The following is a 57671-nucleotide window of genomic DNA, read 5'->3' as shown; positions in this document are numbered from 1 at the left end:
ACCGCCAGTGGCATCTCGGTCTCGTAACGCCCCGCGAGCTTCAACGTTCCACCCTCTCCGGCGAGTCTTCGGCAGTCGGGCGAAGCGTGGCGTCGACCAGCGCCTCGTTCAGCAGTCGGGCCAGATCCGCGCCGAGATCCGCCGCACGTTGAAGCCGGGAGGAGAATTCGTGGAGACGATGGAAGGCTTCGCCGTAGCGGCGCTGCTCCTCGATCGAGAGTAGCGGGATCTCCGTCCGACGCACATCCACCCGGTAGCTGGTGGACGTCGTCGCATAGTGCCGCAAGTTGAGCGAGCTGCGGAGGACTCCCGCAAGGTAGTGCGGGTCAAGCAGGTCGGGGTCCGGGCGCAGCAGGAACAGGTGGCGGCCGAGGACCGCGCCGGGACGTTCGATGACCAGAGCGGCCGGAGTACGGAGGATGGCCGGGACCACGACGTCGCCCGTTTGGAGCACGATGTCGCCGGGCTGGGCGGGTGAATCGGCGGCTGCGGGCTGGCGGCCTTGCGCAACCTCCTTCGCGGTGAGGACGTACGGAGGGAGGTCTCCGTTGTGCGGGTAGGTGGTCGGCCCCGGCTGGTGCACCGTGAGGTGGGCCAGACGGATGAGTTCACTGATTGGTAGCAGCGGGGTGTTCAGAGGTTCGCCGGTGGCATCGACCTCGGGCAGTAGGCCCGGAAGTGTCTGGAGAAGTTCGAGAACCTGAGCTCGGCGCTCGGCAACCTGGTCGATTGCGGGCGCAGTGGCCGGCGGGGTTATGTGCCGGGACGGGGTGAGGTCGACCTCATCGTCCAGCAGGTCGATGATGCGGACTGCCTTGGCCAGTCCGGGATCGTCCAGGTCCGATTCGGGATCGGCGGTGAAGCGCCGCCAGGCGTCGAGGGCCTGGCCGGCGAAGTCGTCGGAGGTCTCGGCCATCAACACCTGGCTCGGCGGACGCTCGGCGGAGGTGGGCCGACGCAGCACCCACAGGGACAGAGGGACGGCCATGTTGGGGACGGCCCCCAGTGGCAGACCGATCACGGCGCGCACCACACCGCGTCGTAGGAGCTGCTGACGGATGCGGCGGCCCGCGCGACGGCTGGCGGCGGCCGGGGGCATCAGGATGACGGCAAGCCCGCCAGGACGGGTGTGCGCGAGTGCGTGCTGAACCCAGGCGAGCTCCGGTTCGGTGCGGGGCGGTAGGCCGTATTCCCAGCGAAGGTCGGTGGTGAGCTCCTCATAGCCCCAGTTACGGTCGTTGAACGGCGGGGCGGTGGCGACGAGATCGGCTTCGGCGGCCGAGAAGGCGTCGGCACGCAGTGAGTCGCCCGACCGGACGTCGGCGTGGTCGGTGCGTAGCGCCAGGCGGATCGCGGTGAGGCGGGCCAGGTCCGCGTCGATCTCCTGGCCGAGCAGGTGCCCCGGGTCGGTGTGATCGAGTGCGGCGAGCAGGAAGCCGCCTGATCCACAGGCCGGGTCGAGGACGGTCTTCACGGGCGGATCGGCGAGCCGGACGGCCAAGGCGGTGACCGCCGGCGGGGTCTCATAGGCACGTCGTTTGTGCAGGTCGAGGTAGCGTTCGCGAAGGAACTCGAAGGCGTCGCGGGGACCTCGGTCGGCCGCGAGGTCTGCCAGGCGGCGGACGATCGGAACGTGCTCGACGGCGAGGTCGGACGGAACGTCGCCACCGAGCGCCTTGGGCAGTTCGGCGGCCAGTCGCTCGTCGGTGAGGCCGCTGAGTTGCTCCCAGGCCGCAGGGGTGCGGTGCAGGAAGAGCAGGAAGGCGCCCGCGAAGCCGAGGATGTCGGCCATATCCGTGTCATCGGCGAGCCTGCGGAGATCCTGCCAGAGGAACTCGTCGTCGGTCGAGCCGGTGAGCTTGCCCTGGTCGCGGAGCCAGCCCTGAACCTCCGCGAGGGAGAACGTCGGACTGGTGGCGGTGCCCCCGACCGGCTGAGGGAAGTCGTCATGGCGTCTGCGCCAGTTACTCACGGCCGCACGTCCGACGCCTGCGAGTCGGGCGATGTCGGCGGCGGTGACGGTCGCGTCCTGGGCCACTGGCGTCTCCTCGGCTCAGGCGTCGCCGGTCGACCGGGCAACGCGGGGCTACAACGCTACACGCCTCATCTGGGTCACCAACGGTTCGGACATTGATCCGATTCACACGGCTCAACCACCACGCCCACATACACTCACATGTTCGTTGATTGAGTTCACAGTGGTTTTATGGTTCGATGTGAACGTCGACGGTTTCGGAACCCCCTGTGAACGGAGCTCACCATGACGCCCCTGCCCCTCCCCTTGCGCTGGTTCGAAGAGGAACTGCGGGTGCTTCCAGCAGAGTTGGCCGTCCGCGCCCAGCGGATGCGCGCGGGCGCCACCCGTGGTTACGGCTGCACCGCCTGCGCGGTCGTCCGACAGGCGCTCGGGCTCGGGTTCGCCGCCGCGCGGCACGACGACGGCGAATGGGCGGAGCGGCTCGTCGCCGAGGCCGAGCACTACGCCGACCATGGCGCGCACGCCGCGAACTGCGCCACGGCGTCACGACGTCCGGTGAACGTCATGGTGGCGGAACTGAACGGGGTCGCCCCGCTCATGGAGCACGCCGTCCTGGCCGAGACGATGGCGCGCTGTCCGCGCATGAAGGTCGCGCACGTCTACGGGCGCCGGGGCCATCCCCTCAACGAGACCGCCGACTCCCTCGCCTCGATCGCGCGGTGGCGGCTGACCCAGCGGTTCGACACCGCGGCCGCGCCGAGAGCCTCGTGCGGGCCTTCCTGACCACCTGGCACGACCAGGACGACCGGAACGCCCTGGCCGCCTGACATTCACGGAGAAGCCATGTACCCCACCCCTGAGCAACGGCAGAAGAAGAACGGATGTGGCAAGGGCTGCCTGATCGCCGCCGGAGGCGCGCTGGGCCTGTTCGTCCTGCTGGGCGCCTGCGGAGCCATCATCGGCAGCGCCGGCAAGGGGCACCAGAAGCCCACAGCCGAAAGGAAGCCGACGGCCACCGCGACACGCGTCGAGAACTCCGAGAAGCCCAAGCCCTCCCCCACCCTCACCAACGGGATCGGGCACGAGTACCGCGACGGCAAGTTCGCCTTCACCGTCACCAAGGTGAAGAAGGGCATCGACCGTGTCGGAGATGAGTACCTCGGCAAGTCCGCACAGGGCCAGTTCGTATTCGTCCACCTGCAGGTGGCCAACATCGGCAGCCGAGGGCAGACGTTCTTCGGCAGCAACCAGACCCTGGTGGACACCGAGGGCCGCAGGTTCGAGGTTGACGACGAGGCCGCCGCCTACCTCGGCGAGCGGGCCAGGTCCCTTTTCGAGCAGATCAACCCAGGCAACACCGTCAGCGGCATCCTCGTCTACGACGTTCCGAAGGGCGTCCGGCTCCACGAACTGCGCCTGCACGACTCGTTGTTCTCCCGAGGCGTCACCGTTCCCCTCGGGAACCGCTGACCGCCGCGCGTCATCCCAACTTGATCATCGAGCGTCTCCACTACAGCCCACAGCGCACCTTGAGGGAAGGGAGCCGGGTTTGACCGACCGGGCAGCCGTGATCGCCGCCGAGCAGCGCGCGGTCGACCACGCCTACGAGTGCCGGGCACGCGCGGAACGGGATCGCCGTGCCCAGGTCGCCGCGCCGTCCACGGCGACCGACGCCAAGGCGGGCACCTCCATCATCCCCGACGTGCCGCCGGAGCTGGCCGCGACCGGCGACCTCGGCGACGCGGCCCTGGTCACCGGGCGGGTCGAGTTCGTCGAGGACGGCACCGAACGCTCGCTGCTCATCGGTCGCCAGTCGGTCTTCGGACCGAATCGTGATCTGGTGGTGGCGAACTGGGCGTCCCGGCTCGTCAGGCAGTGGATGGTCGCGACCCCCGCTGATCCGGGGGATCTCCTGCTCCGGCGCCAGCTCAGGTGTCACGGGCGCATGGTCCGGGACTACTTCGACCAGTTGTCGGTCGCGCGCAAGCGGGTTACCCCGGAGGACGGCGCTGCCGAGAGGGTCGAGCCTGTTCCGGCGCAGCGGAGCGAATCCCCCGAGGAGGAGATCGAGCGGCTGCGCGACTACCTGCTCGACGACCTCGGGCGCGCTCGTGACGGCGCGATGCGCGACATCGTGGAGACCATCCAGCGCGCCCAGTACCTGTTGGTGTCCGACGAGCGAACCGGCGCACTGGTCGTCCAGGGCGGGCCGGGCACCGGGAAGACAGCCGTGGGACTCCACCGGGTCTACTACCTGGTGTTCAACAACGTCTTCGCTACCGGAGACGTCCTGGTCGTCGGGCCGCACAAAGGGTTTCTCCAGCATGTGCGCGACGTCCTCCCCCGACTCGGAACGCGCGGTGTGGCCCTCGCGGAGCGCGACAGGCTGTGGGGGAAGGCGGACGCACATGATCCCCTGGCCGCACGGCTCGTCAAGTCGTCCGCCCGGATGGCCGAAGTGCTGCGGGGCGGCGTGGCGGACTTCGGCGGTCGCAGGGCGCTGACTCGTCTCCTCAGCGATGGCGAGTTCCGGCTCGTTTACCAGGGTGTCTTCCTGGCGGTGCCGCAGGCCGAACTGGAAAGTCTGCTGACCTGGGAGAGCGGCCCCTACCGGGCGCAGCGGCCCGCCTTCGGCAACCGCCTGGTGGATCTGCTGGTCGAGGCATACCGCGCGGTGCGTCCCGGCCCTCTGGACCCCGGCCTGCGCAAGCAGTTGGAGCGGCATCCGCAGGTTCAGAAGGTCGTCAACAGCGTGCGACCTCAACTCAGCGCCGAGCAGGTCCTGCGTGCCCTACTGACGGACGCGGACGTCCTGAACAGGGCTGCCGAGGGGATTCTGGATGACGAGGACCAGCGAGCGATCCTGCGGGAGCGGCGCGCCAGGATGTCCGACGAGCCCTGGTCGCTGGAGGACCGGATCTGCCTGGACGAGCTGAGGTTTCTGCTCACCGGTGACGTACCGGTGCGGTACCGGCACCTGGTGGTGGACGAGGCGCAGGATCTCACTCCCATGCAGGCCCGCGCCTTGGCCCGGCGCTGCCCGTCCGGCTCGATGACCGTGCTCGGCGATCTCGCTCAGGCGTCCGGACTGCACCGGTGGGACACTTGGGATGATCTCGCGAAGGTGCTCACCGGTTCGCGCGAATGGCACCTCGAACAGCTCTCCGTCGGATATCGGGTGCCACGCGAGGTGATGGAACTCGTCGCGCCGCTCGCCACCGCGGTCGCACCCGATGTGGTGTTTCCCACGTCGATTCGTCCGGCGGGTGAGGACGCGGTGACGTTCGTCGAGACGACTTCAGAAGACCTGATCGCCCGTGCGAACGAACGGGCACGCGCACTCACCGACGAGCAGCGGTCGGTCGCCGTCGTCGTCCCCGACGGGCTGGTCGATGCCGCGCGCGACGGGATGGACGAAGGTGTGCGCGTACTTCGCGCCGAGGAGTGCAAGGGCTTGGAGTTCGACCATGTGATCGTGGTCGAACCCGCCGACGTCGCCGATCGGCGTCCGGGTGGCCTCGGGTTGCTGTATGTCGCACTGACCCGGTGCACCCAATCGTTGACTGTGGTCCATGCGCGGCCGTTGCCACGTGAACTTGCTCCCTCCGTAGGAAAGGAAGAGGCGCCGATGCCCACGCCGATGGCGGACTTCGCGGCCGTGCTTGAGAAGACGGTGGCGGTCGAGCGGGAATGTCACGTGCACGAGAGTGTCCGCTACTCGCTCGTCGCCGAGTTGCACGCCTCGAGGATGTCCCCTGATCCCGCCTCCTCCATCGCCGACCTGGTCTGCGATTCACCGGCGGGACGGGTGCTGTACGAGGTCCTGGGCGAGAACGGTCACCGGTATCGCGCGATGCGCGAAGCCGTACTGCGCCTGATGGAGGTCGAGCGTGTGACCGGCGAGCCGGCTGACCACCGGGCGGTCGTCCTCCCCCAACCGCCGGAGCAGCCCTGGTCCGCGGAGGTGCTGCGCGAGGTGTTCGGTGTCTCGGTCATTTGGAAGGACGGCACCGGCTGGCAGGGAGATCCGATCGTCCCGTCCCGGCGGTCGCCTGGCACAGACTTCGGCGAACGCGGGATCGGCGAGGACGGCTCGCCGATCCCACGGCTGTTGGCCACGAGCAGGTAACCCGCAAGGCGGTGTTCGGCATGACACCGACGAGTTGTGTTCAGACCGTCGCACACGGCCGGCTCCGAGCCGGTCGAGGACCGGTTAGCGAACCCGGGCGAGCGGAAGGTCGGCACTATCCGGTTTCGACGAAACCTACTTGGGGCCCGGCCGGGAAATACTCGCCGTCAATCGACGGGATCCGGGGATTTCGTCCATGTAGCGGCGTACGGTGAACAACCGTGGACAGGGTGCGTTCGCCGGATCTGGAGCGGTTGATCGCTTATACGTACCTGACGGTGCCGGAGCGGGAGACCCACCTGGCGATCATGCGCGTCTTCGCCGGCACGCTGCTGGCCGATCTGTCGGCGCATGATGTGGCCGAACGGCTCGGTGCGGGGATCTCTGCGGATACCGTGGCGGTTCGGCTGGAGCAGCTCGCCGACTGGGGGAACCTCATCCGCAGTTCGCGGCCGGTGCGCGCGACCAGCATCCGCGAATACCAACGGGTGCGGTCTCGATACCAGATTTCGGCGCTGGGCGAGCGCGTCCAGCGGCAGGCGGACGAAATCCTGGCCAGCGCGGACGCTGCGCGCGAGGTGAGCCGGGAGCTGCTGGCGCTGGTCGCGCGCGGACTGGCCGAGCTGGTGGAGGCGAGCGCGGCGCCCGGTGGCGTCGCTCCGCGTGAGGGCCTGGAGCGGGTCTCCACAGTGTTCGCGCAGTTCGAGTCGTTCGCCGAGTCGGTGCGAGACTTCTACGCCTACCTGGGGCAGGTGATCTTCCGGTACGACTTGGACAGCGGGGAGTTCACCGGGTTCAAGGAGCTGCTGCTCGATTACGCCGAGACCATTACCGATGATGTCGCCCATTTCGCGCCGCAGATCCAGGAAAGCCTGACCTGGCTACGGCCGCGGTTGCCCGCGCTGCTGTCGCGGCTCGACGAGGCCGACCATGGCCTGGCGGGGCTGGCGGAGGCGGGTGGAGTCCAAGTGCAGCGCAGTCGGGGCCGGGAACTCTCCGACTGGGACGGGCTCCAGGCCTGGTTCTTCGACCTCTCCGGCGAGGGCAGTCAGGTGGACCAGCTCCGGGACGCGACGTTGCGGGCGCTGCAAGCACTTTTGGCCAATGCCAAGCGTATGATCCGGTCGTCCACCGGCGGGATGTCCCGGCACTGGGACCTGCTGCGGCTGGCGCGGTGGTTCGACCAGGCCGACGATCAGACGGCGCACGATCTGTTCGTCGCCGCGTTCGGGCTCTACAGCGCCCGTCATCTCGGGGTCGCAGACGCCCCGGACGGCGATGTGCCCGCGACGACGAGCTGGTGGGACGCCGCTCCGATCGCGGTGCCGGTGACGTTGCGCGAGCGTGGCGACCGGACGGCACGTGGCAGGACGGCCGCTCCCGAGGACTACTCGGTCCAGCGTGATCGGTTGCGTCGCGAGGCCGAGGAACAGGCCGCGAGACAACGGGCGGCGGCTGCCGAGCTGCGCGCCGCCGGGCCCGATCCGTCCGGGGTCCGATTGTCGGAGTCGGCGCTGCGGCTGCTGCTCGACCTGCTGGCCAGGGCGCTCGGCGGTGCCCCGCCGCGGTTCACCGACACGGTGGTTGAGGACGACGACCTCGGGCTTCGGCTACGGCTCGTCCGGAATCCAGGGCGTGAAGTGCAATTGCGGAGCGCGGACGGCGAACTCGTTCTGGACGGGCTGCAAGTGGAGGTCACTGGTCTCGCAGCACCGGACGACCGGCAGGAGGAGACCGGATGAGCGATCTCACGGCTGAGCTGGCCGCCGAACGACGTGCGGCGGCCAGGCTGCTGCTGCGCTGTCCCCTGGTGACGGCCGAGTCACATCCGGACGAGTTTCCGCTGATCAGAAGGCACGCCGAGGATCTCGCCAGGCAGTTCGGGCAGATTCTCGGCTATCGGCTGGCCGTGGAGTCCGGGTTCGCCCGGCTGCACAAGGCCGGTCTGGGCGACAAGGCCGGGCGTGAGCTCCGCCGCGCCTCGGACGCGCCGTTCACGCCACGCACCTACGCCTATCTCGCGCTCACGCTGGCGGTGCTGGTGACATCCCCGGAGCAGTTGTTGCTGTCCGAGATCGTCGCGCGGGTGCGGGCGGCGGCGGCCGAGGTGGCGCTCGAGCTCGGCGAACCGAACCGGGCCATCGAGCGGCGGGCGCTGGTGGCCGCACTCCGCCAGTTGACGGCCTGGCAGGTGCTCTCGGAGGTCGACGGGGCGGTGGAGAGCTACGTCGGCGACGCCGAGGCCGAGGCGTTGCTGACGGTGGACCGGGAGATCGCGCGACGGCTGGTCAGCGGGCCGATCGGGCGAGTGTCGTCGGCGGCCGAGCTCATCGCGCTCGCGGCCGTCCCCGAGCAGGCCGGTCCTCGGCACGCGGTACGGCGCAGGCTGGTGGAGACGCCGGTGGTCTACGTGGCGGACCTGACCGAGGACGAGCGGGACTGGTTGCGCCGCAACCAGCGCCGCGAGCAACGAATCTTCGAGGAGTTCCTCGGCCTGGACGCCGAGATCCGGGCCGAAGGGGTCGCGTTGGTCGATCCGGAAGACGAGCTGAGCGACCTGGAGTTCCCCGGGACGGGCACGGTGCCGTGGGCGGCGTTGCTGCTGGTGGAACGGCTCGCGGAGGGCCGTCGCAGGCCGGAGCGCGAACAGCTCGCCCTCGACGCCGAGGACGGTCCGCCTCCGGAGGTGAGGACGACGCGAGAGATCGACGTGCTGTTGGGCGAGCTCGTCCAACGGCATCGGAAGGCGTGGGCCACACGGTTCACGGCGGCCCCCGAGGCCTTGCGGGAAGCCGTGCTCGGCCTGCTCGTCCGAATGTGTCTCCTCGAACAGACCGAGGACGGATGGCGACTGCTCCCGGCCGCCGGACGCTACGTTCCCGAGGTGCGCTACCGATGACCCGTACAAGCGAGGTCGGTCCGACTCCGCTAGGCCGCGACCCGCACCGGTTCCGGCTCACCCGAGCCGGAATCCATCAGGTGTGGCAGTACGACGAGGTTTTTCGCTTCGGCGGCGGACGGCTGCTGCTCCGAGGGAAGAACGGGGCGGGCAAGTCCAAGGCCTTGGAAATGCTGCTGCCCTTCCTCCTGGATGGCGACCAGCGGCGCCTGGACGCCACCGGCGGCGGCAAGACGACGCTGAAGTGGCTGATGCTCGACGGCTGGTCCGGCGGCACCAACCGGTTGGGTTACCTGTGGGTGGAGTTCGTCCGGGACACCGAGGACGGCCGTAGCGAACGGCTGACGTTGGGCGTGGGAATACGCGCATCCATCTCGACCGGGGACGCCCGGCCCATGTTCTTCGTCACGCCACGTCCGGTCGGTAACGGCGACGGTGAGCTTCCGCTGCATGCCCCAGAGCACCGGCCGTCCCTTGCCGAGCTCCGCGAACTGGTCGGTTCCGACTGCTGCTTCGAACGTGCCGCCGACTACCGCGCACGGGTCGCTCGCGAGCTGTTCGGGATTTCCGACCAGTCCCGGTATCGCAATCTCGTGCATCTGCTCTACGGCCTGCGACGGCCGACGATCGGGGACCGGATCGAATCCGGTGGCCTGGTGAAGGTGCTCGGGGATGCGCTTCCTCCCCTGGACGACGACGTCCTGGACAATGTCGCCCGCAATCTCGACGACCTGGACACCGTCCGCGCTGAGTTGGCCCGGCTGGAACGGACCGACGCGGCGCTCACCACGTTCCTCACGTCCTACAAGGGATACCTGCGCGGGGTGTTGCGGGAGCGCGTCGGACAGGTGACGACCGATCTGGACGAGCTGAGGGCGTGCCGGAAGCGGGCCGGGGACGCTGTGCGTGATCTGGTCTCGGCTCGGGCGGAAGAGGATCAGAAGAAGGCAGCGGTCGAAGCCGTCCAGGACGAGTGGGCGGAGGCCGACGCGGATCTGAATGCCCTTCGGGACAGCGCCGCCTACGGTGCCCTTCAGGAATTGCGGGACAGGCGGGAGACGGTCAAGGCGAAGCGCGAGACCGCGCAGGCGACGTGGACTGCGGCCGACTTCGCGCGCACTGCCGAGAGTGCTGCCGCCGCCCACCTGTCGGGCGAGGTCGAGCAGCTCGGGAGGGAACTGGGCGACCTGCGCACTTCGCTCGTGAATGCGCGGAGCCTGAGCCGTTCTTGCGGCGTTGACGACGCGCTGCTGGGTGACGCTCCGTCCGCTCGCGCTGAGCAGATCGCTGCCGCGTCTGAGGAGACGCTCACCGATCCCGACGGTGACGAGCGCGTGGTGAAGCGGCCATCGGTTGCGGTTCTGGGCGAGCGGATCGGTGCGGAACTCACGGCCTGGGGTGAACGGCTCGGCGAGGCGGGTCGGGTGGTGAAGGCGCGGCGGCGGGCCGCGAAGGCGTTGCGTGAGCAGTTGGCCAAGGTGGCCGCAGCCGAGGAAACGGCGCGCGCTCTCGGGCAGGCCACCGAGACGGCGGAGAAACAGCTGGACGACTCAGGCGGGCGTGAGCGGGACCGCGGTACCGAACTGGTCGCCGCATCGGAGAAGTACGCCGCTGAAGTCTGCGCGTGGGCCGCCCGGTTCCCCGACCACGATCCCTCGGGTCAGGCTGTTGGCGACAGACTCACCTCGCTGGTGGCAACCGGTGGAGTGGAAGGACCGCCCGCCGAGCTGGCCCTGGGGCGGGACGTCCCGGAGGCGGTGGCACACGCTGCCGAGGAGATCGCCGAACCCTGGTCGAGGGTCTGGGAGGCGGAACGCGACGACGCGCTCAACGAGGAACGCGAGCTGTCGTCGGAGTTGGGGAGTAAACGCGCCGAGTATGAGCGTCTTGAGCGCAATCCCGAACCGGAACCCGATCGCAGCCGGTTTTCTACTGCGGCTCGCATTCCGGGCACCGGAGCTCCGCTGTATCGGCTGTTGGACTTCTCCCCCGATATGGACGACACGGAACGGGCCGGGCTGGAAGCGGCGTTGGAGGCGTCCGGTCTGCTGGACGCGTGGGTCAGCGCGGACGGAACGGTTCTGGCGGCGAACGAGCGCGATGTGCTGCTGATTCCAAATCCTTCACCCGTTCCCGCGAGGTCGCTTGCCGAGGTCCTGCGTCCTGTTCCGGGACATGGGGTGAGTGAACGGACGGTGGGTCGCGTCCTGGCGTCGATCGGGCTCGAGGAGACCCCAGAGGCGCAGTCGTGGATTTCCACGGACGGACGTTGGCGGCTGGGCGTGGCCCGTGGCGCCTACGGCAAGGAGGAGGCCGAGTTCGTCGGTGCCGGCGTGCGAGCGCAGACCCGGCGACGCAGGCTGGCCGAGCTGGCCGCGGCGATCGACGCGCTCGGCGACGCCTTGAAAGCCGTCCGGGAACGGCGCAAGACCATCGAACGGCGGCGTGAGGAGCTTCGCCGGGCCCTGCGGGAGGCTCCGCGCTCCGGCCCGCTCACGTCCGCGTGGACGGCGTACGAATCCGCTGTAGCGGAGACCTCCCGGCTCAGCGCCGAGCTGTCCCGGGCTCGTAAGGACGCAGAGCAAGCACGGGCGAAAGCGGTCCGGCTACGGACCCGAGCCGAGGCGAGCGCCACAGCCGACGGCTTGCCCGTCGATCCGGAGAAGCTGAACCTGTTCGACGGCGAACTGACTCGGCTTCATTCGACGCTCGATGTCCTGGTGCAGAACGCCGGGAACTTGGGGCATCGCCTCAGTGCGCACACCGGCAGGCTTGCGGCATGGCAAGGAGCGCGCCAGAAGAGGCGCGCCTCCGAGGGCAAGTACGCTTCCGCCCGGTCCGCGATGCTGTCCGCGCAGCGTGAACTGGAACAACTGGAGCAGTCGGTCGGGGCGTCCGAGCAGGACCTCATCGACCGCGAGCGCGAGGCGCGGAATCGTCGCGACAGCGCAGTCGCCGTGCTTTCGCAGCGCCGGGACCAATACGAGCAGGCACGTGACACCCGTGTCCAAGCCGAAGCCAGGAGCGAGGAGAAGGCCACCGCCCTGGAGGAGCAGGAAAAACGCGCGGTGGAGGGCAGCGACAGACTCCGTGGACCGCTGGGGATGCCCGGACTGCCATTGGCCGCCGAACTGGGTGACGTGAGCGCCGCGCTGGAGGCCTACGACTCCGTCCACGACGCTCCGGCCCGGACTCGCATCACAGCTCTGCGCGCCCTCGCCGACGACATCGCGGGACGGCTCGGCTCGGCGTCGGCCGACATCGGCGGTTCGGCGATCCTCAAACGTTCGGACGAGCTCCGCGACGGTCTGGCCGGGGGCTACGACGCCGGGATCGAGGAGATCGACGGCATCAAGCGGTTCTGGCTGCACGACGACAGCGGCGCGCACGACGTCGCCGCGGTCGGCGGGCGGATCCGCACAGCGGCCGAGCAGGCTCGGTCGCGGTTGTCGTTGCGCGAACAGGAGGTGTTCGAGCGTTACCTGCTAGGCGAGCTCGGCGACCACCTGTCACAGCAGGTGCTCGCGGCTCACCAGCTGGTCGACGCCATGAACCGGATACTGGACGACGTCCGCTCCTCGCACGGAATCGGGGCCAGGCTGGTCTGGGAGCTGCCGCAGGACGCCGACGCCGACGTGCGGTCGGCCGTCGAGTTGCTGCGCAGCCCGGCCGCCCTGCGCACCCGCGACCAGTCGACACGGCTGCGTGAAGCGTTGCGCCGTCGCATTGAGGACGCTCGGCTGGCCGACCCGTCCGCCGGATACGCGACGCATCTGCGCACAGCGCTGGACTATCGCACGTGGTTCGCGTTCAGGGTGAAGGTGACCGACGCGGCGCGGCCGGACCGGGAACGGGTGCTGAGCCATCGGACCGCGCTGAGTCAGGGCGAGCAGCGGGTGGTGTCGTACCTGGTGCTCTTCGCGACGGCTGCCGCGCACTTCTCCTCACTGGCGGGCTCGGCTCCGCACGCGCCCCGCCTGATCCTGCTGGACGACGCGTTCGCCAAAGTGGATGAGCCCACACATGGCCGGTTGCTTGGACTGCTCGTGGACCTCGACCTGGATTTCGTCATCACCAGCGAACGGCTGTGGGGCTGCTTCCCCACGGTGCCGAGCCTAGAGATCTACGAGTGCCTCCGCGACCCGCGCGTACGCGGCGTGGCGACCGTCCATTACACCTGGACTGGCAGCCGCAAGCGGCTGGTGAGCGTGTGAGGTCCGAGACCCGCGCCTGGCTCGACCGTCCCGAACTCGCGCGACTGTGGGATCGCCTGCGCGACCGGCTGGAACGCAACGGTCTACGTGCGCGGGGACGGTTGCGTCTGGAGGAGGTCACGGCCGCCGAGCGCGAAGCCCTTTCACTGCTGTTGGGGCGGCCCTGCACAGGCTCGGTGATCTCATTCGAGCTGGCCCATTTGGATGATCGGCTCCATTCGGGGGCCGCCGAAGCCGGTTTGGTGGACGTCGTCGCGGAACTGCGCGGTGAGTTGACGGACCGTCGGGCGCGCAGTGAGGAGCGACGTTCCGCGTCGGCTCGGCTGTGGGCCGCCGCTGACGAGGCGCTGCGCGCGCACGGCTTCGATGGCACAGGGTGGGCGAACGCTTGGCTGGAGGAGATCCGGCGCGGGGGCGCACTCGCCCGGGTTCGGCCCGAGCAGGCCGAAACGCTGCTGGTGCAAGCGGTCAACCTCCTCGCCGAGCTGGACGTCCCCGCGCGGCTCGGACCCGACGCCGTTCCGGCCTCCGACTCGTCCCCACGTTTACTGCGGGTGGGGCGAGGAGAGCTTGCCGCGCGGGTAACGGGTACCGCCCACGGTCTGGACGACGACACGCTGCTGTCGCGGCTCGTCCTGCGCGGGCTGGCCAGGGTTCATGACGTGCCGTTCCCGCCTGACGCGCCGTCCCGCCGGGAGCTGTGGGAGAAGGCCGGGGTAGCGACCGACCGGGTGTCCGGAACCGTCCTGACTTTTGGGCTGACGCCGCTCGACGACGACCTGGACGCGCGGTGGCTGCGGGAGCGCTCGGCTGCGGGGGCTGAAACTCACCTCACGCTGCGCGACCTGCACCGCATGTCCTGGAAGCTGCCCCCGGAGACCGAGGTGTACGTGTGTGAAAACCCCCGCGTGGTGGAGGCCGCGGCTGATCGCGGGGCGGGTCGGCCCGTGGTGTGTCTCTCCGGCAATCCGTCCAGTACCGGCCTCGCACTGCTCGATGCCCTGACCGGTGCCGGAGCGCTCCTGTACTACCGGGGGGACTTCGACTGGCCGGGGCTCGCCATCGCCAACCGGGTCATTTCCAGATACGGCGCGCGGCCATGGCGGATGGGAGCCGCCGATTACGAGGCCCATGTCGCGATCGCACGGAAACGCGGGACTCCGTTGCCGCCGCTCGCGGGTGAGCCGGTTGAGGCGTCGTGGGACGCGGAACTGACGCCCGCGATGCTGGCCTTGGGCGTCACGGTGCATGAGGAGACGGTTCTGGAGCTCCTGGTGGGAGATCTTCAGGCGGACGATTAGGCGTGGGCGGCGGCATTCATGACGGCGCCAAGGGGAGCAGGAGGATTCCAGGGCCTCTATGAGTGGCGGAGGAGGCTCTCGGAGACGTTGGTGCGGCGGGACGGCTCGCCGATGCGCACGATGACCCTTGACTCTTACATCGATGTGAGAGTTTAGCGTGCGGCGCATGAGACGGAACGGATGGGTGCTCGCGGCGTTGGGCGTGAGCGTGTTCGTGGTGGGGACTTCGGAGTATCTGGTCGCCGGGCTCCTGCCCCAGGTGGCCGGTGACCTCGGGATCTCGGTGGCGACGGCCGGGCAGGCGGTGACGGCGTACGCGGTCGGGGTGGTGCTCGGCGGGCCGTTGGTGACGGCGGCCACGGTACGGGTGCCCCGGCGGGTGCTGGGCGTCGGACTGCTGGTGTTGTTCGCGGCCGGGAACGGTGTGTGCGCCGTCGCGCCGGACTTCGGGGTGCTGATCGCGGGGCGGGTGGTGGCCTCGTTGAGTCATGCGGCGTTTCTGACGTTGGCCCTGCTCATGGCGACGCGGGTGGTGCGGCCGGAGCGGACCGGGGCGGCCATCGCGGCCGTCGCGGCCGGGTTCTCGGTGGCGACGCTGCTGGGAGTTCCGATCGGGGTGCTGGTCGGTCAGGAGGCCGGCTGGCGCGTGCCGTTCGCGCTGGTGGCCGGGCTCTCGCTGGTGATGGCCGTGGCGCTGGGGGTGCTGCTGCCGCGTGGGGATCGGGTCGAGACGCGGATCCGGGACGAAGTGCGGGCCGTGGTGTCGCGGCCGGTGCTGCTGGTCGTCGGAACGACTGCGGTGGGGATGGCCGCGGTGGCGACCGTGTTCACCTATCTCGCGCCCTCGCTGCGGGACGTCGCGGGGTTCGGAACCGCGACGGTGTCCGGGCTGCTCGTCCTGTACGGGCTTGGGAGCCTCGTGGGTGGGCTCGTCGCGGGACGGGTCGCCGACCGGTCGTTGAGCGCGGCTGTGCGGGGGACGTTCGGCGGGCTGGCGGTTGCGCTGACGCTGGTGTCCTTGATGCTGCCGTGGAAAGTGGGGGCGGTCGTGGCCGTTCTGGTGTTCGGGCTGCTGGCGTCGTCGTTGACTCCCACGTTGCAGAGCCTGTTGTTGCGTCATGCAGGTGATGCTCCGACGCTGGCCGTTTCGGTGAACGTCGCGGCGTTCAACATCGGGATCGCGCTTGGTGCGGTCGTGGGCGGTGCGGTGGTTTCGGGGGCCGGGACGCGCTGGACCGGGATAGCGGGGACGGTGTTGAGCCTAGGCGGGCTCGGATTGTCCTATCTGGCGCTCCCCCGCACGCCCGAGAGGTCAGCGCTTGGTGGACAGGCGCGACAGGAGAGCCGTATAGGCGCCCTTGGCTGAGGCCGCCAGGACGGTCGGCCAGTCGAAGTAATCGCGCCAGAGGGCGATGCGGCCGTCGCGGAGTTCGAACGTGCCGCAGACCCAGAACGCGGCTTCCCAGGGTCCCGCCTTCAGGACGTCGGTGCGTTCGGTGAGAACGGTGTCGCCGTTGGCGGCGATGTTGTGGAGGCGGGCCTCGAAGCCGGTTCCGTAGCGGGCCATGGTGCGCATCTGGCGTTCGAACGCTTTGCGGCCTCGGGCCGGGGGCAGCGGGACGTTCTGGTAGACGATGTCGTCCGCGCAGTAGGTGAGGGCCCGGTCGATGTCCAGGTCTTCCAGGGCGGACAGGAAGTCGGTGACGGTCTGGAGGGGCGTTTCACTCATGGCTGGCCTTCCGTGCGTCGTTGCCTCACCGTAGCCCGCGTCCGATACGAGAGGATTGGGGCATGGAGTTCGGTGTGCTGGGGCCGGTCGAGGCGTGGGTCGACGGGGAGAGCGTGGCCGTAGGCGGGCCTCGCGTGCGTGCGCTGCTGGCCATGCTGGCGCTTGCGGCCGGGCGGGTGGTCACGTCCGAGCACCTGATCGACGGGCTTTACGGGGAGGACGCGCCTGCCGGGGCCAGCAACGCCTTGCAGTCGCAGGTCTCGAGGCTGCGGCGCGGGCTGGGGGACGCGTCGCTCATCGAAGGGCATCCGGCTGGTTACCGTCTGTGCGTCCCTGAGAAGCACGTGGACGCGTTGCGGTTCGCGGAGCTGGCTCGGGACGGTCGGCGGGCGCTCGACGGCGGAGAGGCCGCTTGGGCGGTCGAGGTGCTGGAGGAGGCGGTCGGGCTGTGGCGCGGGCCGGCGCTGGCGGACGTCCGGGTGGCTCCCTTCGCCGAGGGGCAGGCGGCGCGGCTGGAAGAGGCACGGGTCGCGGTCGTAGAGGATCTGGCCGAGGCCCAGATTTCGGCTGGGATGCCAGGCGCTGCCGTGGAACGGCTTCGGCAGCTTGTGGAGACGCATCCGCTGCGCGAGCGCGCGCAGGGGCTCCTCATGCGCGCGCTGTACGGCACCGGGCGGCAGGCGGAGGCGCTGGAGGTCTACGAGAACGCGCGGCAGGTCCTCGCTGACGAGCTCGGAGCCGATCCGTCCAGCGAGCTGGCGGATCTGCATGTGGCGATCCTGCGTGGCGACCTGGAGAAGCCCGCGCCGAAGGCGGAGCCGGTGGACGCGGCTCTGGCGCTGAAGGAAGAGCTCGGTACGGACGTCCGGACGATTCCCTCGCAGCTGACGAGTTTCGTCGGCCGGGACGACGAGTTGCGGCGCATCGACGAGATGCTGGCGCACGGGCGGCTCGTGACGCTGCTCGGTCCCGGTGGCGCGGGCAAGACGCGCTTGGCGGTGGAGGCCGCGACCAGGCGGGCCGGTGAGGTCTGCTTCGTCGAACTCGCAGCGGCGAGCAGCGCGGCGGAAGTGGCTCCGGCCGTGATCGGAGCGCTCGGGCTACGGCGGGACGAGCAGGTCGCGGATCCGGTGGATCGGCTTATCGCGGGCCTTGCGAAACGACGGATCCTGCTCGTGCTGGACAACTGCGAGCAGGTCGTGGAAGAGGTCGCGCGGCTCGCGCATCGGCTGCTGACGTCCTGCCCGGAACTGCGCGTGCTGACGACCAGCCGCGAGGCGCTCGGAGTGACCGGCGAGACGTTGTGCCCCATCCCGCCGCTCCCTCTGCCTCCGGACGACGCGGGCGCGCACGAGGCGGCGGACTTCGCGGCGGTCAAGCTGTTCGCGGAGCGCGCGGCGGCGGTACGTCCCGGGTTCGCGGTGGACGAGGAGAACGCGGCCGACGTCCGGCGGATCTGCGCGGCGCTCGACGGTCTTCCGCTGGCGATCGAGCTGGCGGCGGCACGGTTGCGGTCGCTGCCCGTCGCGGAGGTCGCGGCACGGCTGGACGACCGGTTCCGGCTGCTTTCCCGCGGAAACCGGGCCGCCGCGCCCCGGCACCAGACGCTGCGCGCGGTCGTCGACTGGAGCTGGGACCTGCTCGACGAGGACGAACGCGCCCTGGCCAGGCGGTTGTCGGTGTTCGCGGGCGGCTGGACGCGCGAGACGGCGGAGGCGGTCTGCGCTGTTCCGGACGCTGAGGAACTGCTCGAAGGGCTCGCCGAAAAGTCGCTCGTCCGGACGTCGGACGGCGTGCGCTTCCAGATGCTCCAGACGATCCGGGCGTTCTGCGCCGAGCGGCTGGACGAGGCCGGGGAGACGTCCGAGCTCCGGGCCGCGCACGTCCGGTACTTCCTCGACCTGGCCGAACACGCCGACCGCGAGCTGCGCGGGCACCGGCAGCTGGAATGGCTGGCGCGGCTGACCGACGAGCACGTCAACCTGCACGCGGCGCTGCGCTACGCGGTGGCCGACGACCGGCGGAACGCGATGCTGCTGGTCGCGGCGCTGTCCTGGTACTGGTGGCTGCGCGGACGGGTGGACGCCGCGCCGCTGGTCGGCGAACTGCTCGACCGGATCGGCCCGGACGTGCCGTCCGACCTGGACGAGGAGTACGTCCTGTGCGTGACCAACGCCGTGACGGCGGGGGCGTCCGGGCCGCGCGCGGCGGCCTGGCTCGAACGGGCGAACGCCCTGGTCAGCGGCATCGACCATCGGCTGCGGCGGCCGTCGATGATGGTCGTGTGGGCGCTGACGGCGGGTCCGAAACCGGATGAGATGCCCGACTACGCGGCCTGGATCGGGGACGATCCGTGGACGCAGGCGCTGGTCAAGATGAGCGACGGGTACATGTTGCAGTTCCGCGGGAAGCTGCGGGAGGCGGAAGCCTCCTGCGCCGCCGCCGTCGAGGGTTTCCGAGCGCTCGGTGACCGCTGGGGCGTCGCGAACTCCCTCGACCCTCAGGCGTACATCGCCGACCGGCTCGGCGACCGCGATCGCGCGCTGGAGCTTCTGAACGAGGCGCTTACCCTCACCCGGGAGCTGGGCGCGCTGGAGGACACCGCCGACCTGCTCTCTCGGCGCGGCGGAGTGCACCTCCACAACGGCGACCTCGCGGCGGCGCGCGCGGATCTGGAAAGCGCGCGTGAGCTGAGCCTACGCGCGGGCACGCCGGACAAGACCGCGGCCGCGTACCACGGTCTCGGCCAGATCGCGCGTCTCAGCGGAGACCTGGCGGAAGCGAAACGGCTGTGCGAGACGGCCCTGCACGGATTCACGTCCGAACGCTTCCTCGCGGTGGCGACGCGAGCGGCGGCGATGGTCGGGCTCGGCTGGATCGCCGAAGCCGAAGGTGACCTCGTGCGCGCACGGGAACTGCACCGGGAAGCCTTGTCCTTGGCGTTCGAACACCCCATCTTCATGCATCGGGCGGAAGCGGCACTCGGCCTGGCGGGCGTCGCCTTCGCTGAAGGGGATGCCGAGCGCGCGGCGCTGCTTCTCGGGACCTCTACGGCACTCGCTGGGGTGAAGCCTGCGGGTGACCCGGACTTGACGCGAATCGAGAACGGCGTCCGCGAAGCGATCGGGGATGTCGCGTTCGAGAAGCTCTACGAGCGAGGAGCGTCCCTCTCCCCCGAAGACGCCAAGGCCACCGCCCTCAACAACTGAGGCGTGCCAGAACGAGCCGGCCCGCCCCCGCGCCCGCACGAGCCCACCCGCCCCGCATACACGAGCACGTCCGCACCGTGCGCGCACGAGCCCGCCCGCACCGCGTCCGCACGGGCCGCGTCCGCACGGGCTGACGCGCACCGTCCCTGCACGAGCCGACGCGCACCGCGCACCCGCGGACCGCGGACCGCGTACACAAGCCAACTCCACCGCGTGCACGAGCCGACCCGCACTGCGCGCACGAGCCCGCCCGCACCAGCCGTGCACCGGAGGCGGTGCGTGGTTGGTGCGTGGGTGGTGAGCGCCCTGGCCGAGAGTCCGGGCCATGGAAATCACAACCGCTCGTAAGTGGGGCACCTTCGCGGTCTGCGCGCTGGTGGCGATCGTTCCGAACATCGACCTGACGGCGCTGAACCAGGCGGTGCCGAAGCTGTCGGCGGACCTGCGGCCGTCGGCGACGCAGATCCTCTGGATCGCCGACGCGTACGGGTTCGTCCTGGCCGGCCTGCTGATCACGATGGGCGTGATCGGGGACCGGATCGGGCACAAGCGGCTGCTCATGAGCGGTGTCGCGCTGTTCGCCGTCGCGTCGGCGGCGACCGCGTACGCGCCGTCCGCGGAGTGGCTGATCGCGGCGCGGGCGGTGCTGGGCGCGGCCGGGGCGACGCTGATGCCGTCCGGGCTGTCGCTGGTGCGCCGGGTGTTCGTGGAACCCAAGGAGCGCACGATGGCGGTCGGCCTGTTCATGGGCGTCGGCGGCCTGGCGGTCGGCCTCGGGCCGGTGCTCGGCGGCGCGCTGCTGGACGACTTCTGGTGGGGCTCGGTGTTCCTGATCAACGTGCCGGTGATGGTGCTGGCGCTGGTCGCGGGCCTGCTGGTGCTGCCGGAGTCGCGGAACCCGAACCCGGGACGGCTGGACGTGCCGAGCGTGCCGCTGTCGGTCGCCGGGGTCCTCGGCATCGTCTACGCGATCAAGGAGACGGCCGCGCACGGGGTGGCGCACGCCCGGATCGGCGTCGCGGCGGGTGTCGGACTCGTCGCTCTGGTCTGGTTCGTCCGGCGGCAGCTGACGGTCGCGCACCCGCTGATCGACATGCGGCTGTTCCGCCGCGCGGCGTTCACCGGGGCGGTCGTGACGAACCTGTTCGCGATGTTCGCCCTGGTCGCGCAGTCGCTGATCTTCTCGATCCTCTTCCAGATGGTGTTCGGCTGGTCGCCGCTGCGGTCCGGGCTCGCCGGCCTGCCCGGCGCGGTCGCCGCGATGGTCGGCGGCGCGGCGCTGGCCCCGCCGCTGATCAACGCGATCGGCCGGGCCCGGACGGTCGCGCTCGGGCTCGCGGTCGCCGCCGCGGCCTTCGCCGGGTTCACGCTGGTGGACGCCCACACGGCCTACTGGACGCTGGTGCTGCCGATGGCGATGTCCGGGATCGGGATGGGGATGGCGCTGACGGTCACCGGCGACACCGTCCTCGCGTCGGTGCCGAAGGACCGGTCGGGCGCCGCGTCCGCGATCTCCGAGACGGCGACCGAGCTGGGCGGGGCACTCGGGATGGCGATTCTGGGCAGCGTCCTGACGGCGGTCTACCGGGACCGGATCACGGTTCCGGACGGGATCACCGGGCCGGCCGGGCACGCCGTCCGGGACTCGCTGCCCGCCGCGCTCCAGGCCGCGGCCGGTCTCCCCGCGCGGCTCGGCGCGCAGGTCGCGGGCCTCGCGCGGGACGCCTACGTGGACGGCATGCACGCCGCCCTCGTGTGCAGCGCCGGGTTCGCGGCGCTGGTCGCGGTGGCCGCGCTGGTGACGCTCCGGTCCGTCCCGAAGGTCATCGAGGAGGACGGCGCATCCGAACCGGAGCTCGAGAACGCCCGCTGACCTGGTCCGATCCGACCGTGCGGCCCGCTCCGGCGGGCCGTCGGCGCGCCCGCCCTAGAAAAAGTGATATCACTTTGCTAGATTGGTGCCATAGCCAAGGAGGCACGGATGGAAACTGCACAGGTCGAGATGCCCCGGCCGAAGGTCGCCGAGCGGCCCGCGCGGGACATGAACGGGTGGCCGATGGCGGGGCTGGCCCTGCTGCTCGTCCTGGCGGGCATCGCGGCGTTCGTCGGCGGCGTGGCGTCCCACGGCGCGGGATCGGTGGTCTCGGCCGTGGTCGGAGTGCTGGTCCTCCTCGCGGGGCTGGCCGTCGCCGCCGGACTGACCGCGGTCGCTCCGGGCGAGGCGCGGGTGCTCCAGCTCCTCGGCCGCTACAGCGGCACCGTCCGGACGGACGGCCTGCGGTGGGTCAACCCGATCACCGCGCGGCGCCGGGTCTCCACGCGGATCCGCAACCACGAGACCGGCCACGCGAAGGTCAACGACCTGGACGGCAACCCGATCGACATCTCGGCGGTCGTCGTCTGGCAGGTCGAGGACACCGCGCGCGCCGTGTTCGAAGTGGACGACTTCGTGGAGTTCGTGGCGTTCCAGACGGAGGCGGCCGTCCGGCACATCGCCGGGAGCTTCCCCTACGACGCGGCCGACCGCACGTCCCTGCGCGAGAACGCCGACGAGATCACCGCGCAGCTGTCGGAGGAGATCGCGCTGCGCGTGGCGTCCGCAGGGGTGCGGATCGTCGAGTCCCGGATCACCCGTCTCGCGTACGCGCCGGAGATCGCCCAGGCGATGCTGCGCCGCCAGCAGGCGGGCGCGGTCGTCGCGGCCCGGCAGAAGATCGTGGACGGCGCGGTCGGCATGGTCCAGCAGGCGCTGACGAAGCTCGACGAGGAACAGGTGGTGGAGCTGGACGAGGAGCGCAAGGCCGCGATGGTCAGCAACCTGCTGGTCGTGCTCTGCGCCGATCGCGACGCCCAGCCGATCGTGAACACCGGCTCGCTCTACCAGTAGCCCGTGGCCACCGAGCGCAAGAAGATCCTGCTGCGGCTCGATCCCGCCGTGCACGACGCGCTGACGCGGTGGGCCGGGGACGAGTTGCGCAGCACCAACGCCCAGATCGAGTTCCTGCTCCGGCGCGCGCTGGCGGACGCGGGCCGGATGCCCAAGGACGCGGGACGGATGCGACGGCCGGGACGTCCGGCCAAGGACGGCGAGGACGGCGGCGACGGAACCGCCGGGACGGCCGAGGGATCCGACGAGGATCCGGCCGGAGAGTAGAGGCGAGTCACATGGTCGAGATTCCGGACACACTGCCCCAGCGGATGTTCCTGCTGGCCTACGACACGCGCAAGCAGCGGCTGGCGCTGCGCGGCGAGCGCCTCGGTTACGTCCTGCGCGCCGCCGCGCTCACCGAGCTCTTCCTGGACGGACGGCTCGGCGAGGAGCGCGGCAAGCCCGTCGTCGGGACGGACGGTCCGGACCCTTACGGCGTCGTCGCGCAGATCAGGGCCTCGCGCCCGCGCGCGTGGCAGCACTGGGTGCGCAAGGACGCGCGCGCCATGGTCCGGACGGTCCGGGACGAACTGGAGCGGGGCGGCTGGATCAGGCTGCGTCCGCGCCGCGTGCTGCTGTTCTTCCCGGCCACAACGATCGAGGTCCGCGACCCGCGCGTGGTGAAGGAGCTGGCCGGCGGCGCGTCGGCGGCTCTGCGGGGGCGTCCGGTCGCGCACGTGAACAGCCTGGACGCGGCGGCGGTCGCGCTGGCGGCGGCAGGCGAGGTCCGGACGGTCGTCCCGCGGTCCGAATCCCGCCGGAAGCGCGACCGAATCGCCGAACTGACGGCGCGGAGCGGCCCCGCCGCCCCTGGCCTGCGGAAAGCCGTCCGTCAGCAACGCGCCACCGCCGCGAGCGCGGGCACCTGAGCCCTCAGGAGCGTCGCTCGGCGCGGACGGACATGGCTACCAGCCGGTACGCATCGCGGAGGCATGCGTACCGGCTGTCGCGTGTCGTACGACCGGCAGGTTTGGGACGGGAGCGCCCGCGCAAGTGCGGAACCCTACAAGGATCTCGGCGTCCGGCTTGTACTGAGGCGGCAGGGCAGGCATTCGCGGGCAGAACCTAGCGTTTCGGGCATGGACCCCGAACGCCTGATCTATCCGCTCACGAAGTACGTCCTCCTCGGACCCGCGCTGCGGGTGGCGTTCCGGCCCACGGTCTCGGGGGTGGAGCACGTTCCCCGCTCGGGACCGGTGATCCTCGCGGCGAACCATCTGGCGGTGTGCGACTCGTTCGTGGTGCCGCTGGTCGTCCCGCGCCAGGTGTTCTTCCTCGGCAAACAGGAGTACTTCACGCGCCCGGGGACGCTGGGCAGGGTGCAGGCGGCGTTCTTCCGAGGCGTCGGCGCGATCTCCGTGGACCGCTCGGGCGGGCGCGCGGTGGTGGCCGCCATGGACGCCTCCGCGGAAGTCCTGCGGCGAGGGGGCGCGTTCGCGATCCACCCTGAAGGCACCCGCTCCCCCGACGGACGCCTGTACCGGGGCCGCACCGGCGTCGGGCGGCTCGCGCTCCGGACGGGCGCGCCGGTGGTTCCGATCGGGATCATCGGCACCGATCGGGTGCAGCCGCGCGGCCAGGCCATTCCGAAGCCCGGACGCGTGGAGATCCGGTTCGGCGCGCCGCTGGAGTTCAGCGGCGCCGAACGGGACCGGGAGGCCGTCCGATACGCGACCGACCAGGTCATGCAGGCGATCCAGAAGCTCTCCGGACAGCAGTACGTGGACTCCTACGCGCCCGTGCAGGGCCAAGGCTGAGCCGGAGGTGAGCCGGGGCCGAGCCGGTCGTGAGCCCAGGCCGAGCCGGTCGTGAGCCCAGGCCGAGGCGGTCGTGAGCCCAGGCCGAGGCGGTCGTGAGCCGGTCGCCAGCCGGCGCTGGGTCGGTCTGAGCCGTGGGCTGAACGGCGGATATTCGTTCGCGATCGTCGTTCGCGCGTCGTTACGGTGCGCTGCATGGAGGATTTCGGACGCTTTCTGAACGTGGTCGACGTCGAGGCGACCTGCTGGAAGGGGCCGCGGCCGAAGGATCAGGTCAGCGAGATCATCGAGATCGGCCTCTGCGTGGTGGACCTGCGCACGCGCGAACGCGTGGAGAAACACCGCGTCCTCGTCCGGCCGGAGAGGTCGCGCGTCAGTGAGTTCTGCACGGAACTGACCGGTCTCACGCAGGAGGAGGTGGACACGGGCGTCTCGTTCCCCGAGGCGTGCGCGCTGCTGGAGCGGGAGCATCTCGCTCATATGCGCGCGTGGGCGAGCTGGGGCGACTACGACCGCAAGCAGTTCGAGCGCCAGACGGCCGCTGTAGGCGTGCGCTATCCCTTCGGCCGCCGCCACGTGAACGCGAAAGCTCTCTGGGCGGAGGCACACGGACTGCGGCGCAAGCTCGGAATGGCGGGCGCGCTGGAACACGCAGGCCTTCCCCTAGAGGGACGCCATCACAGCGGTGCGGACGACGCTTGGAACATCGCCGCATTGGTGCTGCGCCTAGTGCAGCGCGGTGCTTGGCCCACGGGTGCGCGTCCCGGAGCGCCTGCCTCTCGTTCCTCTTAAGGCTCTTTTCGAAGCGTTTCCGAGCCCGTTCGCCGTGCAAGTCCGCCCCACGGATTCCTCGGGAGACGTGGGAAGGTCCATGGGCGACCTCACGCCGCGACAGGTTTGCAACTCGTGCATAGGGCACGACTTTGACGACCGATACGGCCGGCGCGCACGCTCGGGAGGCGTGGAGGGACGTGGAGATCAATCTCGACCTGCGACTGCCCAGGGACAGCACGAGCGTACCCGCGGTACGACGGCTGCTCGACTCGTCACTCGCCGTCCTCGGAGTGGACGAGCCGATCCGAGGCGACATCGAGCTGATGCTCACCGAGGCGTGTACGAACGTGATCCGCCACGCGCGCGCGGGAGACGACTTCACCGTGCGGGCGACCATTCTGGACGCGCGCTGCGTCATCCGGGTCATCGACTCCGGCCAGGGCGTGGACGCGAAGACCGCCGCGAAGGCGGGAGAACCGGCGTCGCTGACCGCCGAATCAGGCCGCGGCCTGCAGATCATGCGCGCGCTGGCGGACGATGTGCGGTTCCGCACCTTTCCGGACAGCGGCTCCCTGGTGGCCCTGGAAAAACATCTGGTCTACGGGGAGGACAGCATCGGTAGCCGCATGGCCCTGGCGGACTGGGGACTCGACGGGCATTCGGACGGCCATAGGCTGCGGGGCATGAGCGACGCCGCCGATCCCGAACTCCAGGAGTTCGCCAGCCGCCTGTTCGAGATGGCCCGTTCGGGCCGGACCGACGAACTGCTTCCGTACGTCGATGCGGGAGTGCCGGTGAATCTCAGCAACGAGAAGGGCGACACGTTGCTGATGCTCGCCGCGTACCACGGACACGCGGACACGGTCCGAGCGCTGGTGGAACGCGGCGCCGACACCGAGCGAGCCAACGACCGGGGGCAGTTGCCTCTGGCCGGAGCGGTGTTCAAGAAGGAGCCGGAGGTCGTCCGAGCGCTGCTCGAAGCGGGCGCGGCCCCGGGGGCGGGCAGCCCGTCCGCCATAGAGACGGCCAAGATGTTCGGCCACACCGATCTGCTGGAGCTGTTCGAGGCGTCCGCCGATCGACGCCCCGCGCAGTTCTGAGCAGAGGACGTAACGCTTCGCCCCCTTGCCGTTGACCAGGGATGACGTCGGGTTATCCACAGAACGGGCTTCGGCTTCTCACCCGTCCGGGCCGGGCGGCACGATGGTCGAACCGGCGCTCGTCGAGGACGGCGCCGGCACGAATCCGATCGAGCGTCGGGGTCAGGCCGACGATCGTGCCGAGCGAAGGGTGACGAAGGCGATGCACAAGGCGATCAGGCCGAAGGCCGCTCCGGTGGCGAACGTCGCGGCGAGCGCGTCGAGGGGCGCGGAACCGGCGACGTGTCCTGAGACGTGTCCGGTCGGATGTCCGGCGGGATGTCCGGTGGTGTGCCGGGCGGTGTGCCCGGCGGCGCGGCCGTCGCGTCCGGCGAACGCGTCGAAGACCGTCACCATGATGGACGTTCCGAGCGTCGCACCGGACCACAACACCGTCTGCGCGACGCCCGCTGCGGCTCCCGAATCCTCAGATCGCACGCTGGCCAGGATGGTCGCGTTCAGTGGCATCACCGTGAGACCGCCGCCCGCTCCGTACAGCACGAACGGGCCGAGCAGCCCGAGCGCGTAGCCCTGCTGCGGGTCGAGCGCGGTCAGCCAGAGCATGGCCGCCGTCATCAGCAGCGCACCGACCGACACGAGCGTCCGCGCACCGAACCGCGCGAACAGGCTCGGGGCGAAGCGCAGCACCACGAACTGCGTCCCGACGATCGGCAGGAACGCCGCTCCCGCCTCCAGCGGTCCGTAACCGAGGTTCTGCTGGAAGTACTGGGTGAGGAAGAAGAACCCGCCGAACATTCCGGCGACCTGCACCGCCAGGGCGGTGTACGCCCCCGCGCGCTTCCGATCCCGGAGTATCCGGAGCGGGACGAGCGGATGCGGCACTCGCGACTCGGCCAGTACGAACACGGCGGACAGGGCGACCGCTGTGCCGAGCGCGCCCAGCGCGAGAGCGTCGTGCCAGCCGTCCGGGCCGGTCCGGAGCAGCCCGAAGACCAGCGCGGTCAGGGCGAGCGTGCCCGTCACCGCTCCGATGAAGTCGATCCCGTCCGCCCGGCGCGAGGTCTCGGTGAGCACTCGCGGCGCGGCCAGCAGGATCACCACACCGATGGGAAGGTTGATGAAGAACACCAGGCGCCACGACGACAGGTCAGTGAGCAGTCCGCCGAGCAGCATGCCGAGCGCGCCGCCCACGCCGGTCACGGCGGACGACACGCCGAGTGCCCGTACTCGCGCGGCACCGGTGAAGAGCGTGGCGATCAGTGCCATCGCGCTGGGTGCGGCCAGGGCCGCGCCGACGCCCTGCAACGCTCGCGCGAAGATCAGCGTCCAGCCGCTCGACGCGACGCCGCCGAGCAGCGAGGCCAGCGTGAACAGCAGGATCCCACCGCAGAAGGCGCGGCGGCGTCCGACGATGTCGCCCGCTCGTCCGCCGAGCAGCAGGAGCCCGCCAAACGCGAGCGTGTAGCCGTTCTGCACCCAGGCGAGACCGCCCGTGGACAGACCGAGCGCGCTGCGGATGTCCGGGAGCGCGATGGTGACGACCGAGGAGTCGACGCCGACCATGAGCTGGCAGCCGACGATCACCGCGAGCACGAGTCCGGGATGATGGGGGGAAGAGGAGGACGGTCGTGACGAGGAGACTCCCGGGGTCTCCGCGGCATTGACCCGTCCGCTCGGAACAGTCGACAAGGCGACCTCCGTGGGTCAGGATCTAAGGAACGGCAGCGTTCACTATGCGGCGAAGCTACCACCCGTCCACACGAAAGGGAACGCTCGCGTTCACTATTTTCCGGTCCGACGTGGAAGACCCGACCGCCCCGAGCGACGCTCCCGGCTGGATTCGTCCTCCCGAGAGGCAACCCTCCTGCAAGGCTGCCGCGTACCCTCTCGGTGCCGCCGGCTCTTCCCGCGAAGCGGACGTCTCCTCTGCGGGAGGCCGACGAGGGGGAGGGCAGGGATGGTGAACGCGCCCACGCGCCGGCGCGGCGAAGCCCTGGAGAGCGCGATCCTGACCGCCGCGCTCGACCAGCTGGCCGAGGTCGGATTCCGCCGCCTGACCATGGAGGGCGTCGCTGCCGCCGCGCAGACCGGCAAGGCCGCGCTCTACCGTCGCTGGTCGAGCAAGGAGGAGCTGATCGCGGACGCGCTCCAGCACGTCCTGCCGGTGCCCGCGGACCTCCCCGTCCACGACAACATCCGCGACGACCTGATGGAGCTGATGCGCTCCTACCGGGACGCCGTGAACGCCACCCGCGGCACGGCCTTCCAGGTCCTCAAGGAGGACGGAGACCAGTCGATGGAGCTGATGCGCGACGTCGTCCGGCAGCGGGTGACCACCCCGCTCAAGGAACGGCTCCTCGCCGCCCTCGAACGCGGCGTCGAACGCGGCGACGTCCGTCCGAGCGCCGCCGTGCCCCTGTGCGCCGAGATCGGCCCCGCCATGGTCATGTACCGCTGCACGCTCGTCTCAGAGGAGATTCCCGACACCTACCTCGCCGAACTGGTCGACAACGTGCTCCTCCCCGCCGTCAGCTCCTGACCGGACCGGCCCACAGCGGTGGTGCCCAACGCGACGGCCCGGGTGCGCTGAGCGTGCCCCGCCCTGAGGCGGGCGGACAGCGCAATGGCTCGGGGCCGCTGAGCGTGACGCAGCCTCCGGCGGAGGGGAAGCGCAACGGGTCGAAAGACCTGAGCATGACGCGACCTCGGGCCGACGGGCAGCGCACGGAGTTGGGGGGGCCTGAGCGAGACGCGCCCTGTGGCAGCGTTCCGTGCCCTGAGGCGGACGGGTACACCACGGCTCGGGGCCGCTGAGCATGACGCGGCCTCGGGCCGACGGGTAGCGCGACGGGTCATGGTGGTTAGCGCGACCTGGGGCGGGCGGGCTGGTGGCGGGGAACTGGGCGGGAGGCTCGGCGGTGGGGCGGTGGGGCGGTGGTGCTGGGGTCAGTCGGTGAGGTGGGAGGTGGGGGACAAGGCGGTGTGGGGTTCGGGGAGGAGGAGTTTGCGGGTCGGCGGGGGCATCTCGATGTTCTCGAGGCGGAAGCGGCGGTGGAGGCGCTTCACGAACTCGTGCTTGATGCGGAACTGGTCGCCGAACTCGCCGGTGCGGAGGATGACGGTGAAGTGGATGCGGGAGTCGGCGAAGGTGTGGAAGCGGACGAGGGGCTCGGCGTCCTTCACGCCGCCCTCGACCTCGGACATCACCTCGTGGCCGACCTCGATGACCGTCTTCTCGACGTGGTCCAGGTCGCTGTCGTAGGCGCAGCTCGCCTGGATGAGCAGCGACATGTCCTGTGCGGGGCGGTGGTAGTTGGTGAGGATCGTCTTGGAGAACGTGGCGTTCGGGATGACCTCGATGTTGTCCGACAGGGTTCGGATGGAGGTGTTGCGCCAGTTGATGTCGACGACGTAGCCCTCCTGGCCGCTGCTCAGCTTGATGTAGTCGCCGGGCTCCATCGTCCGGGACGCCAGGACGTGCACTCCGGCGAAGAGGTTGGCCAGGGTGTCCTGGAGGGCGAGCGCGACGGCCAGACCGCCGACGCCCAGCGCGCCCAGCAGGGGCGTGATGGAGACGCCGAGGCTCTGGAGCATCACCAGGACGCCGACGCCCAGCACGATGACCTTGCTGATGTTCGTGAAGATGGTGACGTTCGCGGCGGTGCCCTGGCGGATGAGCGCGACCGAGGCGATGATCCCGGCGGTCAGCCGGGCGAGCGCGAGCGACACGATCAGCACGGTCGCGGCGGTCAGGATGCGGCCCGTCGCGAGCAGCGTCTTCTCGTGCAGCTTCAGCGTGTTCGCCGCGATCCAGGCGCCGCCGAGCAGGCAGAGCGGCATCGCCAGGTCGTAGACGAGGCGTGCGGCCAGGTCGTCCCAGGCCCAGCGGGTGTCCCCCGCCCGGGCGGTCAGTCGCTTGGCGAACAGCCGCAGGCCGACGGCCAGCACCAGGGCGACCACCATGACGCCCGCCGCGACGATGATCGGTTCCCAACCGGGCCACTCAGGCATGCTGCGGCACCCTCCATAAACCACGAAAACTCCGGACAAAGCATCGATCGTAGCCCGGTCGGCGGGCGTACTTCGGGTCAACGGGACATGAGCTGTCCGGCCCGGGAAGGAGGGTGTGGCGTGAGCGTCGGTACGGGCGGTTACGATCGTGAGAGTGGTAGGTACGGGGATGCTGCGCCGCCTGGGGGTCACGGCGCTCGGACTGCGGAACGGCCCTCACAAGGTCGAGGTCACGCGCGACCTCGAGGTTCCGACGGACGACGGCGTGACGTTGCTCGCCGACCATTACGCGCCGGTGGGCGTCGATCGTCCGCCGACCGTTCTCGTCCGGTCACCGTACGGACGGCGCGGACCGTTCGGCCTGATGTGCGGGCAGACGTTCGCGTCCCACGGGTTCCAGGCGGTCGTGCAGAGCGTGCGCGGCGGCTTCGGCTCGGGTGGCGTCTTCGAGCCGCTGGACGAGCGCGAGGACGGGCTCGCCACCATCGAGTGGCTGAAGCGGCAGCCCTGGTTCGGCGGCACCTTCGCGATGCACGGGCCCAGCTATCTCGGCTACGTGCAGTGGGCGGTCGCCGCCGAGGCCGGTCCGGAACTGCGGGCGCTGGCGATGCAGGTCACCGCCTCGTCCTTCCGCGAGGCGGTGAACGTCGGCGGCACCTTCGCCCTGGAGGCGGCGCTGACCTGGGTCGACCTCACCGCCCGCATGAAGCACCCGCTGTCGGGGGTGACCACGGGCATCATGTCGCCGCGCCGCGCCCGGCGGGCGGCGCTGTCCGGAAAGCCGCTCGCGGAGCTGGACGTCCTCGCGACCGGCGAGCAGCAGAAGTTCTTCCAGGACCTGCTCACCCACGGCCCCGACACGCCGTTCTGGGACCGGCGCGACTTCACCAGGACCGTGTCGGAGGTATCCGCGCCGGTCAACATGATCGGCGGCTGGTACGACATCTTCCTGCCCTGGCAGATGAAGGACTACGCGGCCCTGCGCGCGGGCGGCCGCCGCCCGTACCTGACCATCGGGCCGTGGTTCCACGCGGACGGCCGGATGATGCGCGGCTCGGTGGCCGAGTCGCTGGACTGGTTCCGCGCGCACCTGCTGGACGACCCGTCCGCCCTGCGCGAGATGCCGGTCCGGCTGTTCGTCACGGGCGCGAACGAGTGGCGCGAGTTCCCCGACTGGCCCGTCCCCGGAATGCGCGAGGAGCGCTGGCACCTGCACCCGGACGGCGGCCTGTCCCCGGACGCGCCGCCCGAGTCCGAACCGGACCGCTACCGGTACGACCCCGAGCACCCGACCCCGTTCCTGGGCGGCCCGACCCTGCTCGGCGACAACCATCCCGTCGCCGACCAGGCGCGCCTCGAACGCCGCCGCGACGTCCTCACCTTCACCTCGTCCGAGCTGACGGACGACCTGGAGATCATCGGCCCGGTCTCGGCCGACCTCTGGGTCCGCTCCGACCGGGAGAACACCGACTTCGTCGTCCGTCTCTGCGACGTGGACGAGGAGGGCGTCTCGCTCAACCTCTGCGAGGGCATGCGCCGCCTCGTCCCCGGCACCCCGGACCCGGACGACGAGGGCGTCCGCCGCATCGCCGTGGAACTCTGGCCGGCCGGTCACCGCTTCCGCCGCGGCCACCGCATCCGCGTCCAGGTCTGCAGCGGCGCCTACCCGCGCGTGTCCCGCAACCCCGGCACCGGCGCCCCCATCGGCACCGCCACCGACTACCTCACCGCGGACCAGGAGATCTTCCACGCCCCGTCCCACCCGTCCGCGATCCTCCTCCCCCGCGTCGATCTCCCCGCCCCCACCGACTCCCCCGCCTGAAGCCCGCCCCCACCACCACGACGGAGGGAGAGAACAGCGCAGCCCCCGCCCCGCTTCGGTCCCCCAGCCGCGCCCCACCGACCAACCCGGGAGACATGACGGACACAACCTGGATCGGCCGGTGGCGCAACCAGCACGGCTCCGTGCTGACCGTCCTAGCCCAGCCCCTGCCACCCACGTCGCATACTCCAAGCCCGGCACAAACCCGCCTGAGACGCGAACCGGCGCCGCCCAAGCGAGCCTGCACACGCGCGCCGAGCACCGAGCACCGAGCACCGAGCACCGAGCACCGAGCACCGAGCACCGAAGAAGAGCCAAGCGCGGAACAAGCGCAACCGCAGGACGAAGCGACCGCGAGACAGGTGCGGCCGAGCCCTGGCGAGCACAGCACCGCGACGTCCCGACCCGGAAGATCCACGGGACACCGCGTACGGCCCGAGGCGCACGAGCACGCACGAGCGCGAGACGAGCGGCGCATGAGGGCCGCCGCGAGATGAGGCGACGCCAGCACAAGATGGGCGCGACCGGAAAATGCCCCGACGGGAGCCTCGCGCCACACGAGTGCGGTTGCGGGACGGGGCGGCGAGAAAGCACGCCCGCGCGCCGGGCAAGCACAGAGCCGAGGCACCGCGAACGAGGGCCGGACGCGGCTGAAAAGCTAGACGAGCGCTGTCGAAACACGCTCGCACGCCGGATGAGCACAGCACCGCTGAGCGCCGGATGAGCACCGCACCGCCGAGCGCCGGATGCGCACAGCACCGTCGAGCGGCGGATGAACACCGCACCGCTGAGCGGCGGATGAGCACAGCACCGCCGAGCGGCGGATGAACACGGCACCGTGGCGTTCCGAAGCCGAGGAGGCGGACGCGGTCGGGAGAGGGGATTGCTGCAGGTTGGGGCGGAGGGCGGGTTGGGGCGGGGAGGTCAGCGGTTGCGGAGGGCGGCGAGGGCTCGGTCGGCGTGGATGTTCATGCGGACCTCGGACTTGATGATCTCGAGGATGCGGCGGTCTTCGGCGATGACGAAGGTCTGGCGGCGGGTGGGGGCCAGGGCGAAGCCGCGTTTGACGCCGAAGCGGGCTCGGACGGTGCCGTCGGGGTCGGAGAGCAGGGGGTAGCCGAGGGAGTGCTTGTCGGCGAACTCCCGCTGCTTGCCGGGGGTGTCGCCGCTGATGCCGATGGGGCGGGCGCCGAGGTCGGCGAGTTCCTCGGCGGCGTCGCGGAAGTGGCAGGCCTCCGCCGTGCAGCCGGGCGAGAGGGCGGCCGGGTAGAAGAACAGCACGACCGGGCCGTCCTTCAGCAGGTCGGTGAGGCGGCGCGGGGCGCCGGTCTCGTCGGGAAGCTCGAAGTCTTCCACCACGTCTCCGACGTTCATGGCCGAACGGTACCAAGGACGCCGGGACAGGACATCAGGTAGGTGGACACGCGTTCCGGCGGCCAGCCGTGGGTTTCGGTCAGGCCGCCGGACAGCATGGCGAGGTAGGCGGCGGACGGGGCGTTCAGCGCGGCGTCGGCGGCGCCGTGGGGTGCGGTGAAGGTGAGCATGGGGTGTCCGTCCAGCTCACCGACGTTCAGGACGGTCTCGTAGCGGCCGGGGCCGAGGGTCTGGCGGCCGGTGGTGACGGCGGGGGCGAGGTCGAGGTCGGCGCCGGTCTCGCGGCGCATCTCCTGGGCGAGGACGTCGCTGAACTGCCCGGCGGTCAGCAGGTAGGCGCGGGCGGGGGTCTCGCCGTCCAGCGCGGGGTCGTAGAAGGCCATGCCGCCGCCCCAGACCAGGGACGTCAGCGCGAAGTAGATCCCGCCGGGCAGCAGGACGGGCCGGTCGGCGAGCGGCGGGCGGGTGTCGCGGCAGCCGGTGTAGGTGCGCGCCGCGCCCGCCGGACGGCCGCCCGCCAGGTAGCAGAGGAACCGGTCGCGGTGCAGGTTGGACCCGTAGGCGACGTACCAGAGCAGCATCCGCTCATTGTCGGGTGGGGTCGGCCACGCGCGCCATGAAAAGCGGTTCTCCGGTCTTGCCGTCCCGGACGACGGCGAGGTAGGGGCGGTCGAACACGACGGTGATCCGCTTGCTGGGGGCGGGGGCGGCGAGCGCGGTGACGCCGCTTCCGGTGGCGGCGGCGCCTTCGGTGCCCTTCTCGTCCACCTTGAGCGTGGCGGCGTGCTGGACGAAAGCGATCTTGCGCGCGACAGGCGAGATGCCGTGGAGGTCGGCGGCATCACTGAACGCGACGGCCATGCCGAGCTGTTTGAGCAGCGGTGTGAGCTCGCGGCGGGACGAGAGGTTCACCTTGGGCATCGTCACGTCCACGTCGGCGCCGGTGTCGAGTGCGCCGGTCAGCCGGTCGAACGTCGCGCCGGTCAGGGTGGGGCAGCCGCGGGCGGAGGTGTCGGGGAGCAGGGCGGTCATGCGGAGTCGTCCGCCGACGTAGGGAAGGTCCACGGCGGTCCATCCGGCGGAATGGGCGTAGCCGAAATGGGTCTTGGCGCTCATCAGCTTCGCCTGGACCGCGCGTCCGTCCGAGGCGGTGAACGGGCCGGGCATGGCGTGCCCGAACTTCGTCTCCCAGTCGGCCTTGAGGTACACGGCGTCGGTGAGCACCCAGCCGGTGTCGCGTTTGAGCTGGTCCGGCGCGAGCAGCTCGGGGATCTTGCCGCCGGTGTCCTCCTTGATCCGGGCGTTGATCGTCTTCCGGGCGCTCTCGGGGTCCTGCGCGATGTCGAGGGTTTTCAGCCCCGCGTCGTAGCCGGTGGCGAGCTTGTCGAGGTAGCCCTTGTCGGTCCGGACGCCGGAGTCGGCCCAGACCTGGTCCGCGACCTTGACCGAGACCTTCTTGGTGTCGAGCGACCGCATCTCCCGCGTCCGCGCGCGCAGGCCGGGCAGCAGGTCGCCGGACGGCAGGCGCAGGGCGCGGGCCATCGCGGCGGCGGTCCGGCCGCGCGCCCCCTGGTAGACCATGCCGAGGCTGGACGCCACGCTGCTCGGCGACAGGACGATGTTGGCGTTCGGGTCGGTTCCGCACCACGCCGAGAGCAGTCCGAAACCGAACGCGGTGTCGGCGCGTCCGAGGGGGCGGGGATCGCCGGGCGGGACGTTCGTCACGGCGCCGCGCAGCTCGTGGGCCTTCGGCGCCTGGTCGCCGCACGCCGCGAGGCCGGTGGTCAGCGCGACCGCGCACGTCGCGGCGGCGAGAGAGCGGGGAGTCGGCATGCCGATTGGACGGGGCCGTCCCGCACCCGGTTCCTCAGCCTGACCGAAACACGCCGAGAAGCAGGACGGAGAGGCCGGGCGAGACCCCCGGGACGGGGCGGGCGTCGGGGCATGTCCGCAGGTGACGGCCCAGGTCCCGGTGAGGGCACGACCTCCCCAAGGGAGGGTCACGCGTCGGTGAGGAGAGTCTCGCTTTCGCGCCACTACCGTGTGAGGCGCGCCACCCCGCGTTTGCCCGTCCTCGTGATCGGGGACTATGGTCATCGTGACCGCTTGAACGCGGGTGGGGACGGAAAGCCCCCCGCCGGCACCCTTCAGGGGCGCGTTCCACAGGTCATTGCTTGTCGACAGGTGTCTACGACGCAGATACCTCCCGGTTACCCATGTGCTGACCCGGAGGTCCCCATGCGTCGGTCCCTGAACATCGCCATCGTTTCCGCTTCCGACTTCAGCGGCGACCACTCCCAGGTTTCGCACGTCCGTGACCTGGCACGTGCGCTGGGCCGCCCCGAGGACGAGGGCGGCGCGGGTCACCGCGTCTCGGTCTACGGGCGCCGCTGCGCCCCCGACGCGCACGGCCGCACCCGGCTCTCGCCCGGCGCGACCCTGTACAACCTCACCGTGGGCCCGGAGCGCCCGCTCTCCGACGACGAGCTGCTGGAGCACGTGAGCGAGCTCACCGACGAGCTGCGCCGCCGCTGGTCGGGCGCCGGACGGCCCGACGTCGTCCACGCCCACGGCTGGATCGGCGGCCTCGCCGCCTGCGCCGTCGCCCGCGAGCTCGACATCCCCTTCGCGCAGACGTTCCACGGTTTCGCGGTCACCGAGACGCGCGCCGGACGGACCGTCCACCCCGCGCGGGCGCGGCTGGAGCGGGCCATCGGACGGAGCGCCTCCATCGTCATCGCACGCTGCACCGAAGAGGCCTCGGTGGCCGTCCGGCTGGGCGTGCCGCGCAAGTCGATCAAGATCACTCCGCCCGGCGTGGACGTGGAGCTGTTCTCCGAGGTCGGCCCGGCGATGCCGCGCGGCGACCGGGACCGGCTCGCGGTGGTGGCGCGGGACCTGTCGGACGGCTCCGTCGAGACCGCGATCCGGGCGCTGCAGCACGTGCCGGACGCCGAGCTCACCATCGCCGGCGGCCCGGAGCGCGAGGAGCTCGAGAACGACCCGACCGTGCACCGGCTGACCGTCCTCGCCAAGGAGCTGCACGTCTCGGACCGGGTGATCTTCCTCGGCCGGGTCGCGCGCCGCTCCCTGCCGCGCCTGCTGCGCACCGCCCGGCTCGTGCTGAACCTCGCCCCGGCCCAGCCCGCGCCGACCGCGGCGCTGGAGGGCATGGCCTGCGGCGTCCCGGCCGTCGTCACCCCGACCGGCACCAACGCCGACGCCGTGCTCGACTCGATCACCGGGCTGCACGTCCCGGCGGGCCGGCCGCGGCAGATCGGGCTCGCCGTCCGCGCCCTGCTCGCCGAGGAGACCACGCGGCGCGGCTACGCCATCGCCGCCGCCGACCGCGCCCGCTCCCGCCACAGCTGGGAGCGCATCGCCGACGAGACCGAGCGGGTGTACCAGACGCTCATCCCGGAGCCCGAGACCCTGCCGGAGCCGGACCAGGACCCCGAGCACGCGCCGGACACCGCCCCGGAGCCGACCCGCGTCCCCGCCCCCACCCCCGCTCCCGGCCGGACGCCGGACCCGGAGCCCGAGCCCGCCTCCTCCAAGGAGAGCATGGCCAGCGCCCTCGCCGAGACCGACAGCGAGCTGGTGGGCTCCCTCACCTGACCCGCCCGCCCCGCCTCGACGTCCTCGACCGACGTTCGCGGCCGGACGCACGCGGCCGGATGCACGCGGCCGGATGCACGCGGCCGGACGCACGCGCGACCCGCCACGTGGACCGCGCGGCTCGCAGTCCGGCCCGGGCAATCCGGCCCCCGTGGCCCGGCGTTTTGGCCCGGAGGGTTCGCGGACCAGCCGTCTCCCGGGCGGCGGCTCAGGAGGATGCTTCGGCCCTCGGCCCCCTTGGGGGCCGGGGGCCTGGGTATAGGGGAATGTCCTGGGGCGATGTCATACTGTGGCGATCGTCTGGGAGGTGCGGCAAAGGGTGCTGATCGGCAGGAAGGCGCAGTTCGGCGCGCTCACGGCGGCGTTGGAGCGCGCCGCCGCCGGACACGCCGGGGTCGTGCTGGTGGGCGGTGACGCCGGGGTCGGGAAGTCGCACCTGGTGGCCGAGCTCACCGCGACCGCGCGAACCCGCGGCTTCGCCGTGCTGACCGGCCAGTGCGCCGCGCTCGGCGAGTCGATGCCCTACCTGCCGCTGGCGGACGCCCTGTGGACGGCCCTCCGCGACCCGCGATCCGCCGAGGACGAGCGGGCCGCGCTAGAAAACGCCCTCGCCGGACGGCCCGTCCTACGAAGATTGCTGCCGGACGGCGACGGTGCACCCGACGAGGCGTCCGACCTGGGACGGCAGCAGTTGCTCGGCGCGACGCTGGCGCTGCTCGGCGAGCTGGGCGGGCAGCGTCCGGTCCTGCTCGTCCTGGAGGACCTGCACTGGGCCGACCGTTCGACGCGCAACCTGCTGGTCTTCCTGAGCCGGGTGCTCCAGCGGGAGCGGGTCTGCCTCGTCGGCACCTACCGGACCGACGACCTCCACCGGCGGCATCCGCTGCGGCCGGTCGTCGCCGAGCTGCTGCGGCTGCCGAACGTGTCGGCGGTCGAGCTGAAGCCGTTCCGGCCGGGCGAGACGGCCGAGTACCTGATGTCGCTGGCCGGGACGGGCGCCAAACCGCCCGCCGACCTGGTGGAGCGCGTCCACCGCAGGTCGGAGGGCAACCCGTTCTACGCGGGCGAGCTGTTCGCGGCCGTGGACGACGAGGAGCTGCCGTCCGCGCTGGCCGATCTGCTGCTCGCGCGGGTGGAGCGGCTGTCGGAGGACGCCCAGCACGTGGTGCGGGTCGCGGCCGTCGCCGGGCGGCGCGTGGACGACGAGCTGCTGCGCCGCGTGTCCGGGCTGCCGGAGGACGCGGCCGGTGAGGCGCTGCGCGAGGTGGTGTCGCACCAGATCCTCGTGCCGAGCGGCATGGCCGGGTACGCGTTCCGGCACGCGCTGCTGCGCGAGGCCGTCTACGCCGACCTGCTGCCCGGCGAGCGCACCCGGCAGCACCGCGCGTTCGCCGCGCAGTTCCTCCAGGCCGCGGCGCCGATCGAGGCGCCGCTCCCGGACGGGAACCGGCCGCCGCGCGCGGCGGCCGAGCTGGCCTACCACTCGATGGCCGCGCACGACCTGCCGACCGCGTTCGCCGCGTCCGTCCGGGCGGGCCGCGACGCCGAGCGCATGGGCGCGCCGGACGAGGCGCACGAGCACTACGACCGCGCGCTCTCGCTGTGGGACACCGTGCCCGGCGCGGAGGAGTCCGCCGGGATGAAGCGGGTCGATCTGGAGTGGGCCGCGGTCCGCTCGTCGGCGCGGGCCGGGGAGCTGCGGCGGGCCGTCCAGCGGCTGCGCCGGCTGCTGACGCTGATCGATCCGGACGACAAGGCGCTCGGCGCGGAGGTCCGCGAGCGGCTCGCCTACTACCTGCACGAGCTCGACCGGCTGGACGAGTCGCGCGCGATGGCGCAGGAGGCGCTCGACCTCACGCCCGTCGAGCCGCCGACCCCGGCGCGGGCGCGCATCCTCGCGACCTACGTGCGGACGCTGCTGGCCACGCCCGAGCGGTACGACGAGGTTCCGGCGATGGCGGCGGAGACGCTGCACGTGGCGCGCGCCACGAACGTGCCGTCCGCCGAGGCCGCCGCGCTGATCTCGCTGGGGCAGCACACCGAGGCGACGGCCGGGCCGGGGCCGGAGGTGACGCGCGCGTACTCCGAGGCCGTCCGGCTGGCGCGGACGTCGACGAACATGCAGGTCACGCTGCGCGCTCTGTACACCGAGGCGCGGCTGCCGTACGAGATCGGCGAGCTGGAGCGCGCCCGCGCGCTGGCGGACGAGGCCGTCCGGTTCACCCTCGACAACGGGCTCGACTGGGCGACCTACGGCATCAACCTGCGGTTCCTCCAGTTCCTCATCGCCTACACCGAGGGCGACTGGGAGCGGGCGGCCCGCATCGCGGACGGCTTCGGCATCCGCGTGGCGCGCGACGTCGAGGCGGTCGTGTCCTCCTACGCGCTGTTCCTGGACGTGGCGCGCGGCAGCGTGTGCGCCACGCACCGGCTCCAGTGGATCGAGCCGCTCTGGGACGGCGACGCGTGGCTGACCTACGTCGCGCGCGGGCTCGCCGCCGAGCAGCGGATGTGGGAGGGCGACACGGCCGGGGCCCTCGCGCACATCGCGACGGTCCTCGCGGCCAGCGGGCCGACCGACACAGGGCTGATCCGGATCGCGGCGGTGGGGCTGTGGGCGCACGCCGACCGGGCCGTCCTCGCCCGGCGGGCCGGTGACGCCGCCGCCGAGGCCGCGGCCCGCGCCGCCGCCGACGAGCTGGTGGCCAAGGCCCGGTTCGCGGCCACGCACACCCCGGACGGACGGCACGACGCCTGGATGGGCGCGGAGGGCCGGGCCTGGCTGGCCCGCGCCGAGGCCGAGTGGCGGCGCGCGCACGGCACCGACGAGCCGGAGCACTGGCGGGCCGTCCGGGACGCCTTCGACTACGGCTTCGTCTACGAGGTCGCGCGGTCCCGCTGGCGGCTGGCCGAGTCCCTGGCCGAGAACGGTGACCGGGACGCCGCGGCGGCCGAGTGGCGCGCCGCCGTCACCGACGCCGAGCGGCTCGGCGCGCGCCCGCTGCTGCGTGTCCTGCACGACCTGGGGTCGAGGGCGCGCCTCGCCGAGCCCGACCGTTCCCGCGCGACCGCCGACACGGCCCGCGACCAGGGCCCGCTGAGCGGTCTGACCTCGCGCGAGCGCGAGGTGCTGAAGCTGGTCGCGAAGGGCATGGGCAACAAGGAGATCGCGGCGACGCTGTTCATCTCCCCCAAGACGGCCAGCGTGCACGTGTCGAACATCCTGGCCAAACTGAACGTCACGAGCCGCACGCAAGCCGCCGCGCTGGCCCACCGCGAGAACCTCTGACGCCGCGCCGTGCTTCCTGGGCGCGAGGCGGGAGCGAGACGCGGTCGCGAGACCAAGCACGGAACGCCGGGCGCGAGCCACCGGCGTGAGGCGCCCCGGGGGCGGCCGTGAGTGGTCAACCGGGTGGTTCGGGGGACAAAGCGGCATAGCTTGCGGGCATGTCCGAAACGGGAGTTGAGGCGCCGGGGAATGTCGCGCCGCTCGCGCGGCGGCCGGTGGGGGTCGTGGCGGGCGGGACGTTCGTCCTGCTGATGCTGGTCGCGGCCCGGTACGGGTACCACCGGGACGAGCTGTACTTCCTGGTCGCGGGGCGGCATCTCGCGTGGGGCTATCCGGATCAGCCGCCGTTGCTGCCGTTCCTGACGCGGGTGATGACGGAGATCGCGCCTCGCTCTCTGACCGTGCTGCGGATCCCGGCGGCGCTCGCGGCGGCGGGGACGGTCGTCGCGGCGGCGCTGACGGCCCGCGAGATGGGCGGCGGACGGCGGGCGCAGACGCTCACCGCGGCGCTCACCGCCATCTGCCCGTTCGTGGTGGCGATCGGGCACACGTTCTACACGGCGTCCCCGGACGTGCTCGCCTCGACGGTGCTGGTGTGGCTGGCCGTCCGGTGGGTGCGGACGCGGGACGACCGGATGCTGCTCGCGGCCGGCGGCGTCGCGGGCGTGGCGCTGAACGTCAAGTACCTCGCCGGGTTCCTGGTGGCGGCGATCATCGTCGGGATGCTGGTCTCGGGGCCGCGCGAGGTGCTGCGGCGGCCGTTGCTCTGGGCGGGGGTCGCGGTGGCGGCGGCGCTGGCGGCGCCGAGCCTGGTGTGGCAGGCGCGGCACGGATGGCCGCAGATCGGGATGGCGGGGAAGATCGAGGCGGCGGGCGCGATGGCCGGACGTCCCGGATTCGTGCCGTTCCAGGTGCTGCTCACGGGAGTGCTGCCGTCCTGGCTCTGGATCTACGGGCTGTGGCGGCTGGCGAGGCCCGGGCCGTTGCGGCGGTTCCGCTTCCTGGCCTGGGCGTACCTGCTGCTCGCGGTGTTCTTCCTGGCCACCGGCGGCAAGCCGTACTACCTGGCGGGGCTGTGGCCCGCGCTGTGGGCGGCGGGCGCGGTCCACGTCGAGCGGCTCGGCGCGCCGCGCGGCTGGGGCTGGTCGCTCACCGCGCCCGCCGTCGCCGCCGTCGGGCTGGTGACGGTCGCGCTCACGTTGCCGGTCTATCCGGTGCGCTGGCTGCACCGGACGCCGCAACCGGTGATCAACGTGGACTCCGCCGAGATGGTCGGGTGGCCGCGGTTCGTCGAGCAGATCGCCGCCGTCCACCGCGCGCTGCCCGACCGCGACCGCGCGACGCTGCTGACCGGCAACTACGGCGAGGCCGGGGCGATCGACCGGTACGGCGGCAGGTTCGGGCTGCCGCGCGCCTACAGCGGGCACAACGGCTTCTGGTATTTCGGGCGGCCGTCCGAGACCGGCGGGCCGACCATCGTGGTCGGCCCGGAGTCGGCGGGCGCCCTGCTCCCCTACTGGACGTCCGTGACGCGCGCCGGGCGCGTCGACGACGGCGTGGACCTCTCGAACCAGGAGCAGGGCAAGCCGATCTGGGTGTGCCGGGGGCAGCGGATGGGCTGGGCCGACCTGTGGCCCCGCCTCAAGCACCTCGGCTGACCAGGCCGCGGCCGGGGATCAGCGGCAGGTCGAGGGCGGTGAGGAGGCCGGGCGGGGACGCGACGACCGCCGGGACGGCGTTCACGATCCGCATCGCGGTCGCCTTCAGCCCGGCCGTGTTGTGGTCGCCGTCCGAGCCGAGGAGCCGCAGGTCGAGGGTGTAGTTCGGCTCGCCGGTGATCTCCACCCGGTAGCAGCCCTTCCCGGACGGCTGCGGCCAGTCGGGGGCCAGGTCGTCGCGCAGGCGGGTGACGTGTTCGAGCACGATGACCGGCCGTCCGGCGACCATGCCGCGCACCTCGAAGCGCAGCGCCGCCGCCGTGCCCTTCTCGATCGTCCCGGAGTCGATCTCGAACGTCTCCGGGGCGGGCAGCCGGACGTGCTGCTCCTCGACCGCGTCCAGCTCGACGTCGAGGGCGGCGGCGAGCTGCCGCACGACGCTCCCCCAGCCCATCCCGAGGACGCCGGGGAGCAGCAGCATCGGCGTGTCGTCGAGCGGGCGGCCGAAGCCCATGATGTCGAACAGGACGGTGCCCTGGTCGTAGGTGGCGTAGTTGAGGATCTCCATGCAGCGGACCTGGTCGATCCGCTCGCTGATCCCGGACAGCGCGATCGGCAGGACGTCGTTGGCGAACCCCGGGTCGATGCCGTTCACGAACAGCGACGCCCCGCCCTCGGCGGCGGCCGCGCGGATCGGCGCGATCATCTCGTCCGGGATGACCTGGTCCGGGAACTGGAGGAACACCGGGCTCGCGGAGACGACGTCCACGCCGGCGCGCAGCAGGCGGGCGAGGTCGTCGAGGGCCTCCTGGAGGCGGACGTCGGCCATGCAGGTGTAGACGACGCAGTCGACGCCGCGCGCGAGGATCTCCGCCTCGTCGCCGGAGGCGGCGACGCCGACGGGTTCGAGCCCGCACAGCTCGCCGGCGTCCCGGCCGGCCTTGGCCGGGGTGGACGTCCAGACGCCGACGAGCTCCAGGTCGGGCCGGGCGACGATGCCCGCGAGGGCGTGCCGTCCGACGTTGCCGGTGCCCCAGAGGGCGACGCGGTGGGTCATGGCCGGGCCTCCAGGTCGGGCAGTCCGAGGTCGAGGTTGGGCACGTCGGTCCCGCCGTCCACGCGCAGGACGGTCCCGGTGACGTAGCCGGCGGCGGGCGAGGCGAGGTAGAGGACGGACGCGGCGACCTCCTCCGGTTCGCCGACGCGGCGCAGCGGCGTGTTCGCCTCCATCTGTCCGCGCAGCTCGTCGTTGGTCATGACGATGTCCAGCGCGGACGTCGCGACCGATCCGACGGCGATCGCGTTGACGCGGACGCGCGGCGCGAGGTCGCAGGCGGCGAGCCGGGTGTAGTGGACGAGCGCGGCCTTCGCGGTGCCGTAGGCGAGGTAGCCGCGCCCGGCCATGCGTCCCATCGCGGACGCGATGTTGACGACCGATCCGCCGCCCGCCGCGAGCATGTGCGGGACGGCGGCGCGCGTCAGGGCGTGGGCGCCCGAGACGTTGAACCGGAACGCCTCCTCCAGCGTGTCCGGCCCGGTGTCGAGGAAGGCCTGCGGCATCGTGCCGCCGACGTTGTTGACGACGACGTCGAGCCGTCCGAACGCGTCGGCGGCCCGGGCGGCGAGTTCGGCGGACGCGGCCGGGTCGGACAGGTCGGACGGCACGACCAGCGCGCGCCGTCCGGCCGCCTCGACCTCGGCGGCGACCTTGCGGAGTTGCTCTTCGGTGCGGGCGGCGAGCACGACGTCGGCACCGGCCTGCGCGAGCGCGACGGCCGAGGCGGCGCCGATGCCGCGGCCCGCGCCGGTGACGACGGCGACGCGGCCGTCGAGACGGAAGCGGTCCCAGATCACGCCCCAACTCCAACACGAATGAGAACGTGTTTCAATATGATCTCGCGTCTTCTCGCGGATCTCGCGGGAGAAGTCGGGACTTCGGCCGCATCCTGAGGTACACCGGAACCATCACCCTTCGCGCCGGAGGTGGTTCCGATGTCCCGTCGCCGAACCCGGTACCGCGTCCCCACCCGCTGCCCGACGGGCAAGGTCCGCTTCCGGGACCGCATCGCCGCGACGCTGGCCCTCGCCACGATCCAGCGCCAGGGCCGCGCCGACCGGGACAAGACCGAGACCCGCGCCTACCGCTGCCCGACCTGCGCGGGCTGGCACCTCACCTCGCAGCGGCCCCGCGTCAACCGCTGACCCCTTTGCGGAGGCGGGGCCGCTAGCGCAGGAGCGCGGCCAGCGGCCCGGCCACGTCGGCGGACTGGCGCAGGCCCTCCTTGTAGACCGCGTTCCAGCGGGCGCGGTCGCCGAGGTCCGGGCCGAACGCCTCCAGCGCGGCGGCGTCCGGCCGGATGCGCACGTCGGCGCCGCCGTCCGGACCGGGCATCAGGTGGGCGATCGGCTCGATGAGGATCAGCGCGCCCGCGCCCTCGGCGAGGTGGACGTTCGATCCGCCGCCGAACGCGCCGTCGATGTACTCGCGCCCGCCGATCTCCACGGGACGGACCGCGCCGGGCGCCGCGCTGCTGGACGCCATGGCCGCGTGCAGCGGGACGCCGCTGTCGCGCGTCCAGACGACGGGCTCGCCCGCCGCGACGTCCACGGCGGTGATCAGCAGCCGGGCGTCCGGCCACTCGCGCGTCCCGGCGAGCCACTCCATCGACGCCAGGTGCCGCTCGGCGGGCAGCGCGGCGGCCTCGCGCGCGATCTCGCCGACGCGGCGCAGCGACGCGCGCGGGTCCGCGCCCGGCGCGTTCATGATCTCCAGGACGCGCGGCATCACCGCCGGGTCGCCGGTCCGCTCGCCGGCCGGGATCTCGGCCACCTCGTCCAGGTCGCGGCCGGTGGCGAGGGCCGCCCCGGCGATCGCGCCCGCCGAGGTGCCGACGATCAGGCCGGCGCGGGCGAGGTCGGCACCCGCGCGGCGCAGGCCGTTGCCGAGGCCGAGCAGCCAGGCGGTGCCGACCGGGCCGCCCGGCCCGAGGACGAGCGCGACATCAGGGGAAGTGGTCATGATCCCAACCTAGAGAGGGCCCGCGAGGGGCGGTATCGGACTTTGGACCGGGGACCGAGGTCCCGGACGGCCCGACCGCTCGGCCGAGGAGGCCCCGGCCGAAGGCGCTCACCCGAGGAGCGCTCGGCCGAGGAGCGCTCAGCCGAGGAGCGCTCAGCCGAGGAAGTCGAAGGGCGTGCCCGCGCCGGCGTCGCGCGCGGCGCGGTAGGCGGCCCAGGAGAACGCGAGGTCCTGCCAGGGCAGGCCGACCGGCGCGTAGACGGTGATCTCCTCGTCGCGGACGCGGCCGGGGACCTCGCCGCGCAGCAGGTCGCCGAGCGTCCCGGCCGCGTGCCGCACCGACAGGCCCGCGCCGGCGAGCACGCCCATCTCGACCGCCAGGGGCACGTCGTCCACCACGACGCGGGCGCGTTCGAGCAGGTCGGGGGCCAGTTCGGACTTGCCGGGCTCGTCCGCGCCGAGCGAGGTGAGGTGGGTGCCGGGGGCGATGTCGGCGGCGTGCAGCAGCGGCCGGCGCGCCCAGGTCGCGGCGATCACGACGTCCGCGCCGAGGACGGCGTCGCGCGGGTCGGCCGCGGTGACGGCCGGGACGCCGAGCCGCGCGCCGTGCCGTTCGGCGAACGCGGCGGCGCGGCCCGCGTCGAGGTCGGTGACGGTGAGGCCGGTGACGGGCCGGAGCTCGGCGAGGCCGCGCAGCACCAGGTCGGCCTGCGCGCCCGCGCCGACGACCGCGACCCGTCCGCCGGACCGGCGCGCGAGCGCGTCGGTGCCGAGCGCGGCGGCGAGGCCGGTGCGCCAGGCGGTGACGGTCGCCGAGTCGAGCAGCGCGAGCAGCTCCCCCGACTCCAGGTCGTGCAGGCAGACGACGCCGCGCAGCGCGGGCCGGGACGCGGGGAACTTCGCGTTGACCTTCACCGTGTACGCGGGGACGCCGGTGACCAGCCCCGGGATGAGCGCGGTGGCGCTGCCGGGCCCGGGCAGCGGGGTCACCACCCGGCGCGCCGCTAGGTCGCCGGGTCCGGCGGTGAACCCGGCCCGCAGCGCGGCGAGGATCGTGGCCGGGTCGAGCAGGCGTTCCAGAGCGGAGCGGTTCAGCAGCAGGGTCACGCCCCTATTGTCCCTGTTCGCCGGGCTATTCGGGCCGTCGGCGCGCGGAGGTGAGGGAATCCCAGTCCTTCAGCCAGTCCCGTCCGACCTCGTCGACGAACGAGCCCGGCGGCGGCTGGACGTGGTGCGCCGCGAGCCACTCCCCCGGCCGCCGCATGGACGGCCGGACGCGGCCGTCGCTCGGCATGAGCTGCGGCAGGATCGGCGCGGGCAGCGCCTTCGGGGCCTCGCCCTCGCTCTCCAGCTCGGCGGTGTCCTTCTCCTCGGCCATACCGATCGGGCCCTCGCGGCGGGCGTTGAAGAACTGGTTCACCGCCGGGTGCGTGCTCGACAGGACCATCTCGCGCGGCCCGAACATCACCAGGCCGCGCCGGAACAGCAGGCCGAGGTTGTCGGGCAGGACGCGGGCGGTGCCGATGTCGTGCGTGACGATCAGGAACGTCGCGCCCATCTCGGCGTTCAGGTCGACGAACAGCTGGTTCAGGTAGGCCGTCCGGACCGGGTCGAGGCCCGAGTCGGGCTCGTCGGCGAGGATGACCTCGGGGTCGAGGACGAGCGCGCGGGCGAGCCCGGCGCGCTTCTTCATCCCGCCGGAGATCTCGCCGGGCAGCTTGTCGTCGGAGCCGGTCAGGCCGACCATGTCCATCTTCTCCAGCACGATCCGCCGGATCTCCGACTCGCTCTTGCGGGTGTGCTCGCGCAGGGGGAAGGCGATGTTGTCGAAGATGTTCATCGAGCCGAAGAGCGCGCCGTCCTGGAACAGGACGCCGAACCGGCGGCGCACCTCGTACAGCTCGTGCTCGCGGACGCGGGGCACGTCGCGGCCGTCCACGTAGACGTGGCCGCGGTCCGGGCGGAGCAGGCCCACCAGGTTCTTCAGGAAGACCGACTTGCCGGTGCCGGACGGCCCGAGCAGCGCGGAGATCTCGCCGGCGGGGACGGTCAGGGTGACGTCCTCCCAGACGACCTGGCGGCCGAACGACTTCTTGAGCCCTTCCACCCGGATCTCGATGCCCATGGCGACTCCAACGGGCGGAGGCCGGGGGCGGGGTGGTTCCCGTGGCCTGCTGCCGCCCCCGCCGCCTTCGACGATACGTCCGGCCGCGAACGCCGCGTAGGCCCGTCCCGGACCGCTGTCGGACAGCGGGTCCGCGCGTCCGGCCCCGATTCGACTACAACTGTCAAACCCGTAACCATGCCCGTTTCTCCCGGATTATCCCGAACGTTTTCCGCCAAGGCCCCCGCCCCGAGATAAGCATGATCGTCCCTAGGCGGACGGCTTCCCGGTCACGGATGCTCGGCTCACTCCGGATGCGTCATCCGGGACGCATCCGCTCCCCCCGGGAGGCTCCCCGTGCGTACCCCGCACCCGCGTGCCCGCCGCACCGCCCTGATCGGGTCGGCCGCCGCGCTCCTCACCGCCACCGCCGTCCCCGCCGCGCACGCGCAGGGCGGCACCCACCCCGACCCGCAGCAGGTCATGGCCGCGCTCCAGCGCGACGCCTCCGTCCCCGGCACCGCCTGGGGCGCGGACCCGAAGACCGGCCAGGTCGTGCTGTCCATCGACAGCACCGTCACCGGCGCGAAGCTCGCCAAGGTGAAGGCCGCCGCGGCCAGGCAGGGCAAGGCCGTCCGCACCGAGCGCGTCGCGGGCGCCTACCACCTGTTCACCGCGGGCGGCGACGCGATCTACACCGGCCAGTACCGGTGCTCGCTCGGCTTCAACGTCAAGAAGGGCGGCGCCTACTACTTCCTGACGGCCGGGCACTGCACGAACCTCGGCGGCAACTGGTACTCCAACTCGGCGAAGACCGCCCTGCTCGGCCCGACGGCGGGCAGCAGCTTCCCGGGCACCGACTACGGCATCGTGAAGTACGCGTCCACGCCGTCCGACACGACCGGCGGAGTGGACCTCTACCCCGGCTTCCGCGACATCACCTCGGCGGCGACCCCGTCCGTCGGGCAGACCGTGTACCGCAGCGGCAGCACCACGCACGTCCACTCCGGGACCGTCACCGGGCTCAACCAGACCGTCAACTACGCCGAGGGCACCGTGCGCGGCCTCATCAAGACGACCGTCTGCGCCGAGCCCGGCGACAGCGGCGGCTCGCTGTTCGCGGGCAACACCGCGCTCGGCCTCACCTCCGGCGGCAGCGGTAACTGCTCCTCCGGCGGGACGACGTTCTTCCAGCCCGTCACGGCCGCGCTGAGCGCGTTCGGGGCGTCGATCTACTAGTTCCGGCCGGTCTCCGGCACCAGGCCAACCGCCCCGGTCGGTTCCCCGGCCGGACGGGTCAGACCGTCCGGCCGGGGAACAGGGACTCGCGGCGCACGATCCGCCCGGCGCGGAACAGGTGCCAGTCGGTGAAGCGGAGGTCCACCGCCGAGCCGTCCCGCAGCCGGCCCCGGAACCCGCCGCGCACCGCGACCCAGCTCTCGCCGGGCAGCACCTGGTCCAGGGTGTGCGTGCCCGAGGCGATGACCCGCTCCTCCCGGTAGAACCGGCGCAGCGCGTCGATCCCGACGATGGTCGGCGTGCCCTGCCGCTCGTAGACGATCTCGTCGTCGAACAGCGCGAGCAGGTCGTCCAGCCGGTCGGCGTCCACCAGTTCGTAGTAGTTGCGGACGAGCCGCTCCAGTTCCGATCCCGCCATGTTCGCCTCCTCCGGGGGGTTCCGGCTCAGTGCCCCGAGGCGGGCACCTGGAGCCGGGCCAGCACCTCGCGGACCACCGCGTCCCGCTGGGGCTGCAAGTAGAAGTGGTCGCCGGGGAGCACCTTCAGGGCGAACCCGGCGGACGTGGTCGCGCGCCACCGTTCGGCCTTCTCGACCGGCACGTCCGGGTCGGCGTCGCCGACGATCGCGGTGACCGGGACGTCGAGCGGCGGCGCGTCCTCGCGCGGCCGGTACGACTCGACCAGCGCGAAGTCGTTGCGGACGTACGGCAGGACCAGTTCGCGCAGTTCGGGGTCGCGCAGCGCGTCCGCGTCGGAGCCGCCGAGCGCGACCATCTCGGCCACCACGCCGTCGTCGTCGAGCGTCGAGATCCTTCGTCTCAGGTCGTCCCACGCCTGCGGGGCGCGCGCCCCGGACGCGAACAGGTGCGCCAGCGGCAGGCCGCGCTCGCGCATGAGCCGCGCCGTCTCGTAGGCGACCAGCGCGCCCATGCTGTGCCCGAACAGCACGGCCGGGCGGTCGGCGTGCTGCGCGATCGCCCCGGCCACGAGCCGCGCGAGCCGGTGCGCGTCCGGGATCAGCGCGTCCGCGATCCGGTCGGCCCGGCCCGGGTACTGGACGGCGTGCACCTCCACCGCGGGCCCGACCGCCTCGGCCCAGCTCCGGTAGAAGACCGCCGACCCGCCCGCGTGCGGGAAGCAGAACATGCGGAGCGGAGCCCACGGACGGCTGACCACGCAGCGGAACCAGGTCATGGGACGAGATCCTCGACTTCCTCGGGAACGCGGACCGCGTCCCCGGCGGTGCGGACGGCGGCGCGGCGCGGATCGTGCGGGAGCGGCCAGGGCGCCAGGCGCGGATCGGGGACGAGCTTGGGCCGGGTCGTCTCGGCGGCGACGGTGAAGCCGCGCCGCCGGTAGTTGGCGATGGCGTTCGGGTGGTCCAGGCTGCTGGTGCGCAGCCAGACGCGCGTGGCGGGGCCGGACCGCTCGGCCCACAGCCGCCCGCGCTGCCAGGCGCGGCGGGTGCACTGCTCGACCAGGTAGCCGCCGTAGCGGCGGCCGACGAACGCCGGGGTCAGGCCGACGAGGTGGATCTCGGTGTCGCCGCCCGGCTGGGCCTCGATCTCGAAGTACCCGGCGAGGGTGCCCTCGGCCATGGCGATCCAGGTGGACAGCTCGGGCCGGTCCACCCAGCGGGCCCAGTCCGCGTGCGACCAGCCGAACCGGTCGGTCCAGCAGACCCGCGCGCCGACCGCGGCGTAGAGGGCGCGGTTGACGTCCGGGGACGGCACCCGGGCGAGCGTGAAGGTCATCTCGACGGACGGCAGCGGCGCCGGGCGGAGCCGGGCGGGGTCGCGCATCTCCATCGTCCACTCGGTGACCGCCGGGACCTCGACCGGCCCCGGGCCGGGGCGCGCCTCGGGGACCGTGCCGGGAGCCGGGCCGGCGGCGGCCGTGCCGGGAGCCGGGCCGGCGGCGGCCGGGTCGGGGGCCGGGTCAGCCACCCATGGCCTCCACCAGGCTGTTCGGGCGCATGTCGGTCCAGTGTGTCTCGACGTACTCCACGCAGGCGGCGCGGGTGTCGGCCTGCTTGGCGACCGTCCAGCCGGCGGGGACCTCGGCGAACGACGGCCAGAGCGAGTACTGCCCCTCGCCGTTCACCAGCACGAGGTACGTGCCGTCGGGGTCCTCGAACGGGTTGGTCATGGGGTGATCCTTCCGGGGAGGGGATTTGTCAGGTTAGCGTGCGCTTTGTCGAGTTCAGCGGCGAGGACGGGCCCCATCACGGCCACCGGCCCGGGCTCCATCAGCGCGTGGTGCTCGGCGTCCACGGGATGCTCGGTGACGCGGCCGTCCACGACCGCGCCCCAGTGCGGGACGGGATCGGGGGCGCCCTCCGGACGGTCCCGGAGCGCGGTGAAGAACATCAGGTCGCCGCGGAACGCGCCGGGCCGGTAGGTCTCGGCCTGGCGGATGCCCGCCTGGTAGGCGCGGAACACCCGGACGAGGTCGTCCGCGCCGAGGGTGGACAGGGCGTCGCCGCGCGCGGCGAGCAGCTCCATGATCTTCTGGACGTCGGGCTCGCCGTCCGCGATGACCGCTGCCGGATCCATCCCGATCGCGCCGAGCACCTCGGGCAGCACGTCGCGCTCGGCGGAGTCGAGGTCCTGCCCGTGGTAGGAGTCGATCAGCGCGAGCAGCGCGACCTCCTCACCCGCCGCCTGCAACCGGCACGCCATCTCGTAGGCGATGAGCCCGCCCAGCGACCATCCCGCCAGGTGGTACGGGCCGTGCGGCTGGACGGTCCGGATGAGCTCGGCGTAGTCGGCGGCCATCGCCGCGACGTCGGCGGCGGGTTCCGCGCCCGTGAACACCCGCGACTGCAACCCGTACACCGGCTGGTCGGCCGGAAGGTGGGCCTGGAACTGCATGTAACCCCAGGCCAGGCCGCCCGCCGGATGCACGAGGAACAGCGGCGGCCTCGTGCCGGTCGCGCGGATCGGCAGCAGCGGCTCGAAACCGACGGACGCGTCGGCGTCCGCGCGGTTCACGAGCCGCTCGACGGTCTGGTGGGTGAACACGTCGCGCGGCGTCAGCTCGACGCCCGCCTGCTTCGCCCGGCTGACGAGCCTCAGCGCGGTGACGCTGTCGCCGCCGAGGTCGAAGAACGACACGTCCGCGCCGACCCGGCTCAGGCCGAGGACCTCGGCGAACACCGCGCAGAGCGTCTCCTCCTCGGGGCTCTCCGGCGCGCGTCCGGCGGCGGCCTCGGCGAAGTCCGGGACGGGCAGGGCGCGCCGGTCGAGCTTGCCGTTCGGGCCGAGCGGCAGCGTGTCCAGCGCGACGATCGCGGACGGCACCATGTACTCGGGCAGCCGCGCGGCGAGCGCCCGGCGCAGCGAGGCGGTGTCGAGGGCGGTTCCGGCTGCCGGGACGGCGTAGCCGACCAGCCGCTTCACGCCCGCGTCCCGGTGGACGAGGACGGCGGCGTGCGCGACGTTCTCCGCGGCGGCCAGCGCGGTCTCGATCTCCCCCAGCTCGATCCGGAAGCCGCGGATCTTCACCTGGAAGTCGACCCGGTCGACGTATTCGAGGGTGCCGTCGTCGCGCCACCGGACCAGGTCGCCCGTCCGGTACATGCGGGTTCCGGGCGGGCCGAAGGGGTCGGCGACCCAGCGTTCGGCGGTCAGGCCGGGACGGTGCAGGTAGCCGCGCCCGACGCCGGAGCCCGCGATGTACGCCTCGCCGGTGACGCCGGGCGGAACCGGGCGCAGCGCCTCGTCCAGCACGTAGAGCCGCATGTCGGCGATCGGGCGGCCGAGGACGGGCGTGTTCTCGGACGGGTCCGCCAGCGCGTCCCGCATCCCGACGATCGTCGTGTAGGTCGTGCATTCGGTCGGGCCGTAAACGTTGCCGACCTCGGTGTCCGGGCAGGCGGCGAGGACCTTGCGCATCGCCGCGACCGAGCCGGTCTCGCCGCCGGTCAGCACCTCGCGCAGCCCGGCGAACGCCTCCGGCCGCTCCTCGGCGACCAGGTTGAACAGGGTGGTGGTGATGAAGATCCCGGTGACGTCCCCGGCGGCGACGAGGCGTTCGAGCTCGGCGGCGTCGACGCGTCCGGGCGGGGCCAGCACCGACGTGCCGCCCGCGAGCAGCGGCACCCACAGCTCGTAGGTGGACGCGTCGAACGCGTGCGGCGAGTGGACGAGCACCCGGTCGTGCGCGCCGTTCCGCATCGCCGGTTCGGTGGCGAGGTCCACGACGTTCCGGTGGGTGAGCATCGCGCCCTTGGGCAGGCCGGTCGAACCGGACGTGAACATCACGTACGCGACCTGCTCGGGATGGACGTCCACGCCGGGATCGGTGTCCGGGCGTGACGCCAGGTCCGGTTCCCGGTCGATGACGATGATCTCGGCGCCGGTCTCCAGGCCCTCGACGCGGGGCAGCATCGCCGAGTCGACGAGCAGGACCGGCGCGTTGACCTCGGCGACCGCCCACTGCACGCGGTCCCGCGGGTAGCTGTGGTGGATCGGCGCGTAGGCGCCGCCCGCCTTGAGGATGCCGAGCGTCGCGACGACGACGTCCGCCGACCGCTCGACGAGCATCGCGACGCGCGTCTCGCGCTCGACACCACGCGCGCGCAGGAGGTGCGCGAGCCGGTTGGCGCGCTTGTCCAGCTCGCCGAAGGAGACGCTGCCGTCGGGCGTGCGGAGCGCTTCGCGGTCGGGGTCGGCTCCGGCGAGGGCGGCGATGCGTCCGGTGATCGTCTCCGGGACGCGTCCGACCGTCTCGCCCTGCCACTCGCCGAGGACCTTGCGGCGCTCATCCTCCGAAAGGACGTCGATGCGCGCGAGCGGGACGTCCGGACCATCGGCGACGGCGCGCAGGACGCGCAGCAGCCGGTCCATGATCTGCTCGGCCTGCTCTGCGGTGAACAGGTCGGTGCGGTGGTCGAGGCGCAGCGACAGCCGCTCGCCGGGGACGGCCGCGAGCGCGAGCGGGTAGTGCGAGGCGTCGTAGCCGCCGACGCCGTGCAGCGTCAGCCCGCCGAGATCCGTCCCGGCGGCCTCCGGGTCGAACGGGTAGTTCTCCAGCACGGTCATCGTGTCGAAGAGCGTGCCGACGCCGGACAGCCGCTGGATGTCGGTCAGCCCGAGATGGTGGTGCGGCAGCAGGTCGGCCTGCTCGCCCTGGAGGTTCGCGAGCGCCCGCGCCACGGTGTCCTGCGGCCGGACGCGCACCCGCACCGGGAGCGTGTTGATGAACAGGCCGATCATCTGCTCGACGCCCGGCAGCTCGGGCGGACGGCCCGACACCGCCGCGCCGAACGTCACGTCGTCGCGTCCGGTGAGCCTTCCGAGGAGCACGCCCCACGCCAGTTGCAGGACGGTGTTGAGCGTGACGTTGTGCGCGCGGGCCCGGTCGGCGAGCGCCTTGGTGAACCCCGCGTCCAGCTCGCGGCGGACGCGGCCCGGCTCGGCGTGGCCCGGCGGCTCGGGCGCGCCGGGAGCCACGAGCGTGGGCTCGTCGATGCCGGCCAGGGCGCTGTGCCATGCCTTCTCGGCGGCCTCGCGGTCCTGCTCGGCGAGCCAGGCGAGGTAGTTCTTGTACGGGGTGACGCGCGGCAGGCCGCTGTCGTCGCCCCTGGTCAGGTACAGCGCGAACAGCTCGGTCTGGAGGATCGGGGTGGACCAGCCGTCCAGCAGGATGTGGTGGTTGGTGAACACCATGCGGTGCCGGTCGTCCGCCAGCCGGACCAGGACGAACCGGAGCAGCGGCGGCCTGGCCAGGTCGAACGGCCGCGCCCGCTCGCGGTCCGCGATCGCCGCCGCCTCCGCCTCGGCCTCGGCGTCCGGGCGGCCGGTGAGGTCGATCTCCTCCCACGGCGTCCGCACCTCGCGGACGATCGCCTGGACGGGCGTGCCGTCCTTGCGCTGCCGGAACGCCGCGCGCAGGTTCGCGTGCCGCCGCAGCAGCGCCGCGGCGGCCGACTTCAGCGCGGCGGCGTCCAGCTTCCCGCGCAGCTCGAACACGACCTGCGCGGTGTAGACGTCGGCGCCGGAGTCGGCGTAGCGGCCGTGGAAGTACAGGCCGCGCTGGAGCGGCGACAGCGGCCAGACGTCCTGGAGCTGCGACGGCTTCTTCGGTTCGGCGCTCAATCCAGCTCCCCGTCGGAAAGGTCGTCGAGTTCGGCGGCCAGCTCGTCGATCTCGTCCTGGTCGATCTCCACCAGGGCCAGGTCGGACGGGGTGAACCCGCCGCCCGCGCCCTCGGTCACGTGCGCCACCAGCCCGCGCAGCGCGGCGGTCCAGCGCTCGGCGAGCGCCGCGACGCGCGGCTCGTCGAACAGCCCGCCCGCGTACGTCCAGGTCGCCGACAGCACCGGCCCGGACGGCAGGTCACGGGTGTGCGCGTTGACCTCCAGGGCGTGGACGAGCGCGAGCGCGTCGTCCTGGCCGCCGGCGAGCGCGGCGTTGTCGTCCGGTCCGGCGGGCGACCAGTCCGCGCCGTCCTCGGCCGCGGCCGTCCGGCCGAGGTAGTTGAAGGCGATCTGCGGGGTCTCGCGAGCTTCGCCCTGGTCGGTGAGGAGGCCGAAGCCGATCCCGTTGTCCGGGACGCGGCGGAGCTGCTCCTTGACCCGCTTGAGCGCGTCGCCGACCGCCGTGCCGCCGGCCTCGACCTCGTGCCAGGGCGGCGCGCCCGCGTCGAGCGCGACGGGGAAGATCGAGGTGAACCAGCCGACCGTCCGGGACAGGTCCACGCCGGGGACGATCTCCTCGCGCCCGTGCCCTTCGAGATCGACGAGGACGGCCGAACCGCCGTCCCCGCGCCAGTCGGCGACGGCGAGGGCGAGCGCGGTGAGCAGCACGTCGTTCGCTCGGGCGTGGAACGCCGCGGGAACGTCGGTCAGCAGCGGGCCGGTCACGTCGGCGGGCAGCTCGACGGTGAGATGCCGGGCCGTGCCGAACGTGTCGATCGCCGGATCGAGCCGCCGGTCCGCCAGCCCGGGATCCGGCGTCGCCTCGATCTCGCGCCAGAGCGCGGCCTCTGCGGCGCGCTCGGGGCTCGCGGCCTCGGCGACGAGCTTCTGCGCCCAGCGCCGGAACGACGTCGGGACGGGTTCCAGCTCCGCCCCCGCCCAGGCGGCGACGAGGTCCGGCAGGACGATCCGCCAGGACACGCCGTCCACGACCAGGTGATGCGCCGTGACGAGCAGCCGCCCGCGCCGGTCCGGCCCGGCGTCGAACCAGACGGCCTGGACCATGACGCCGTCCTCGGGCGCGAGGCGTCGGCGCGCTTCCAGGGATTCGCGGTGCAGGACGCTTCTGAGCGCGGCGTCGTCCAGGCCCTCGACGTCCACGCGGCGGACGAGCCGCGACGCGTCCACGGAGCCGGGCGCGGGCACCTCGAACACTCCGCCGGCGGCGCGCAGGCGGAGCATGTCGTGGTGGTCGAGGACGGTCTGGACCGCCGCGCTCAGCCGGGGAAGGCCGAGGTCCGGCGGGGTGACCAGCAGCATCCGCTGGCTGTAGTCGCCGGTCGGGCCGGTCAGTCCGCCGAACCAGCGCATGATCGGCGTCGGCGGGATCGCGCCGAGCGCCGCGCCGGGCGCCTCCGCCTCGGCCTGCTCCGCCTCACCGACCGGCTGCGCGACGGCCGCCAGCTCCTCGACCGTCTGGTGCTGGAACACGTCCCGAGGGGAGATCACCAGGCCCTGCTGGCGGGCGCGGGAGACGAGCTGGATCGCGATGATCGAGTCACCGCCGAGGTCGAAGAACCCGTCGTCGATGCCGACTCTTTCGAGGCCGAGAACCTCGGCGAACAGCGCGACGAGGGTCTCTTCTTCCTGCGTGCGGGGTGCGCGCGAGTGGATCTTGGCTTGGAAGTCGGGTGCGGGCAGCGCCTTGCGGTCGAGCTTCCCGTTCGAGGTGAGCGGGAGCGCGTCGAGCGTGACCACGGTCGCGGGGACCATGTAGTCGGGAAGCGCGGCGTTGACGAAGCGGCGCAGGTCAGCGGCATCGAGGACGGTCCCGGGGGTGGCCGGGACGGCGTAGGCGATCAGCTTCTCGTCCCGGACGATCACGGCCGCGTCGGCGACCGTCTCGTGCCTGACCAGCGCCGACTCGATCTCGCCCAGCTCGATCCGGAACCCGCGCAACTGAACCTGCTGGTCGGAACGGCCCAGGTATTCGAGCGTGCCGTCCTTGCGCCAGCGTCCCAGGTCGCCCGTGCGGTACATGCGCTCACCGGACTTGCCGAACGGATCGGCCACGAACCGCTCGGCAGTCAGACTGGGCCGGTTCAGGTAACCGCGCGCGAGACCCGCGCCCGCGACGTACAGCTCGCCGGCCACACCGGGCGGGACGGGCTGGAGCCGCTCGTCCAGCACGTAAACGCGCAGGTCAGGGATGCCGACACCGATCACGCTGCCCGGCGCGGTCGCCGCATGAACCTGGTCAAGCGCGATGTACGAGACGTGAACCGTGGTCTCGGTGATCCCGTACATGTTGACCAGCGTCGGAGCATCCTCCGCGTGCCTGCTGTACCAGTCGTCGAGGCGACCGAGTTCTAGGGCCTCGCCGCCGAAGACGACGTAGCGGAGAGCCAGGTCAGTGCCCGGATTCTCCCGGTCGGCCGCCATGAGCTGGTAGAACGCCGACGGCGTCTGGTTCAGAACCGTGACCTTCTCGGCGGCCAGTAGTTTCAGGAACTCGGCCGGCGAACGCGACGTCAGGTACGGGACGACCACGAGCCGACCGCCGTACAGCAGCGGCCCCCACAGCTCCCACACCGAGAAGTCGAACGCGTAGGAGTGGAACAGCGTCCACACATCGTCCGGGCCGAAAGAGAACCAGCGCTGAGTGGAACGCAGCAGGCGCACCACGTTCTGGTGCGGGACCACCACGCCTTTCGGACGGCCCGTCGAACCCGAGGTGTAGATCACGTACGCCGGATTGTCCGGCGAGATGTGCACGTCATCGAGGTTTTCGGACGAGTAATCGCCGTCCACCTCGACGCTGGACACCGTGAGGACGGGCGCGGCGTCCTCGATCATGTACGCGATCCGGTCGGCCGGGTAATCCGGGTCGATCGGGACGTACGCGGCGCCCGTCTTCAGCACGGCCAGCACGCCGATGACCAGGTCGGCCGATCGGGGCAGTTCCAGCGCGACGAACGTCTCCGGGCCCGCGCCCTGCGCGACCAGATGCCGGGCCAGGCGGTTCGCAGCCGCGTTGACCTCGGCGTACGTCCACGAGCGGCCCTCGAAGCTCACGGCCACAGCGGACGGACGAGCCGCGACCTGCGCCTCGAACAGCGCGGGGATCGTCGTGCGCTCGGCGACCGGAGCCGAGCCGCCCGCCCACTTGCGCAGGATCGTGCGCCGTTCGCTGCGGTCGATGATCTCGGCGGTGGAGATCGGCTCGTCGGGGGCGTCCACGACCTCGCGGAGGAGCCGTACGAAGCGGGCGGCCAGGGAGGACGCCGTGTCCGGGTCGAAGAGGTCGAGCGCGTACTCCAGCCCGGCCGAGATCCCGGCCGGGGCGCCGGAGTCGTCGGCGCGTTCCTGCAGGTAG

General features: G+C 72.0%; 42 protein-coding genes (2 of these 42 cut by a window edge). 23 read left to right on the top strand and 19 right to left on the bottom strand.

The genetic code is table 11. The annotated features are described in order from the left end of the window. A protein-coding gene (locus tag ACFPCY_RS21355; RefSeq protein WP_378257763.1) for a serine/threonine-protein kinase crosses the window boundary here: on the bottom strand, positions 1-44 show its beginning. Its footprint begins 874 nt before the window's first position; 44 of the gene's 918 nt are visible here — the first part of the coding sequence; its start codon is at positions 42-44; its stop codon lies off the left edge, out of view. Continuing rightward, the gene (locus ACFPCY_RS21350) at positions 41-2038 is read right to left on the bottom strand and encodes an N-6 DNA methylase (RefSeq protein WP_378257761.1); all 1998 of its coding nucleotides are present in this window, start codon (positions 2036-2038) and stop codon (positions 41-43) included. The genes ACFPCY_RS21355 and ACFPCY_RS21350 overlap by 4 nt, the downstream gene beginning before the upstream one ends. Before the next feature lie 222 nt (positions 2039-2260). On the opposite strand from ACFPCY_RS21350, the gene ACFPCY_RS21345 reads away from it, so the two are divergent. The 8 genes from ACFPCY_RS21345 to ACFPCY_RS21310 all read left to right on the top strand — a co-directional run bounded on the left by ACFPCY_RS21345 (position 2261) and on the right by ACFPCY_RS21310 (position 15887). Beyond that, positions 2261-2761, top strand: a complete 501-nt coding sequence (locus ACFPCY_RS21345) for a hypothetical protein (protein WP_378257759.1) — start codon at positions 2261-2263, stop codon at positions 2759-2761. A 60-nt stretch (positions 2762-2821) separates the two neighbouring features. Continuing rightward, entirely contained in the window at positions 2822-3448 is a 627-nt protein-coding gene (locus ACFPCY_RS21340; RefSeq protein ID WP_378257757.1) for a DUF4352 domain-containing protein, read from the top strand. A gap of 79 nt (positions 3449-3527) precedes the next feature. Beyond that, positions 3528-6107 carry a HelD family protein gene (locus ACFPCY_RS21335; protein WP_378257755.1) on the top strand — a complete coding sequence of 860 codons (2580 nt, stop codon included), beginning with the start codon at positions 3528-3530 and terminating at the stop codon, positions 6105-6107. Between the two features lie 221 nt (positions 6108-6328). Next, positions 6329-7849, top strand: coding sequence for a TIGR02677 family protein (locus ACFPCY_RS21330; RefSeq protein ID WP_378257753.1), 1521 nt, complete (start codon positions 6329-6331; stop codon positions 7847-7849). Further along, entirely contained in the window at positions 7846-9006 is a 1161-nt protein-coding gene (locus ACFPCY_RS21325) for a TIGR02678 family protein (RefSeq protein ID WP_378257751.1), read from the top strand. Before ACFPCY_RS21330 ends, ACFPCY_RS21325 begins: the two co-directional genes overlap by 4 nt. Next, the gene (locus ACFPCY_RS21320; protein ID WP_465251229.1) at positions 9003-13220 is read left to right on the top strand and encodes a TIGR02680 family protein; all 4218 of its coding nucleotides are present in this window, start codon (positions 9003-9005) and stop codon (positions 13218-13220) included. The genes ACFPCY_RS21325 and ACFPCY_RS21320 overlap by 4 nt, the downstream gene beginning before the upstream one ends. Continuing rightward, positions 13217-14521, top strand: a complete 1305-nt coding sequence (locus ACFPCY_RS21315) for a TIGR02679 family protein (RefSeq protein ID WP_378257747.1) — start codon at positions 13217-13219, stop codon at positions 14519-14521. Before ACFPCY_RS21320 ends, ACFPCY_RS21315 begins: the two co-directional genes overlap by 4 nt. Before the next feature lie 166 nt (positions 14522-14687). Further along, a complete protein-coding gene (locus tag ACFPCY_RS21310; RefSeq protein WP_378257745.1) occupies positions 14688-15887 on the top strand; it encodes an MFS transporter in 1200 nt (399 codons plus the stop codon). Here the strand turns inward: ACFPCY_RS21310 and ACFPCY_RS21305 are convergent. Next, positions 15834-16250, bottom strand: a complete 417-nt coding sequence (locus ACFPCY_RS21305; protein WP_378257743.1) for a limonene-1,2-epoxide hydrolase family protein — start codon at positions 16248-16250, stop codon at positions 15834-15836. The two genes, ACFPCY_RS21310 and ACFPCY_RS21305, sit on opposite strands and share 54 nt — an antisense overlap. Positions 16251-16312: 62 nt before the next feature. Between ACFPCY_RS21305 and ACFPCY_RS21300 the strand changes: the two genes are divergently transcribed. The 8 genes from ACFPCY_RS21300 to ACFPCY_RS21265 all read left to right on the top strand — a co-directional run bounded on the left by ACFPCY_RS21300 (position 16313) and on the right by ACFPCY_RS21265 (position 26019). Continuing rightward, positions 16313-19459 (top strand): AfsR/SARP family transcriptional regulator, encoded by a 3147-nt coding sequence (locus ACFPCY_RS21300; protein WP_378257741.1) that lies wholly within the window; start codon positions 16313-16315, stop codon positions 19457-19459. Between the two features lie 325 nt (positions 19460-19784). Continuing rightward, on the top strand, positions 19785-21332 hold the full coding sequence (locus ACFPCY_RS21295) for an MFS transporter (RefSeq protein WP_378257739.1): 1548 nt from the start codon (positions 19785-19787) through the stop codon (positions 21330-21332). Between the two features lie 108 nt (positions 21333-21440). Beyond that, entirely contained in the window at positions 21441-22346 is a 906-nt protein-coding gene (locus ACFPCY_RS21290) for an SPFH domain-containing protein (RefSeq protein WP_378257736.1), read from the top strand. A gap of 3 nt (positions 22347-22349) precedes the next feature. Further along, positions 22350-22613 (top strand): type II toxin-antitoxin system antitoxin, encoded by a 264-nt coding sequence (locus ACFPCY_RS21285; protein ID WP_378257734.1) that lies wholly within the window; start codon positions 22350-22352, stop codon positions 22611-22613. Between the two features lie 11 nt (positions 22614-22624). Beyond that, complete coding sequence (locus ACFPCY_RS21280) at positions 22625-23257, top strand: GOLPH3/VPS74 family protein (RefSeq protein ID WP_378257732.1); 633 nt, start codon at positions 22625-22627, stop codon at positions 23255-23257. Between the two features lie 210 nt (positions 23258-23467). Continuing rightward, positions 23468-24145, top strand: a complete 678-nt coding sequence (locus ACFPCY_RS21275) for a lysophospholipid acyltransferase family protein (RefSeq protein ID WP_378257730.1) — start codon at positions 23468-23470, stop codon at positions 24143-24145. 195 nt (positions 24146-24340) lie between these two features. Further along, positions 24341-24937: a 3'-5' exonuclease gene (locus ACFPCY_RS21270; protein ID WP_378257728.1), complete on the top strand. Its 597-nt coding sequence runs from the start codon at positions 24341-24343 to the stop codon at positions 24935-24937. A gap of 179 nt (positions 24938-25116) precedes the next feature. Next, the gene (locus ACFPCY_RS21265; protein ID WP_378257726.1) at positions 25117-26019 is read left to right on the top strand and encodes an ATP-binding protein; all 903 of its coding nucleotides are present in this window, start codon (positions 25117-25119) and stop codon (positions 26017-26019) included. A 162-nt stretch (positions 26020-26181) separates the two neighbouring features. Here ACFPCY_RS21265 and ACFPCY_RS21260 read toward each other — a convergent pair whose 3' ends face one another. Continuing rightward, entirely contained in the window at positions 26182-27612 is a 1431-nt protein-coding gene (locus ACFPCY_RS21260) for an MFS transporter (protein ID WP_378257724.1), read from the bottom strand. 364 nt (positions 27613-27976) lie between these two features. Here ACFPCY_RS21260 and ACFPCY_RS21255 point away from each other — a divergent pair, with 364 nt between their 5' ends. Further along, the gene (locus tag ACFPCY_RS21255) at positions 27977-28558 is read left to right on the top strand and encodes a TetR/AcrR family transcriptional regulator (RefSeq protein ID WP_378257722.1); all 582 of its coding nucleotides are present in this window, start codon (positions 27977-27979) and stop codon (positions 28556-28558) included. Between the two features lie 407 nt (positions 28559-28965). On the opposite strand, the gene ACFPCY_RS21250 is transcribed toward ACFPCY_RS21255, so the two are convergent. Then, a complete protein-coding gene (locus ACFPCY_RS21250; RefSeq protein WP_378257720.1) occupies positions 28966-30030 on the bottom strand; it encodes a mechanosensitive ion channel family protein in 1065 nt (354 codons plus the stop codon). 154 nt (positions 30031-30184) lie between these two features. On the opposite strand from ACFPCY_RS21250, the gene ACFPCY_RS21245 reads away from it, so the two are divergent. Continuing rightward, the gene (locus ACFPCY_RS21245; protein WP_378257718.1) at positions 30185-31852 is read left to right on the top strand and encodes a CocE/NonD family hydrolase; all 1668 of its coding nucleotides are present in this window, start codon (positions 30185-30187) and stop codon (positions 31850-31852) included. Positions 31853-32776: 924 nt separating this feature from the next. Here the strand turns inward: ACFPCY_RS21245 and ACFPCY_RS21240 are convergent. The 3 genes from ACFPCY_RS21240 to ACFPCY_RS21230 are packed head-to-tail and all read right to left on the bottom strand — an operon-like array spanning position 32777 to position 35059. Further along, positions 32777-33226 (bottom strand): peroxiredoxin, encoded by a 450-nt coding sequence (locus tag ACFPCY_RS21240; protein WP_378257716.1) that lies wholly within the window; start codon positions 33224-33226, stop codon positions 32777-32779. Then, positions 33223-33807, bottom strand: a complete 585-nt coding sequence (locus ACFPCY_RS21235; protein WP_378257714.1) for a histone deacetylase — start codon at positions 33805-33807, stop codon at positions 33223-33225. The genes ACFPCY_RS21240 and ACFPCY_RS21235 overlap by 4 nt, the downstream gene beginning before the upstream one ends. Positions 33808-33811: 4 nt before the next feature. Then, positions 33812-35059, bottom strand: a complete 1248-nt coding sequence (locus ACFPCY_RS21230; protein ID WP_378257712.1) for a serpin family protein — start codon at positions 35057-35059, stop codon at positions 33812-33814. 405 nt (positions 35060-35464) lie between these two features. Between ACFPCY_RS21230 and ACFPCY_RS21225 the strand changes: the two genes are divergently transcribed. The 3 genes from ACFPCY_RS21225 (at position 35465) to ACFPCY_RS21215 (ending at position 41791) form a co-directional block, all read left to right on the top strand. Continuing rightward, the gene (locus tag ACFPCY_RS21225) at positions 35465-36844 is read left to right on the top strand and encodes a glycosyltransferase (RefSeq protein ID WP_378257711.1); all 1380 of its coding nucleotides are present in this window, start codon (positions 35465-35467) and stop codon (positions 36842-36844) included. A 319-nt stretch (positions 36845-37163) separates the two neighbouring features. After that, on the top strand, positions 37164-40133 hold the full coding sequence (locus ACFPCY_RS21220) for a helix-turn-helix transcriptional regulator (RefSeq protein WP_378257709.1): 2970 nt from the start codon (positions 37164-37166) through the stop codon (positions 40131-40133). A 158-nt stretch (positions 40134-40291) separates the two neighbouring features. After that, the gene (locus tag ACFPCY_RS21215) at positions 40292-41791 is read left to right on the top strand and encodes a glycosyltransferase family 39 protein (RefSeq protein ID WP_378257708.1); all 1500 of its coding nucleotides are present in this window, start codon (positions 40292-40294) and stop codon (positions 41789-41791) included. Here the strand turns inward: ACFPCY_RS21215 and ACFPCY_RS21210 are convergent. Both ACFPCY_RS21210 and ACFPCY_RS21205 read right to left on the bottom strand, forming a co-directional pair. Further along, positions 41775-42848 carry an NAD(P)H-dependent amine dehydrogenase family protein gene (locus tag ACFPCY_RS21210; RefSeq protein WP_378257707.1) on the bottom strand — a complete coding sequence of 358 codons (1074 nt, stop codon included), beginning with the start codon at positions 42846-42848 and terminating at the stop codon, positions 41775-41777. The two genes, ACFPCY_RS21215 and ACFPCY_RS21210, sit on opposite strands and share 17 nt — an antisense overlap. Continuing rightward, positions 42845-43645, bottom strand: coding sequence for an SDR family oxidoreductase (locus ACFPCY_RS21205; RefSeq protein ID WP_378257705.1), 801 nt, complete (start codon positions 43643-43645; stop codon positions 42845-42847). The genes ACFPCY_RS21210 and ACFPCY_RS21205 overlap by 4 nt, the downstream gene beginning before the upstream one ends. Before the next feature lie 138 nt (positions 43646-43783). On the opposite strand from ACFPCY_RS21205, the gene ACFPCY_RS21200 reads away from it, so the two are divergent. Further along, complete coding sequence (locus ACFPCY_RS21200; RefSeq protein ID WP_378257703.1) at positions 43784-43993, top strand: hypothetical protein; 210 nt, start codon at positions 43784-43786, stop codon at positions 43991-43993. 22 nt (positions 43994-44015) lie between these two features. Here ACFPCY_RS21200 and ACFPCY_RS21195 read toward each other — a convergent pair whose 3' ends face one another. The 3 genes from ACFPCY_RS21195 to ACFPCY_RS21185 all read right to left on the bottom strand — a co-directional run bounded on the left by ACFPCY_RS21195 (position 44016) and on the right by ACFPCY_RS21185 (position 46935). Beyond that, on the bottom strand, positions 44016-44810 hold the full coding sequence (locus tag ACFPCY_RS21195) for a patatin-like phospholipase family protein (RefSeq protein ID WP_378257701.1): 795 nt from the start codon (positions 44808-44810) through the stop codon (positions 44016-44018). 153 nt (positions 44811-44963) lie between these two features. Then, entirely contained in the window at positions 44964-45917 is a 954-nt protein-coding gene (locus ACFPCY_RS21190; protein WP_378257699.1) for an ornithine cyclodeaminase family protein, read from the bottom strand. A gap of 25 nt (positions 45918-45942) precedes the next feature. Further along, entirely contained in the window at positions 45943-46935 is a 993-nt protein-coding gene (locus tag ACFPCY_RS21185) for an ABC transporter ATP-binding protein (RefSeq protein ID WP_378257698.1), read from the bottom strand. A gap of 336 nt (positions 46936-47271) precedes the next feature. On the opposite strand from ACFPCY_RS21185, the gene ACFPCY_RS21180 reads away from it, so the two are divergent. Next, on the top strand, positions 47272-48153 hold the full coding sequence (locus ACFPCY_RS21180; RefSeq protein ID WP_378257696.1) for a S1 family peptidase: 882 nt from the start codon (positions 47272-47274) through the stop codon (positions 48151-48153). A gap of 58 nt (positions 48154-48211) precedes the next feature. Here the strand turns inward: ACFPCY_RS21180 and ACFPCY_RS21175 are convergent, their stop codons facing one another. The 6 genes in view from ACFPCY_RS21175 to ACFPCY_RS21150 are tightly spaced (at most 26 nt apart) and all read right to left on the bottom strand, a layout consistent with a single transcriptional unit that may run on beyond the window. Further along, entirely contained in the window at positions 48212-48571 is a 360-nt protein-coding gene (locus ACFPCY_RS21175) for a nuclear transport factor 2 family protein (protein ID WP_378257694.1), read from the bottom strand. A 26-nt stretch (positions 48572-48597) separates the two neighbouring features. Beyond that, entirely contained in the window at positions 48598-49347 is a 750-nt protein-coding gene (locus tag ACFPCY_RS21170; protein ID WP_378257692.1) for a thioesterase II family protein, read from the bottom strand. After that, a complete protein-coding gene (locus tag ACFPCY_RS21165) occupies positions 49344-50099 on the bottom strand; it encodes a GNAT family N-acetyltransferase (protein ID WP_378257690.1) in 756 nt (251 codons plus the stop codon). The genes ACFPCY_RS21170 and ACFPCY_RS21165 overlap by 4 nt, the downstream gene beginning before the upstream one ends. Beyond that, a complete protein-coding gene (locus tag ACFPCY_RS21160) occupies positions 50092-50301 on the bottom strand; it encodes an MbtH family protein (protein ID WP_378257687.1) in 210 nt (69 codons plus the stop codon). The genes ACFPCY_RS21165 and ACFPCY_RS21160 overlap by 8 nt, the downstream gene beginning before the upstream one ends. Continuing rightward, on the bottom strand, positions 50298-54254 hold the full coding sequence (locus ACFPCY_RS21155) for an amino acid adenylation domain-containing protein (RefSeq protein WP_378257685.1): 3957 nt from the start codon (positions 54252-54254) through the stop codon (positions 50298-50300). Before ACFPCY_RS21155 ends, ACFPCY_RS21160 begins: the two co-directional genes overlap by 4 nt. After that, positions 54251-57671: the final stretch of an amino acid adenylation domain-containing protein gene (locus tag ACFPCY_RS21150; RefSeq protein WP_378257683.1), read on the bottom strand. 4235 nt of this gene lie beyond the right edge of the window; only the last 3421 of its 7656 coding nucleotides appear in the window; its start codon lies beyond the right edge, outside the window; the stop codon is at positions 54251-54253. The genes ACFPCY_RS21155 and ACFPCY_RS21150 overlap by 4 nt, the downstream gene beginning before the upstream one ends.

Source organism: Actinomadura gamaensis, assembly GCF_042652125.1.
In the GTDB taxonomy this organism is placed as follows: Bacteria; Actinomycetota; Actinomycetes; order Streptosporangiales; family Streptosporangiaceae; genus Spirillospora; species Spirillospora gamaensis.
This window is presented reverse-complemented; position numbering and strand designations above follow the sequence as displayed.

Bases quoted from the DNA above. Each gene is read 5' to 3' on its own strand.
- ACFPCY_RS21255 (WP_378257722.1), top strand. From the start codon at position 27,977: ATGGTGAACGCGCCCACGCGCCGGCGCGGCGAAGCCCTGGAGAGCGCG.
- ACFPCY_RS21320 (WP_465251229.1), top strand. From the start codon at position 9,003: ATGACCCGTACAAGCGAGGTCGGTCCGACTCCGCTAGGCCGCGACCCG.
- ACFPCY_RS21230 (WP_378257712.1), bottom strand. From the start codon at position 35,059: ATGCCGACTCCCCGCTCTCTCGCCGCCGCGACGTGCGCGGTCGCGCTG.
- ACFPCY_RS21310 (WP_378257745.1), top strand. From the start codon at position 14,688: ATGAGACGGAACGGATGGGTGCTCGCGGCGTTGGGCGTGAGCGTGTTC.
- ACFPCY_RS21270 (WP_378257728.1), top strand. From the start codon at position 24,341: ATGGAGGATTTCGGACGCTTTCTGAACGTGGTCGACGTCGAGGCGACC.
- ACFPCY_RS21290 (WP_378257736.1), top strand. From the start codon at position 21,441: ATGGAAACTGCACAGGTCGAGATGCCCCGGCCGAAGGTCGCCGAGCGG.
- ACFPCY_RS21160 (WP_378257687.1), bottom strand. From the start codon at position 50,301: ATGACCAACCCGTTCGAGGACCCCGACGGCACGTACCTCGTGCTGGTG.
- ACFPCY_RS21225 (WP_378257711.1), top strand. From the start codon at position 35,465: ATGCGTCGGTCCCTGAACATCGCCATCGTTTCCGCTTCCGACTTCAGC.
- ACFPCY_RS21250 (WP_378257720.1), bottom strand. From the start codon at position 30,030: ATGCCTGAGTGGCCCGGTTGGGAACCGATCATCGTCGCGGCGGGCGTC.
- ACFPCY_RS21195 (WP_378257701.1), bottom strand. From the start codon at position 44,810: ATGACCACTTCCCCTGATGTCGCGCTCGTCCTCGGGCCGGGCGGCCCG.
- ACFPCY_RS21200 (WP_378257703.1), top strand. From the start codon at position 43,784: ATGTCCCGTCGCCGAACCCGGTACCGCGTCCCCACCCGCTGCCCGACG.
- ACFPCY_RS21325 (WP_378257751.1), top strand. From the start codon at position 7,846: ATGAGCGATCTCACGGCTGAGCTGGCCGCCGAACGACGTGCGGCGGCC.
- ACFPCY_RS21305 (WP_378257743.1), bottom strand. From the start codon at position 16,250: ATGAGTGAAACGCCCCTCCAGACCGTCACCGACTTCCTGTCCGCCCTG.
- ACFPCY_RS21300 (WP_378257741.1), top strand. From the start codon at position 16,313: ATGGAGTTCGGTGTGCTGGGGCCGGTCGAGGCGTGGGTCGACGGGGAG.
- ACFPCY_RS21295 (WP_378257739.1), top strand. From the start codon at position 19,785: ATGGAAATCACAACCGCTCGTAAGTGGGGCACCTTCGCGGTCTGCGCG.
- ACFPCY_RS21235 (WP_378257714.1), bottom strand. From the start codon at position 33,807: ATGCTGCTCTGGTACGTCGCCTACGGGTCCAACCTGCACCGCGACCGG.
- ACFPCY_RS21340 (WP_378257757.1), top strand. From the start codon at position 2,822: ATGTACCCCACCCCTGAGCAACGGCAGAAGAAGAACGGATGTGGCAAG.
- ACFPCY_RS21275 (WP_378257730.1), top strand. From the start codon at position 23,468: ATGGACCCCGAACGCCTGATCTATCCGCTCACGAAGTACGTCCTCCTC.
- ACFPCY_RS21210 (WP_378257707.1), bottom strand. From the start codon at position 42,848: ATGACCCACCGCGTCGCCCTCTGGGGCACCGGCAACGTCGGACGGCAC.
- ACFPCY_RS21185 (WP_378257698.1), bottom strand. From the start codon at position 46,935: ATGGGCATCGAGATCCGGGTGGAAGGGCTCAAGAAGTCGTTCGGCCGC.
- ACFPCY_RS21215 (WP_378257708.1), top strand. From the start codon at position 40,292: ATGTCCGAAACGGGAGTTGAGGCGCCGGGGAATGTCGCGCCGCTCGCG.
- ACFPCY_RS21240 (WP_378257716.1), bottom strand. From the start codon at position 33,226: ATGAACGTCGGAGACGTGGTGGAAGACTTCGAGCTTCCCGACGAGACC.
- ACFPCY_RS21170 (WP_378257692.1), bottom strand. From the start codon at position 49,347: ATGACCTGGTTCCGCTGCGTGGTCAGCCGTCCGTGGGCTCCGCTCCGC.
- ACFPCY_RS21175 (WP_378257694.1), bottom strand. From the start codon at position 48,571: ATGGCGGGATCGGAACTGGAGCGGCTCGTCCGCAACTACTACGAACTG.
- ACFPCY_RS21280 (WP_378257732.1), top strand. From the start codon at position 22,625: ATGGTCGAGATTCCGGACACACTGCCCCAGCGGATGTTCCTGCTGGCC.
- ACFPCY_RS21345 (WP_378257759.1), top strand. From the start codon at position 2,261: ATGACGCCCCTGCCCCTCCCCTTGCGCTGGTTCGAAGAGGAACTGCGG.